The sequence below is a fragment of the Pseudomonas sp. IT-P12 genome, from assembly GCF_949767465.1.
Taxonomy (GTDB): Bacteria; Pseudomonadota; Gammaproteobacteria; order Pseudomonadales; family Pseudomonadaceae; genus Aquipseudomonas.
Map to the genome: position 1 here is coordinate 955,399 of NZ_CATKPY010000021.1, position 57,414 is coordinate 1,012,812.

The window sequence follows — 57,414 nt, forward strand, 5'->3', positions numbered from 1 at the left end:
GCCTCGGCACTTTGCCGGGTCGGCGGCAGGTGATCGCCGTGGACCGTCAGAATCAGCGCATAACCTTCGTCCAGCAGGCGGAAGCTCAGGTCGGCGCTTTCGGCGATGATGCGTTGATAACGTACCAGCCGCTTGAAGCCCTCGGCCAGGGTCTGGCTGGACATCAGGGCGTAGCCGGCCACATGGAAGGATGCCGGTCGCACCACCTTGCCCATGTTCAGGCCGATCGCCGGGTTGCCGGACAGCTCGACGGCGCGCTGCCACAGTCGAGTCATGGAGTCTTGCGGGAAGCGCGCATCCGGATCATCCAGCAACGCGTAGTCGAGCCCCAGCTGCTTGAACAGAACCCGGCAGTCCAGGCCGTCCATTTCCAGTGCCTTGACAATCCCCATCGCCCAGCTTGAAGAAGTCGTTCGTTCACTCATGGCGTTTACTTACATGGTGAGCCGCATGCCACGGCCAATTTCCGAAGGATACTAAAGTGGCGCCTATTGTCACTGGCTGATGCCAATGATCACTCTAGACTCAAATAGGCTCCCCGCAGAACAACTTGCAGTCATAACAATAACCACAGAGATCGCAGTCGTGGAAAACATCAGGCGTTTCAATAGCTTCGCTGAGTTTTACCCCTATTACCTCAGTGAACACAGCAACCGTACATGCCGACGATTGCACTTTATCGGCACGACGCTGGTTTTTCTGATCGTGGCCCTGAGCATCGGCAACGGGGCCTGGTCTTGGCTGCTGGCCCTGCCGCTGGCCGGCTACAGCTTCGCCTGGGTCGGGCATTTCTTCTTCGAAAAGAACCGGCCGGCGACCTTCCAGCATCCGTTCTACAGCCTGCTCGGCGATTTCGTCATGTACCGCGACATGCTGCTGGGCCGCGTGCCGTTCTAGGCCCGCCGGGCCAGCAAAGCGTCCTGCCCGGCCAGTGCGCAGGCGATGGCAGGTTCTAGACTGAAAAAATCCCTGTCGACAAGAACAAGAGGATGACCGATGAATGCCAATGCCCGTTTCACCCACATGCAGGACGGCACGCAGGAAGACTGGGCGATAATCGCTGCGGACTTCAGTGCCTACGCCAGGCAGCTGCCGGCGCGGATCCTGGCGCACCTGAAGCTGCTGGAGGGTGATTTCGGCGGGTTCCCGGTGGATCGCCTGACCCACTCCCTGCAAACCGCCAGCCGGGCCTGGCGCGACGGTCGCGATGAAGAATACGTGGTCTGCGCCCTGCTCCACGACATCGGCGACACCCTGGGCTCCTACAACCACCCTGACATCGCGGCGGCGATCCTCAAGCCGTTCGTCAGTGCCGACAACTTGTGGATGGTGGAGAAGCACGGGATTTTCCAGGGCTATTATTTCTTCCATCACCTGGGCATGGATCGGCATCTGCGCGAGCAATTCCGCGATCATCCGCAGTACCAGGCGACCATCGAATTCTGCGCCCGCTACGACGCCGCCGCGTTTGACCCGGCCTACGACACGCTGCCGCTGAGTTTCTTCGAGCCGATGATGGAGCGTGTGTTTGCGCAGCCGAAAAACTCGATCTACAAGGCGGCGATGCAGACGTATGCACCGGCCTGAAAGATCTCGCGACAGGGCCGGCCCAGACAACTCGTTCTAGGCCGGCTCCGCGACCTTCAGCCCCTTCAATTCCGCCTCCCGCGCCTGGGCATCCGCCAGCCGGTACAGCTCGATCGAACCATCCCAGTGCTCGATCAGGGCCGTACAGGACTCCACCCAGTCGCCACAATTGAGGTAGTCCACCTCACCGACCTTGCGAATCTCGGCGTGGTGAATGTGCCCGCACACCACACCGTGCAACTCACGCTTGACGCATTCGTGGGCGATCGCTTCCTCGAAATCGCTGATGAAATTGACCGCGGTCTTGACCTTGTGCTTGAGGTACGCCGACAGTGACCAGTAGCCATAGCCATAACGGGCGCGCCAGTGATTGAGCCAACGATTGAGGGTCAGGGTGAACTCATAGGCCGAGTCGCCGAGAAACGCCAGCCAGCGATGGTAGCGGGTGATCACATCGAACTGATCGCCGTGAATCACCAGCAGGTGGCGGCCATCGGCGGTCACGTGCACCGCTTCGTCCACCAGTTGGATGTTGCCCAGGATCAGCTTCGAATAACGGCGCAGGAATTCGTCGTGGTTGCCGGTGACGTAGATCACTTCGGTGCCGCGCTTGCTCATGGTCAACAGGCGCCGGATCACGTTGGTGTGTGCCTGGGGCCAGTACATGCCGCCGCGCAGTTTCCAGCCGTCGATGATGTCGCCGACCAGGTAGATCCGGTCCGCGTGATAGCGCTTGAGAAACTGTGACAGGTGTTCGGCCTGGCAATCCCGAGTGCCCAGGTGCACATCGGAAATCCACAAGGTTCGCACACGTTGCTTGCGACTGGGTTTGGCGAGCTCGGCGCTGGTCATGGGCAACCCTCTGCGATTGTTTTTGCAAGCTTGCGCCGGTCGGGTTAATGGCCCATGACAACCGCGAGTCAGTCCCGTGACAGCACGCCGGCACGGCCCGGGTGTAGACTGTCGGCCTTGTTCGGGAGACCCGCGATGAGACCGATCCTCACGCTGCGCCACTACACACATGACCTGATCGTCCACAGCCACGACCACGCGCAACTGGTGTTCGGGCTGTCGGGCGCGCTGGATTTCGAAGTCGACGGGCGTGGCAGCCAGGTGGTTCAGCAGAGTTTCGTGGTGGTTCCTTCCGGTTTCCACCATGCCTGCGGCAGCCGCGACGGCAGCCGCTGCCTGGTGCTGGATGTACCCGGCGATGAGTGGGTGACGCAGTGCCTGGGCGATCATGCCGATGCCAGCCGTCGCCTGCTTGACCACAGCGGGCGCCTGCCGCTGGATGCCGGGCAGAATCAGCTGGTCAACTGGCTGGCGAGCAGCCCCGTCAGCGATCCGCTGATTGCCCAGCAGGGTGCGGTGCTGTTGCTGGCCAGCCTCAACAGGAGCGAACCCGAGGTCAGCGGCGGACGGCGCCTGCCCTACGCCGCGCTCAATGCCCATATCGACGAGCACGCCGCCTATCCACTGCAAGTGGCTGACCTTGCGCGCATCACCGGCCTGTCCAGCGCCCGGCTGCATGCGCGATTCGTCGCCGAGTGCGGGCAGACCCCCATGGACTACATCCGTAGCCGCCGCCTGCACATGGCCGTCAACCTGTTGCGCACCTCGGCCCTGCCCATTGGCGAGATTGCCAACCGGGTTGGCTACGCTTCGCAAAGCGCCTTTTCAGCGGCGGTGCTGCGTGAGTTCGGTGCCTCGCCGGGCACCCTGCGACGCGAGTCTGGCAACAAATGACAGTAGTTTGGCGACAGACATGGCGGGCCGGACCGGGGTTAAATATCGCCACTGTGGTTCTGGCCACGCTCTACGTTTATCAAGGATCGCAATGACTCCCCGTACCGCCCTTGGCGCCTTGCATATCGGCGCCCTGATGTTTGGCCTGACCGGCGTGTTCGGCAAACTCGCCGCCGCTTCCCCGGCCGTCATCGTCTTCGGCCGCGCCGCCTTCGCCGTGCTCGCGCTGTTTGTTTTCGCGCGTTTTGCCAGCCAGACGCGCTGGCAAAAACTGCGCGCGGTGGACGGGCGACGCCTGCTGCTCGGTGGCGTACTGCTGGCCGGGCACTGGGTCAGTTTTTTCATCGCGGTAAAAGTGGCTGGTGTCGCCATTGCCACCCTGGGCTTCGCCAGTTTCCCCGCGTTCACCGTGATCCTGGAGGGGCTGATTTTCCGCGAGCGCATTCGCGCCAACGAGATCGTCCTGGTGGTGCTGGTGAGTATCGGGCTGGTGCTGGTCACGCCGGATTTCGACCTCGCCAGTGGCGCCACCACCGGGCTGCTGTGGGCAGTGGCTTCCGGCCTGTTGTTTTCGCTGCTGTCGCTGACCAACCGCGCCGGCTCCGCCGCCGTTCCGCCGGTACAGGCGGCGCTGTGCCAGAACGTGGTCGTCGCACTGTGCATGCTGCCGGTGGCCGCCCCTCAACTGGGTGACGTGCGCGCCATCGACTGGCTATGGATCAGTCTGCTCGGGGTGTTCTGCACCGGTCTCGCGCACAGCCTGTTCGTTGCCAGCCTCGCGGTGATCAAGGCCCGCACCGCCGCCGTGGTGTTCGCCATGGAGCCGGTGTACGGCATCACCGTGGCCTGGCTGTTGTTCAACGAAAACCCGACGCTGCGCATGCTGGTCGGCGGCGCCTTGATCATCGTCGCGATTGTGGTGTCCAGCCGGCTTTCAGGCGGTTCGAGCAGCAAAGCCGTGGCGGCCGAAGTCACGTCTCACTGAGTGCGGTCGTTGTGCCCGAGGTCGCGGTCCGGGTCAATCTGGTCACGGACCCGCTGCTTGAGCACCTTGGCTTCCGGAAAACCGCCATCGGCCTTGCGCTCCCAGATCTGCACGTCGTTGCAGGCGATGTGAAACACCCCGCCCGTGCCCGGCACCAGCGACACCTTGCCCAGGTCGTCGGCAAAGGTGCTGAGCAGTTCCTGCGCCAACCAGGCGGCACGCAACAGCCATTGGCATTGCGTGCAATAGGTGATGACGATTTCCGGTTTATGCATGTTCATGACGGGGCAGACTCCTGAGCCAGGGGGCGCCGCCATGATAGAGGCTCAGCGAATACCGGCCAACAGCGTCCGCGCAGTTTGCCTGAGGGGTTCGTCAGCCTCCCGGAGCAACTCGTTGAGCAGCTCGACGGCACTCTCCAGATCGCCATCATCGATGCAGGTCTGGGCCTGCTCCAGTTTGTCGGCATTGCTCGCCTCCGCCGGCCCGAGGTCCAGGGGTTCAAGTTCGAGCGAGGGGCCTTCATCACTGAAGCCATCGAGAAAATCGTCGTCCAGCGCCTGGGCATCGGGGTCGGCGATCCACTCCAGCTCGGGCTCTCCCAGGGTCGGCTCTTCCGGGCGTTCGAGCGGCAGCATGTGCAGGTTGGAAGCGAGTGCGGGGCCCGGCGTTTTTTCCGGGGGCGTGTCGCTCTCGAACGGGCTGACCAGATCCCAACTCGAATCCATCGACAGCGCCTCCAGGTTCAACTGGAACTCATCGCTGGCCGGCTGTTCGGCCGCTGGAGGTGTGACGGGAAGCGCTGCCGCCGGCGCCACTGGCGCCGCCGATTGGCTCAGTTTCGGGAAACGGGCACGCAGGTCCTGAAGCTGCTGAGCATCGAACCCGGCCTCGCGCAGGCTGTTTTCCTGGGCATCGTAGGCGGCTTCGTCGCCCTGCCTGCCCAGCACTTCCAGCAATTGCACGGCAAGGTCCGTCCGTTGCGGCTCCTTGGCCAGGGCATCGCGCAACAGTCCCGCCGCCTCGGAAAACCGCCCGTAGGTCAGGTACAAGCTCACGCCTTCCAGCACATCGCCGGTCGGTGCGTCGTCATGATGCTCCTGAGCGGGCTTGAAAAACGCGGTCTGCTGCACCGGTTGGAAAATCGCTTCAGGCACCCCGTCATCAAGCGTCGGCGGAACAGGCCCTTGTTCGGGCAATGCCTGGCCCAACTGACGCCTGCGACGCACGAACCACACCAGCACCAACAGGCCGAGCAACACCAGCAAACCGGCGATCAGCAGCCAATTGATGCCCTCGGGCTCCTGAACCGCGACAGGCGCCGGCGCCACCGTTTCCGGTACGGCCACTGGCGTCGGCGCCGGCTTGACTTCCGCCAACCGGGTCTGCAGTTCGGTGATCTGTTTTTTCTGCTCGGCGATCTGTTGGTCCTGGCCCTGCAGTTTCGCGCTCAGCTCATCGACGGTTGTTTGCAGTTGCTGGTTTTGCAGCACGCTGGCGGCCAATTGCTCGGCCACAGGGTCGTTGGCCGGGGCGGTGGGCGGTGGGGTCGGGGCAGGTTTTTTCGCGGCGGGCCGCGCAGTGGCAGCCGGTGTGACGCTCGGGAATGGCGAACTCGTGGAGCGAGTGGCCGGTTCCTCGGCCACCGGCACGATGCCCGGTGTACCTGGAGGGTCGATCAGCACCGTGTATTCGCGCACCACACGCCCGTTGGGCTGATTGAGCTGCACAAGAAATTCCAGAAAGGGTTCGTTGACCACCTTGCTGGAACTGACCCGGACCAGGCTGCGGTTACCGCGCAGGATCGGGGTGAACTTCAGGTCATTGAGAAAGAACACCCGCTCGACGCCGGCGCGGCTGAATTCGTCGGCCGTCGCCAGGCTGACGGACAGGTCGCCCTCCTCCAGGCCCGCGGCATCCTCCAGGGCGATATCGGCACGAAACGGCTGATTCAACGCCGAATGCACGGTGATCTCCCCCAGCCCCAGCGCGGACGCCAATGACGAGTAAGCCACCACTCCACCGGCCAGCAGCAACCTGGCGCACCCTCGCAGTACTACGTGCCAACTCTCGAGCATGAGCATCCCTTAGATAACCAGAACCAACTGCGCGTGATCGCGTATCCGGTACGAACACGATATTGCCTACTAGTTCTTTATAGTCTGCTCGGCGGGGTATCTCAAAAAGATGACACCCGGTTTTGCCTCAGGATTTTTCCAGGTTCGCCAGGATGTGCCCGTGAACCCGCATGCACACCTTCAGGTCGGCTTCGTCGACCCCCTGAAACAGTTCGTGACGCAACTGGGTGGCGATGGTTTCGATCTGTTCGATCAGGGGACGGGCCGGGGCACAGAGGACAATTTTTTTCGCCCGGCGGTCTTCCACCACAGATTGGCGTTGAACGAGCCCCTGGCTTTCCAGGCTGTCGAGCAGTCGGGCCAGGGTCGGCCCTTCGACGCCGACGCTTTGCGCCAGCTCCCGTTGGGTCGGCGCGGCGTCGAAACGGGCCAGGTGCAGCAGCACCAGCCAGCGCGCCTGGGACAAACCCAGGCCGGCCAGACGGCGGTCCAGCTCGGCCCGCCAGCCGCGGGACATATGGGCCAGTTGCATGCCAAAGCGGTGTTGATCGGTTAACGGCATAAAACACTCATGATTAAACTGAAATAGATAAAACTAATTATTAGTCAGCTAAGCATGGCCTTTGGCTGGAGGCAAGGTTTGCTCTGTACTGAATCGTTACATCAGCACACCGTGATCGGGAATTGCGCATCAGATCTCGAATTCCGATTGCAGCGCCGCCCTGACGCAATACAACACGCCCTCAGGCACGCGCCCGGCGAACAGCGCGGCAATCTCTGCCACCGGTGGTAATTCGCCCTCTCCATCGAGGAACGCATCCTGCACCTCCCCCATCAGGTCCTCGGGGAGGTCCAGGGCCTGCTCCAACGACAACTGCTGCTTGCCAATGGCTTCGGCGAGCAGGGTGTAGACGTTTTTTTCCGAACACTGAAGCTGGCCGGCAATCTGCAACGGCGTCATGCCGGCCCGGGCGAGCGTGATCAGTTCGTGACGCACATCGGCCACCACTTTCGGCGCCTCGACCTGACCGCCGAGCACTTCGAGGAAGGCTTCGCCGTAGCGCTCCAGCTTGCGCGCGCCGACGCCGCTGACCCGAGCCATTTCCGCCAGCGAAGTGGGCTGGCTGCGCAGCATTTCCAACAGCGTCGAATCGGGGAAAATGACGTAGGGCGGCACACCGTGCTCTTCGGCGAGCTTGCGGCGCAGGGCGCGCAGGGCTTCCCACTGCTCGCGCTCTTCGCCGCGCACCAGCTGGCTCGCCTGGTTCTTGCTGCTTTTCGCCGTGGTTTGCGGCTTGAGGTCGCGGCGCAGCTCCAGGGTCACTTCACCCTTGAGCAGCGGTCGACAACGGTCACTCAGGCGCAGGCCGCCGTAACCCTCCAGATCGATGTCGGCCAGGCCTCGTGCGACCAGTTGCCGGAACAGGGAACGCCACTCGCTTTCGCCCAGCGCCTTGCCGACACCGAACACCGACAGATGCTGATGACCGAAGCTGCGGACCTTTTCGTTGTCCTTGCCCAGCAACACGTCCACCAGATGACCGACGCCGTAGCGCTGACCGGTGCGATAGATGGCCGACAGGGCCTGACGGGCGGGCTCGGTGGCGTCCCAGGTCTGCACGCCATCGACACAGTTGTCGCAGTGGCCGCACGGCTGAGGCATGTCTTCGTCGAAGTAGGCCAGCAGCGTCTGACGGCGGCAGCGGGTCTCCTCGCAAAGCGAGAGCATCGCGTCGAGCTTGTGCTGCTCCAGGCGCTTGTGACGCTCGTCGCCTTCGGAGTTCTGCAGCATCTGCTTGAGCATCACCACGTCTTGCAGGCCGTAGGCCATCCAGGCGTCCGCCGGCAAACCGTCACGGCCGCCGCGCCCGGTTTCCTGGTAGTAGGCTTCAAGGGATTTGGGCAGGTCCAGGTGCGCGACGAAACGCACGTTGGGCTTGTCGATGCCCATGCCGAACGCCACCGTGGCGACCATGATCAGGCCTTCCTCGTTGAGGAAACGCCTCTGGTGTTCGGACCGGGTTTCGTTGGCCAGGCCCGCGTGATACGGCAACGCCGGAAAACCTTGCTCGCTGAGGAACACCGCCACTTCGTCGACTTTCTTGCGCGACAGGCAATAGACAATGCCGGCGTCACTGCGGCGCTCGGCGAGGAACGCCAGCAACTGCTTGCGCGGCTGCTCCTTGGGCACGATGCGGTAGAAAATGTTCGGCCGGTCGAAGCTGGAGAGAAAACGTTCGGCGTTCTGCAGGTGCAGGCGCTCGACGATTTCCTCGCGGGTGCGCTTGTCGGCCGTGGCCGTCAGGGCAATCCGCGGGACATGGGGAAACAACTCCGCCAGTTGCCCCAATTGCAGGTATTCGCGGCGGAAATCGTGGCCCCATTGCGACACGCAGTGCGCCTCGTCGATGGCAAACAGGGCGATTTCCAGGCTTTGCAGGAAGGCCAGCATGCGCGGCTGGACCAGGCGTTCGGGGGCGAGGTAGAGCATCTTCACCTCACCCCGCTTGATCCGCGCGGCGAGGTCGCGTTGCTGCTCGGCGCTCAGGGTGGAGTTCAACGAGGCGGCTGCCACCCCCAGTTCTTCGAGGGTCGCCACCTGATCATCCATCAGCGCGATCAGCGGCGACACCACCACCGCCAGGCCTTCGCGCAACAGCGCCGGGACCTGGAAGCACAGGGACTTGCCGCCACCGGTAGGCATCAGCACCAGGGCGTCGCCGCCGCTGGCTACGCGCTCAATGATTGCACCCTGACGGCCACGGAAACTGTCGTAGCCGAAGATGTCCTTGAGGACGCGTTGAGCCTGTTCGAGCATAAAAACTCCAAAAATCACCAAAACATCCCTGCAAGGCTGGTGCAGAACCCGCCACGCCGCACAGACAAATGGTAAGTGCGCATTGCATGACGCTTCACATTCCAGCCGCTCTGCCTGCAGGGACATCACAAAACGCGGGAGTATACCCGAGGCCTTCCCTGCAAGGGGCGCCGCTGAGAAGAGCGACACCATTCAATACCTGGGTTGGATGGCGACGGGTCTGCCACGACCGCGAGCAGGCTCGCTCCCACAGTGTCGAGCGTGAGCCGTAGATGGCGAACACCCCATGACCCCTTGTGGGAGCGAGCCTGCTCGCGATGACGTCGGCACATTCAGCAGGGATGGCGACCGGCCTGCCACGACCGCGAGCAGGCTCGCTCCCACGGGGATTGCGGTGTTGCGGGGCAAATATGCCGCGCGGCTGGCCTGTGTGCTCAAGAAGGCCTAGAATTCCCGCATCTGTTTAATTCCCAAGGTAGTCCTTTAATGTCCTTCGCTGAGCAACTAACCCGCCTGCAAGTCTTCCTCGACGCCGATGAACTGCATGACGAGGCGCTGGACTACGTGGCCGCACATGGCTACCTCACGGCCCTGTCGATCTGTTCCGAACAGGTTCCCGACCGTGAATGGATCGACGCCCTGTTCGCCGAAGAGCCGCATTACGCCGACGACACCGAGCGTGAAGCGATCGAATCCACCCTGCTGGCCCTCAAGGCGCACATTGCCCGTCAACTGGCGTCCGACGAAGAATTCGAACTGCCCTGCGAACTGGACCTGGGCGATGACCCGGACGACTCCGACCTGCGCGGCTGGTGCATCGGCTTCATGGAAGGCGTGTTCCTGCGCGAGGCGGCCTGGTTCGAAACCGCCGAAGAGGAAGTCAGCGAAATGCTGCTGCCGATCATGGTCGGTTCCGGCCTGTTCGACGAGCAGCCCGAGTTTTCCGACATCGCCGCCGATGCCAACCTGATGGACGACATGATCGTGCAGATCCCCGAAGCCCTGACCGCGCTGTACCTGCTGTGCAACGCGCCAGACGAGAAACCGGCGATCCTCAAGCCCCGTCACCACTAAGGTTCTGCCTGTGGACAACCCCATAGGCAACCGGCCCCTGATGTTGCGTTACGTGCTGCTGGCCGTCGGCTGGCTCAGCGTAGCGCTGGGGGTGATCGGGATCTTCCTGCCGGTGTTGCCCACCACGCCGTTCCTGCTGCTGGCGGCCGCCTGCTTCGCCCGCAGCTCGCCACGCTTTTACAACTGGCTGGTGGAGCATCCACGGCTGGGTCCGTGGATTCGCGACTACCTCGACGGTAACGGCATTCCACTCAAGGGCAAGGTCTACGCCATCGGCCTGATGTGGGTCAGCATCCTGTTTTCCTGCTACCTGGTGCCAATGCCCTGGGCCCGGGGTTTCATGCTGACCAGTGCGGTCCTGGTGACGGTGTACATCCTGCGGCAGAAGACCCTGCACAAGCCCTGAGTCCCCTCGAACCACCAGAATCAGCGGTACTCATCACTCAGCCACCTTGATTCAACGTCAGCCCTGAACCGGTGCCTACTGTCATAAATCACAGGGTTTGCTACCACCGGTCAGACACCCGGAAAGATCACAGGCACAAAAAAACCCGCCCTCCCCTCGACAGGGATGGCGGGTTTTCCAGTGGGCGTCAGGTCACACGGTATCGACCTTCAACGAATGGTCATTGAGCATGCCGTTGATGATGGTGGCGGTGTCCGCCCCGGCGATCAGCCCACCCGCCCCCGGTGTCACCCCGTAGTGACTGGCCAGGTCGACCCCGGCGAGGTCGATGGTCTGGTTCGGCGCGGCGCCGGCCATGGCGCTGACGTCGATGGTGGTGACCAGTGAATCGCCGCTGCCGGTGACCTTGAAGTGCAGGTAGTCATCCAGCGACGCCGCCGTGCCGTTCTCGCCCTGCAGCAGTTGTGACAGGTCGAGCTTGTCGGTGCCCGGGGTGAAGTCGGTGACCACGTCGTGGCCGCTGTTGCCCTGGAGCCACTGGAAGGTGTCCGAACCCGTGCCTCCGGTCAGGGTGTTGTTGCCCAGCCCGCCGATCAGCAAATCATCGCCAGCGCCACCGTTGAGCACGTCGTTGCCGAGGCCGCCGACGAGGGTGTTGTTGTGGCTGTCGCCAATGAGCGTGTCGTTGTAGTCGGAACCGATCAGGTTCTCGATGCCGGTCAGGGTGTCGGTGCCCGCCCCCAGGGTGTTCTGCGGCCCCAGCAGGCTCAGGTCGACCTTGACCCCGGCCGTGGCGTGGGCATAGCTCGCGGTGTCGATGCCCGTGCCGCCGTCCAGCAGGTCGTTGCCCGCCCCGCTGTAGAGCAAGTCGTTGCCGGCCTCGCCGTGGAGTTCGTTGTTGCCGTCACCGGCGGTCAGCACATCGTTGCCGTCACCGGCGTGGATCACGTTGGCGCCGGTGCCCGCCAGGAGTACGTCATCGCCCGTGGTGCCCGTCAGGGTGTGGCCGGCCTGATAGGTGATGCTCACGTCGGCATTGCCGCTGCCACCATGGCCGTCGTTGGCGGTGTAGGTGCCGTGGTAGTCCGGCGTGATGTCGTGGGCGCCGGAATAATCGACCGTCAGGGTCAGCTGGTAGTTTTCCGCTCCCTTGCCGCTGTCGTTCTTGCCACCCTCGTCAAGGTTGGTGATATGGATCTGGTAGGTGCCATCCACGTTGGCGGTGATGGTCTGGCCATCGCCGATCGAGATGAACGGGCCACCATTGACCGAATACTCCAGAGAGACGTGGCCGGCCGCCAGGTTGTGATCCAGGTTGAGGGTTTCACCCTGTTTGAGGGTGACGTTGATGCGATCCTCGTCATTGCTGTTTTTGGTGGTGACCGCACCCAGTGCGCCGCTGACCACCAGCATCGCCGTCATGGCCGTTGTGTTGGCGACGAAGGCACTGCGGGCGATGGTCACGCTCTGGGCATTGCTGGCGGTGAAGCCGAAGTTCGGGTTGCTGCCGGTGAAGTCCGCGCCCTTGGCCACCCACCCGGTGTTGAAGGTGATCGGGGAGGCGGTCAGCGGATTGCCGTTGGGGTCGGTGTCGTTGGCCAGCAACGCATCGGCCGGCAGCGTGATGTTGCCCGACAGCACGTTGGTGATGACATGGTCGGCGACCGCCACCGGTGGCGCGTTCGGCACGACCTTGACCACCAGGGTCGAACTGGCCAGGTCGCCGTCGTTGTCACTGAGGGTGTAGCCGATGTTCTCGGTGATCGTCGTGGTCGTGGCTTTCTGCGAGGTGTAGGTGTACTCGCCCGTGTCGAGGTTCACCACCAGGGTGCCCTTGCCGTTGGTGGCAATGCTCAGGGTGTTGTCGGTGGTGTTGAAGGTGCCGTGGTTGGCGCCGCCGCTGAAACCCACGGCTCCCTTGTTGTTGTCGCCCTTGGGGTCGAAGGTGTAGGTGGTGCCATCGACGGTGATGGTTTTGACGAACCCGCCGTCGGCACCAAACGAACCGCCGTCGCCCACCAGCGAACCGGTGATCGGCGCACCGACCACCGTGCCCGACAACACCGAGTTGAGCTGGTTGAGGTCCGTCACCACCGTGGCGTTGGTGTTGGTGCCGTGACCGGTTCCGGCGCTGCTGTCATACGCCAGCGGATCCAGGTTGGCATTGCTGACCCCGTTGCCCAGGCCGATCGCGTAGTTCTTGATGTGGTTCTCTTCCAGGAACGACTTCCAGTTCGCCTCGTCGGTCTTGCCGATGTCGCCTTCGTTGGGTTTGCCGTCGGAGAAGAAGTAGCCGACGTTCTGCGCGCCGACGATTTTGCCGCTGGTGTCGAACGCATCTTTCGCCACGGCCACGGCGGCGTCGTAGTTGGTATTACCGTCGGCCTTCAGGCCGGCGATGATCGACTTGGCCGAGGCCACGTCGGTCCAGACTTCGGTTTTATCCGACGCACCGCTGCTGAAGGTGACGATCTGCACTTTCACGTCGCCCAGGTCGTCGTACTTGTCGAGCAAGGCGCTGATCGCTTGCTTGGCCAGCTCCAGCCGCGACAGGCCGGTCACGCCGGAGGGGTCCTTCATGCTGCCGGACACGTCGATCACCAGCAGCAGGTTGGTGTCGACCTCCGCCGCCGCCACAGAACGCTCGACAGGAACAGCCTTGGGCACGTCGTCGACGATGTTGACCTTGATCGTGCTGAAGCTGGTGTTGCCCAGGTTATCGGTGGCCTTGTAGGTGAAGCTTTCGCTCAGCGTGTTCGCGCCGTTGTTGGCCGACGGCGTGGTGCTGGCCGGCGAGGTCAGGGTGTAGGTGTAGGTGCCGTTCGGGTTGAGCTGGATCTGGCCATAGGTGCCGTGATCGCTTCCGATCAGGGTGTAGGTGATCGAACCCGAGTTGCCGGTGACCGACCCCACCAGCGTTCCCGAGCCGGTTTCGCCGGTGTGATGGGGATCGCTGCCGGTGACCGTGCCAGGGGCGAGGTCCTTGCCGTCCTGGCTCAGGTCGAGGGCTTTCTCGTACACGGTCACGTCGTTATCAGCGGACGCGGTGAGGCAACTGTTGTTGACGTCGACCGTAATCGTGGTGGTGCTGACGTCGCCGTCGGCATCGCGGATGGAGTAGGTGAACGTGTCGCTGGCACCCGGGCCGTTCACGGCGTTCGGGTTGCTGTGGTACTCGGCATTGCCCTGGGCGTCGAGGATCAGGTAACCGTAGGTGCCGTTGATCTGGGTGTTGAGGCCGCCGTTGACCGGGGTCGAGGTGTCGGAGCCCGCGCGCACGCCGACCACGCCGCCGCCCGCCGCAAGTCCGTCGGCTCCCGCCACGTCATTGGCCAGCACGTTGCCCTGGATGATGCCACCCTCGCCCACCGACGCGTTGTCGGCATGGGCTTTGGGCACGTCGTCGACGATGTTGACGACGATGGTGCTGGTCACCTTGTTGCCGATCCAGTCGGTGGCCTGATAGGTGAAGGTTTCTGTAACGGTGTTGGTCCCGTTGTCCGCTTGCGGCGTGGTGCCGGCCGGCGAGGTCAGGGTGTAGGTGTAGGTGCCGTCCGGGTTGAGCAGGATCTGGCCATAATTGCCATGGTCGCTGCCCACCAGGGTGTAGGTGAGGGTGCCGGAGCCGCCCGTGACCGAACCCACCAGGGTGCCGGAAGCCGTTTCGCCGGTGTGGGTTGGATCGCTGCCGATGACGGTGCCAGGCGCGAGGTCCTTGCCGTCCTGGTTCAGGTCCAGGGCTTTTTCGTAGACGGTGAGTTCGTTATCGACCGCGGCCGTGAGGCAGCTGTTGATCACGTCGACCGTGACCGTGGTGGTGCTGACGTCGCCGTCGGCATCGCGGATGGAGTAGGTGAAGGTGTCGCTGGCACCCGGGCCATTCACGGCGTTCGGGTTGCTGTGGTACTCGGCATTGCCCTGGGCGTCGAGGATCAGGTAGCCATAGGTGCCGTTGATCTGGGTGTTGAGGCCGCCGTTGACCGGGGTCGAGGTGTCGGAGCCTGCGCGCACGCCGACCACGCCACCACCCGCCGCAAGTCCGTCGGCACCCGCCACGTCATTGGCCAGCACGTTGCCCTGGATGATGCCACCCTCGCCCACCGACGCGTTGTCGGCATGGGCTTTGGGCACGTCGTCGACGATGTTGACGACGATAGTGCTGGTCACCTTGTTGCCGATCCAGTCGGTGGCCTGATAGGTGAAGGTTTCTGTAACGGTGTTGGTCCCGTTGTCCGCTTGCGGCGTGGTGCCGGCCGGCGAGGTCAGGGTGTAGGTGTAGGTTCCGTCCGGGTTGAGCAGGATCTGGCCATAATTGCCATGGTCGCTGCCCACCAGGGTGTAGGTGAGGGTGCCGGAGCCGCCCGTGACCGAACCCACCAGGGTGCCGGAAGCCGTTTCGCCGGTGTGGGTTGGATCGCTGCCGATGACGGTGCCAGGCGCGAGGTCCTTGCCGTCCTGGTTCAGGTCCAGGGCTTTTTCGTAGACGGTGAGTTCGTTATCGACCGCGGCCGTGAGGCAGCTGTTGATCACGTCGACCGTGACCGTGGTGGTGCTGACGTCGCCGTCGGCATCGCGGATGGAGTAGGTGAAGGTGTCGCTGGCACCGGGGCCGCTGACCGCGTTCGGGTTGCTGTGGTACTCGGCATTGCCCTGGGCGTCGAGGATCAGGTAACCGTAGGTGCCGTTGATCTGGGTGTTGAGGCCACCCGTGACCGGGGTCGACGTATCGGAACCGAAACGCACGCCGACCACGCCGCCGCCCGCCGCGAGGCCATCGGCGCCGGCGATGTCGTTCGCCAGCACATTGCCTTCGATGATGCCGCCCTCGCCCACCGACGCGTTGTCGGCGTGGGCAGTCGGCAGGTCATCGACGATGTTGACGTCGATCTGTCCGGTGGCGGTGCTGCCATCGGCGTCAGTGGCGACCACGGTGAAGTGTTCGGAAACGCTGTTCGTGCCGTCGGCATTCGGATGGGTGTCGGCGTTGTTCAGGGTGTAGCTGTAGGTGACCACGCCGGTCGCCGGGTTGTAGCCGGTGATGGTGAAGTTCGCCCCGCTGTCGGTGAGGATCGTTTGCGGGAAGCCTGCCGTCACACCGCCGCTGATGACCGGAATGCCGCCGACGGTGAGGGTCTGCAAGCCATCAGGCGCGGTCACGGTGAAGGTGCCGGTCTGGGTCAGCGCCGGGGCATCCGGATCGGTGCCGTAGATGAGGTTTTTCTCGTAGACGGTGAGCTCGCCGCCACTGGCATCAAGGCCACCCAGGGTAACGCCGCTGTTATGGACGTTCAGCACCAGGTTGGCGGTGCTGGTGTCACCATCAGCGTCGGTCAGGGTGTAGGTGAACGTCTCGGTGCCGGCGCCGCCTTCGTGCAGCGCCTGGAAACCTGCGCCGCTGGTGTTCAGCGTGTAGGTGTAGGTGCCGTTGGCGTTCAGCACCAGGGTGCCGTAGGTACCGGTGAAGGTCCCGGCGGTGATCGGTCCGCTGTCCGGGCCCGTCGGCACACGGTCGGCGCCCTGCACATCGTTGGTCAGCACGTTGCCTTCCAGAGCCTGATGGGTCGAGGTGGCCGTGCCGGCGTTGCTGTCGTCCACGGCTTGGGGCACGTCGTCGACGATGTTGACCACGATGGTGCTGGTGACTTTGTTGCCGATCCAGTCCGTGGCCTGGTAGGTGAAGGTTTCGGTCAGCGTATTGGCCCCGTTGTCCGCATGCGGCGTGGTGCTGGCCGGCGACGTCAGGGTGTAGGTGTAGGTGCCGTCCGCATTGAGCTGAATCTGGCCGTAATTGCCCTGATTGCTGCCCACCAGAGTGTAAGTGATGGTCCCGGAGCCGCCGGTGACCGAACCCACCAGCGTGCCGGAAGCCGTTTCACCGGTATGGGTCGGATCGCTGCCGGTCACCGTGCCGGGGGCCAGATCCTTGCCATCCTGGTTCAGGTCCAGGGCTTTTTCGTAGACCGTCACCTCGTTATCGACCGCCGCAGTGAGGCAACTGTTGATCACGTCGACCGTGACGGTGGTGGTGCTCAGGTCGCCATCGGCATCGCGGATGGTGTAGGTGAAGGTGTCGCTGGCACCCGGGCCGTTCACGGCGTTCGGGTAGCTGTGGTATTCGGCGTTGCCCTGGGCATCGAGGATCAGGTAGCCGTAGGTGCCATTGATCTGGGTGTTGAGGCCGCCGCTGACCGGGGTCGAGGTATCGGAACCTGCGCGCACGCCGACCACGCCGCCGCTCGCCGCGAGGCCATCGGCACCCGCCACGTCATTGGCCAGCACGTTGCCTTCGATGATGCCGCCTTCGCCCACCGACGCCTTGTCGGGATTGGCGGTCGGCAGGTCGTCGACGATGTTGACGTCGATCTGCCCGGTGGCGGTGCTGCCATCGGTGTCGGTCGCAACCACGGTGAAATGCTCGGAGACGCTGTTGGTGCCGTCGGCATTCGGATGGGTGTCTGCGTTGTTCAGGGTGTAGCTGTAGGTGACCACGCCGGTCGCCGGGTTGTAGCCGGTGATGGTGAAGTTCGCCCCGCTGTCGGTGAGGATCGTTTGCGGGAAGCCCGCCGTCACGCCGCCGCTGATCACCGGGATGCCACCGACAGTCAGGGTCTGCAAGCCATCGGGCGCCGTCACGGTGAAGGTACCGGTCTGGGTCAACGCCGGGGCATCCGGGTCGGTGCCGTAGGTAAGGTTTTTCTCGTAGACGGTGAGCTCGCCGCCGGTCACGTCGAGGCCGCCGAGGCTCACGCCATTGTTGTGGATGTTCAGCACCAGGTTGGCGGTGCTGGTGTCACCATCAGCGTCGGTCAGGGTGTAGGTGAAAGTCTCGGTGCCGCTGCCGCCTTCATGCAGCGCCTGGAACCCGGCAGTGCCGGTGTTCAGCGTGTAGGTGTAGGTGCCGTTGGCGTTCAGCACCAGGGTGCCGTAGGTGCCGGTGAAGGTCCCGGCGGTGATCGGTCCGCTGTCCGGACCGGTCGGCACGCGGTCGGCGCCTTGCACGTCATTGGTCAGCACGTTGCCGTCGAGGGTCAGATGGGTCGAGGTGGCGGTGCCGGCGTTGCTGTCGTCCACGGCTTTGGGCACGTCGTCGGTGATGTTGACGTCCAGCGAACCCGTGGCGGTATCACCATCGCTGTCCGTGGCGACCACGGTGAAGTGTTCACTGAGGTTGTTCTGTCCGTCACCCGTCGCATGCGCTTCGTTGCCGTTGAGGGTGTAGCTGTAGCTCACCACGCCGGTGGCCGGGTTGTAACCGGTCACGGTCAGGGTGTTGCCCAATGGGGTGGTGACCGTTTGTGGGAAACCGGCGACCACGCCATTGCTGACCACGTTGATCCCGCCGACGCTCAGGTTGCTGACGCCGTCGGGCGCCGTCACCGAGAACGTACCGCTCTGGGTCAGCGCTGCCGGGTTGTCGAGGGAACCGCTGCTCAGGTTCGCTTCGTTGAGCGTCAGTTCGCCGCCTTCCACCGACAGGCCGTCGAGGGTGACGGGATTGTCCGGGGTGTCGGGCACGATCGGCGTGATGGGCGCATCCGGCCCGCCGTTGTCGGGGTCACCGGCCAGGCGCTCCAGGGGAAACTCGGGAATGCCGTTGAAGCCGGCCGTGGGAAAACCGATCGTCGGATCGACCCGTCCCGCCACTTCCTCGAGCATCACGAAGCTGTGGCCACCTCCCAGTGCACCACCACCCGGATTGCCAGGTGTGCCGGGACCGGCTGCCGTTGCTTCGGCGGTTTGCGTCGGGTCATCGCCGGCGGCGATGGCTTTTTGCAGCTGTTCGACGTCTGTCAGTTGGGCCTGGGTCGGCGTCGTCGCTTCGGCCGTTTCCACGTGAGGCACACGATCGGCCAGCAGCTGCGCATTCATGTTCAGGCTGCTGCCGCGCCCGAGGGTCAGTTCCTGGCCATTTTGCAAATGCACTGCCACCGCACCGTCGGCTCCGGTCACCAGTTGATCGCCGGCAAACAGGCGGTCCCCCTCGATCAGAGCGCGGCGAGTGCCGTCGCCGGATTCGGCGAACACCTGACCAATGACCTTACTGACGATACCGATGAGCGTAGCCATGTGCATTTCCTCCGCTGCCAACGTCTGTTGGCATCCTGTTGTTGGCGAAGAAATGCGATGGCACAAACGGGTGAACGGCGGATCGTCGACCGGGCAGCGGCTTTACCCATCAAGCCGCTGCCCTGGCGACGTTCTCGCCAAGCGATTCGCTCGCGGCCAGGTGTTCCGTTTCAACATAAAACCCAATGCAATCAATCACATCAAGTTGCTGTTGCGAACTCACCCTCCTGCGAGCGATGCGTAACGGTTTTGAAGCAGTGAGTGACAAAAAACCGTCACTCAAAAACCGTTCCGCGTCCCTCCCCTCCAACACTTCTTCGCCCCATGTCGATAAGTCGATGGAACTTTCCGTAACCCCTCGATAAGCTCCCTAAGGCTCATGAAACAAGGGGTTCACGGATTGAACAATGTGCTGGATTTTTCGGAGTGCATAAGTTTTTTTTGGAATAACTATTATGAGAAAAACTTCTAAGTTTCTTTCAAGAATGTTCTTAGCTCTGATGTTACAAGTATGAAACGGTTTTACACATAAATGTCGTCAAATATTTGGCGACTGATAAAGCACTATTAGGATTTCAGGGAGATGTACCCATGCGCCGACTGACCCCCCTTTGCAGCTCGATTCTATTGGCCATGGCCTGCATCTCCCAGGCTCAGGCCATGACCATGACCGAGGCGATCCAGAGCACCATCGCCACTCACCCGGAACTGGCGTCGCGGGTGGACAGCCGTCTGTCGGCGGATGAAGACGTGAAAGTCGCCAAGGGCGGGTTTTACCCTTCCGTTGACCTGAACGCCTCGTACGGGCGCGGGTACAGCGACAACACCAACACCCGGGCCTTCGGTAATCACCACACCGAAATCCTCAATTACACCCAGTCGGAGCTGCGTTTGCGGCAGATGCTGTTCGACGGTTTCAACACCTCCAATGAAGTCGAGCGCACCAAGGGCGTGGTCAACTCCCGGGCCTATTACGCCCAGGGCACCGCCCAGGACCTGGCCCTGCGCACCATCGAGGTCTACCTCGAAGTGCTCAAGCGGCGCGAACTGGTAACCCTGGCCAAGAACAACCTGCAGGCGCACCTGCGGGTCAACGACCAGATCGGCCTGCGCACCCAGCGCGGCATCGGCAGCAATGCCGACGCCGATCAATCCGTGGCCCGTCGCGCACTGGCCGAGAACAACCTCGACACTGCCGAGGTCGACCTGGCCGACGCCGAGGCGAACTTCTTCGCCGTGGTCGGGCGCCTGCCCGACGAACTGGAAACCGCGCCGTCGATTCGCGGCGAAATGCCCGCCTCGATCCAGGACGCCCAGCAGAGCATGGTCGATAACAACCCGTACCTGAAATCGGCCCAGGCCGACGTGCAATCGGCCGAGAGCCAGTATGAAGTGGCCAAATCGCCGTTCTACCCGCGCTTCGACGCGGAAGCGGCGGTGGGTGCGAACAACAACATCGCGGGTGAGGAAGGCCACGACAACGAGTGGCGCGTCGGCATCGTGATGAACTACAACCTGTTCCGTGGCGGCAGCGACAAGGCGCGGCTGGCCTCCGATGCACACAAGATCAATCAGGCACTGGACATCCGCAACAACGCCCTGCGCCAGCTCAACGAAAACATCCGCCTGGCCTGGAACGCCATGCTCAACGCCCGCAAACAAACGCCGACCGCCCGCGAATACGCCGAAACCACCACCCGTGTGCGCGCGGCCTACCAGGATCAGTTCGGCCTCGGCCAACGCACCCTGCTCGACGTGCTCGACAGTGAAAACGAACTCTACAACGCCAACCGCCGCTATACCGAGGTACGCTACACCGAGGAGTTCTCGATGTACCGTGTCCTGGCGAACATGGGCGAGTTGTTGAGCAAGCAGCGCGTGGTGCTGCCCGCCGATGCGGTCGCCAGGACCGAAGTGAAAAGTGAAGCTCGCCTGCCTGAGTTGAGATAACGCAATGGAGCGATCCCTGTGACCAGCATGGAACCGGGCAACACCGGTGTCGATCCACGGCTGAGCTTCGACGACCCGCTTCTGGACGGGCTGCTGATTCTCTGCAAACTCCATGGCGCGACGGTCAGTCGCGCCAGCCTCAGTGCCGGGCTGCCAATGGCACACCAACGCATGAGCCCGGACCTGCTGCCCCGCGCGGCGGCCCGGGCCAGTTTGCAGGCACGCCTGCTGCGCCGTGACCTGCAAGACATTTCCCCGCTCAACCTGCCCGTCATGCTGATCCTCAACAACGGCCGCACGGCGGTCCTGCGTCGCTTCGGCGAAGACGGCCGCCTGCTGATCCTGCCAAGCGAGGCAGACGGCGGCGAGCAATGGGTCAGCCGCGAGGAACTCACTGAAAACTACAGCGGCCAGGCCTTGTTCGCCCGGCCACGGCATGAGCTCGAAGACCTGCGCTCGCCCCTGGTGCCCCGGGTCGAAGCGTGGTTTCGCGACACGTTGAAGCTGTCGAAATGGCTGTACAGCGACGCCATCCTCGCCAGTTTCCTGATCAACCTGCTGGGCTTGATGGTACCGCTGTTCGTGATGCAGACCTACGACCGGGTGGTGCCGAACCAGGCCACTTCAACCTTGTGGGTGCTGTCCATCGGCTTGCTGATCGGCACCGGCTTCGAACTGGCGTTGCGGGTCGTGCGCGCGCACCTGCTGGACACCGCCGGCAAGAAAACCGACGTGATCCTGTCGGCAACGCTGTTCGAGCGCATCACCGGCATGTCGATGAAAGCACGCCCGGCGACCATCGGCGGATTTGCCCAGAGCATCCATGACTTCCAGGGACTGCGTGAATTCCTCACCGCCGTCACCCTGACCAGCCTGATCGACCTGCCGTTCGTCGTACTGATGCTGGTGGTGATCGGCCTGCTCGGTGGCTGGCTGGTGGTGATTCCGTTGCTCGCCTTCCCGATCACCATCGTGTTTGCCATGGTGATCCAGGCGCGCCTGCGTGACACCGTGCAAAAAAGCCTGACCCTCGGCGCCGAGCGCCAGGCGCTGTTGATCGAAACCCTCGGCGGCCTGGAAACCCTCAAGGCCTGCAGCGCCGAAAGCGAACGCCAGCACAAATGGGAAAGCACCCACGGCGCCCTCACCCGCCTCGACAGCCATGCGCGCAACCTCTCGGCGCTGGCCACCAACGGTACGTTGTTCATCCAGCAGTTCTCCGGCATGGCGACCATCGTCGCTGGCGTGTACAGCATCATCGCTGGCAACCTGAGCGTGGGGGCGCTGGTGGCGTCGTACATGCTCGGCAGCCGGGTACTGGCCCCGCTGGGACAGATCGCCGGCCTGATCACCCGCTATCAGCAAGCGCAACTGACCATGAAGAGCACCGACGCGCTGATGAGCCTGCCGCAGGAACGCGACGCCCGCCAGCGCCCGCTGGAACGCACGCAATTGCAAGGCGCACTGGACGTCAGCGGTGTGACCTTCCACTACAACGGCCAGAATGCGCCGGCACTGAACAACATCAGTTTCAGCCTCAAGCCCGGTGAACGGGTGGGCATCATCGGTCGCAGCGGTTCGGGCAAAAGTACCCTGGGGCGGTTGTTGATGGGGTTCTTCGAACCCGGTGAAGGGCAGTTGCTGCTCGATGGCCTGGACCTGCGACAACTCGACGTCGCCGACCTGCGCCAACAGATCGGTTACGTGGCCCATGACCTGCCGCTGCTCGCCGGCAGCCTGCGCGACAACCTGACCCTCGGCGCACGCTACATCAGCGACGCGCGGATGCTGGAAGTGGCCGAGTTGACGGGCGTCACCGACCTGGCCCGCCAACATCCACACGGCTTCGACCGCCCAGTCGGCGAGCGTGGCCAGTTGCTCTCCGGCGGTCAACGCCAGGCCGTGCTGCTGGCTCGGGCTCTGTTGCTCGACCCGCCGATCATGTTGCTCGACGAACCCACCAGCGCCATGGACAACAGCAGCGAGGACATCCTGCGGCAGAAACTTCACGGCCTGGTCCAGGGCAAGACCCTGCTGCTGGTCACGCACCGCACCTCGATGCTCAGTCTGGTGGATCGGCTGGTGGTGCTGGACAACGGGAGGATCGTCGCCGACGGTCCGAAAGAAGCGGTCATCGATGCACTGCGCAAGGGCCGTGTCGGCTCTGCGGCCGTCTAGGAGGCCGCCATGGCATCTTCACAAAGTTCACGCGGTTACTTCGACAGCTTCAGCAAAAGCGCCGAGAGCGAATACATGCCGGAAACCGCCGGCGCTTCGTTGCAGGATTCGCCGCGCTGGTCGCGGATCACCGTCTGGCTCGCCGCGGCGTTGATCATCAGCGCCGTGGTCTGGGCCAAATTCGCGGTGCTGGACGAAGTCACCATGGGCGAAGGCAAGGCGATTCCCTCGAGCAAGGTTCAGGTGATCCAGAACCTGGAGGGCGGCATCGTCACTGAGATCTTCGTTCGCGAAGGGCAAATGGTGAACAAGGGCGACACCCTGCTGCGCCTGGATGACACGCGCTTTCTGTCGAACAAGGGTGAAAGCGAGGCCGACCGCTATGCCTTGACCGCACAGGTCGAGCGCCTGTCGGCGGAGGCCGAGGGTCGGCCGTTCAAGCTGACCCAGGAAGTGATCGACAAGGCGCCGCAGGTGGCCGAGGACGAACGCGCGCTGTACGAGCAGCGCCAGCGTCGCCTGGCCAGTGAACAGCGCACGCTGAGCGAACAACTGCGGCAGAAAACCCAGGAACTGGCGGAGTTTCGCTCCAAGCAGAGTCAATTCAGCTCCAGCCTGGCCCTGCTGCAACAGGAAATGAACATGTCCGCGCCCCTGGTGGGCACCGGCGCGGTGTCGCCGGTGGAAATCCTGCGGCTCAAGCGTAGCGCGGTGGAGATTCGCGGCTCGCTGAATGCCACGACGCTGGCGATTCCCCGTGCCGAAGCGGCCATCGCCGAGATCAAGAGCAAGATCGACGAATCCGAACAGACCTTCCGCTCGGAGGCAGCCAAGGACCTCAACGAAAAACGCACCGACCTGTCGAAAATCACAGCATCGAGCATTGCCATCGATGACCGGGTGAGCCGCACCACCGTGGTGTCGCCGGTGCACGGGATCATCAAGGTGCTGAAGGTCAACACCATCGGCGGCGTGGTCCAGCCGGGCAGCGACATGGTGGAAATCGTCCCCATCGAGGACAACCTGCTGATCGAAGCCAAGGTACGCCCCCAGGACGTGGCCTTCCTGCACCCGGGGCAGAAAGCCATGGTCAAGTTCACGGCCTATGACTACACGATTTACGGCGGCCTGAGCGCCAGACTGGAATTGATCGGCGCCGACACGATCACCGATGACAAGGGCAACAGTTTCTACCTGATCCAGGTGCGCACCGACAAGAATCACCTGGGCGGGGACGTGAAGCCGCTGCTGATCATTCCAGGCATGGTGGCGACGGTGGATATCATCACCGGGGAGAAAAGCGTACTGGATTACCTGTTGAAACCAGTGCTGAAGGCACGGACCGAGGCGATGCGGGAGCGGTAATCTCGGCTGTTCATGCGAGCCTCATCGTGAGCAGGCTCGCTCCCACAGTGTTTTGTAGTGTTTACACGACCTGTGGACAACCGAGATCCCTTGGGAGCGAGCCTGCTCGCGATGAGGCCAGTACAGTCAACACTTATCTGTCCGCATGATTACGCTGAAAAACCTCCTCCCCCATCGCCGCGATCTGCCCCTCGATCAGCGCCTCGAACGGTTTCAGCAACGGCTCGAAACGGGCGGGCGCTTCCAGCACCTGCAACGCCTGCACAACCGCCTCCACCGTCGACAATGCCCCCGGCCCCGGTGCCTTGCGCAGTCGATAGCGCGACACGCCGCCGTCGGCCAGGGTCACCCGAGGGAGCGCCGCCAACAGCGGATTGAGGTGCAGCATCTTGCGCGCCTTGCGCCAGGTGCCATCGGGCACCACCAGCAGCAACGGCTGATCGGTCGAGCGGTAGGGCTGCATTGGCTGCGCCTCGTCGCCGGGAAACAACAATCGCGCCTGATACCCCGGCGGGTTCAACCGCTGCGGCAGGTCCTCGAACACCTCGCCGACGATCAATTCGGCGTTCTTCAATCCCAGCGCAGCCAGCCGCGCGGTGTTCAGTGCATGGTTCACTTCGCTGGGGTGTTGCAACAGCAATACCCGGGTGCGGCTGTCGAGGCTCGGAATCAATGCACACAGGCAATGACTTTGCGGGCGCAGGCAACGCGGGCAGTGGATTCTGGACATCGTTTGCTTTTCCTCAGGCCGCCTGGTTGAGTTGCGCCTTGAGCAGGTCGCGGAACGTCTGGATCAGCGGTTCGCGGCTGCGGCCACGGCGCACGATCATCGAGAACGGCGCCTGGTAACCGAAGGTCGCCGGCAGCAGCACGCGCAAGTCGCCCTTGTCCGCCCAAGCCTGGGCATAGTGCTCCGGCAGGTAGCCGATGTAGGCGCCGGACAGCACCAGAATCAGCTGCGCCTCCATGCTCTCCACCGTCGCCGCGCTGTGCTTGAAACCGTGGCGCGCCAGTTCGGCCTGGCTCCAGTAGCCCCGGCCGACCATGCGTTGCTGGGTAATGACTTGCTCGGGGATACGGCGCTCGGCGAACAGCGGATGGCGGTTGCTGCAATACAGCCAGTGCTGCTCGCGATACAGCGGCATGTACACCAGCCCACTCATGCGCGTGGAGAACGCACCGATGGCCAGGTCGAGGCGGTTGTCCTGCACGCCGAGTTGCAGTTCATACGGGCTCATGACCGAAAGGTGCAGGTGCACCGCCGGGTGTTCCTGACTGTAGGCGCCGATGGCTTCGGCGAACGGCAAGGCCTTGTCGCTGACGGTGGAATCGATCACCCCCAGGTTCAACGTGCCGCGCAACTCGCCCTTCAACGCCGCTGCGTATTGCTCGAAACCCTCGAGTTCGGCGAGCAGGCGCAGGGTTTCCTGATGGAACAGTTCGCCTTTGCTGGTCAGGCTGAAACCGCCCCGCCCGCGATGGCACAGCACCAGGCCAAGGGCGGCTTCGAGCTGACTCATGTAGGTACTGATCGCCGACGTCGAGAGATTGAGCTCCTGCTGGGCGTTGGCGAACCCCTGATGGCGGACCACGCTGACGAAGATGCGCAACAGTTTCAGGTCGGGTAAAGCGTTGGCCATGTCAAAAGCTCCAATGACGAGACGCGCGAAGCTCAAGCCAAGGCAGCCCCCTGTGGGAGCGAGCCTGCTCGCGATAGAGGATGTCCAGCCAACATCCATGTTGAATGACCCACCGCTATCGCGAGCAGGCTCGCTCCCACAAGGTTTGCTCTGGTATCGGGTTTTGCGTATGGCGTGAAGTCTATCCATCTCAGGGTCATTAGTTTAGAAAAATCTGAACTAAGTATTTGCCCGTAGCGATTCTTCCGCTCCCCGGCATTTCGCAGAATCGGCCCACAACGGTGCCCGTGCCTCCGCAGCCGGCGTATCCGCATAAATAAAACAACGACGATGAGGCCCTACCCGTGGACAAGATTCTTCACCAACCACTGGGCGGCAACGAAATGCCGCGCTTCGGCGGCATCGCCACCATGCTCCGACTCCCCCATGTACCGACCGCTGCCGGCCTGGACGCTGCCTTCGTTGGCGTGCCGCTGGACATCGGCACTTCGCTGCGCCCCGGCACCCGTTTCGGGCCACGGGACATCCGCGCCGAATCGGTGATGATCCGCCCGTACAACATGGCCACCGGTGCCGCGCCGTTCGACTCGCTGTCGGTGGCCGACATCGGCGACGTGGCGATCAACACCTTCAACCTGCTGGATGCCGTGCGGATCATCGAAGAATCCTACGACAACATCCTCGAACACGACGTGATCCCGCTGACCCTGGGCGGCGACCACACCATCACCCTGCCGATCCTGCGTGCCATCCACAAGAAGCACGGCAAGGTCGGCCTGGTGCACATCGATGCCCACGCCGACGTCAACGATCACATGTTCGGCGAGAAAATCGCTCACGGCACCACCTTCCGCCGCGCCGTCGAGGAAGGCCTGATCGACCCGGACCGCGTGGTGCAGATCGGCCTGCGTGCCCAGGGCTACACCGCTGACGACTTCAACTGGAGCCGCAACCAGGGCTTCCGCGTGGTCCAGGCCGAAGAGTGCTGGCACAAGTCCCTGGCGCCGCTGATGGCCGAAGTTCGCGAGAAGGTCGGTGGCGGCCCGGTGTACCTGAGTTTCGACATCGACGGCATCGACCCGGCCTGGGCACCTGGCACCGGCACTCCGGAAATCGGCGGCCTGACGACCATTCAGGCCATCGAGATCGTTCGTGGCTGCCAGGGGCTCGACCTGATCGGCTGCGATCTGGTAGAAGTCTCGCCCGCCTACGACACCACCGGCAACACCTCGCTGCTGGCCGCGAACCTGCTGTACGAAATGCTCTGCGTACTGCCCGGCGTCGTCCACCGCTGAGGATCGGCCATGACTGAACGTGATCAGGTTTTGCAAGCGGCCGCCGATCTGGTGGCCGCCTTTGCCCGCAACGATCGCGAGGCCTATTTCGGCGCCTTCAGCGCCGATGCCAGCTTCGTGTTCTACACCCTCGAACAGCCCCTGCTGTCGCGCGATGCCTACCAGGCGTTGTGGGACAGCTGGCGCGCCGAGGATGGCTTCGAAGTGCTGTCGTGCACGTCGAGCAACGCTTTCGTCAGCCTGCAGGGTGACGTGGCGATTTTCATCCATGACGTCGCCACCGAGCTGCGCATGCAAGGGGAGCAACACTTCAGCCAGGAGCGCGAGACGATTGTTTTCAGAAAACAGGCGTCTGGCCAAGAACAACAAGGCCTGTGGCTGGCCTGTCACGAACATTTATCCGCAATGCCGGAAGGGCTGCCAACACCTTAGCCAAACAGGTAACGCTCACACACGATGAGCGCGCCTTTATGATCGGAGCAGATCATGAATAAGAACAACAACGACCAAAGCCTTACGCAGATTGAAACCCACGGGGTCGAACAGATCCCGGACCACGAGCGCACCGCAGGGCCGACGGACTTGTTCCGGATGATCTTCGGCGGCTCGAACACCTTCGCCACCGCCGTGCTCGGCAGTTTCCCGGTGCTGTTCGGCCTGTCTTTTCAGGCCGGCGTGGCGGCCATCGTGCTGGGCGTGCTGCTCGGTTCGCTGATCCTCGCACCGATGGGCCTGTTCGGCCCGCTCAACGGCACCAACAATGCCGTGTCTTCCGGTGCGCACTTCGGCGTGCACGGGCGGATCGTCGGTTCGTTCCTGTCGCTGTTGACTGCGATCGCGTTCTTTTCGCTGTCGGTGTGGAGCTCGGGTGACGCGCTGATCGGAGGTGCCAAACGGCTGATCGGCCTGCCGGAAACCGACCTGACCCTGGGCCTGGCCTACGGACTGTTCGCGATCCTGGTATTGACCGTGTGCATCTACGGCTTCCGCTTCCTGCTGTGGGTCAACAAGATCGCGGTGTGGAGCGCCAGCCTGCTGTTCCTGCTGGGCGTCTTCGCCTTCGCCGGACCTTTCGATGTGAACTACGCCGGCACAGTGAGCCTTGGCCAGCCAGGCTTCTGGGCCGCCTTCATCGGCGCGGCACTGGTGGCGATGAGCAACCCGATTTCCTTCGGCGCGTTCCTCGGCGACTGGTCACGCTACATCCCCCGCGACACCTCCAAGCGCCAGATCATGGCGGCGGTGGTGATCTCGCAGATCGCCACGTTCATCCCGTTCCTGTTCGGCCTCGCGACCGCCACCATCGTGGCGATCAAGGCGCCGGACTACATCGCCGCCAACAACTACGTCGGTGGCCTGCTGGCCGTTTCGCCAAACTGGTTCTTCCTGCCGGTGTGCCTGATTGCGGTGATCGGCGGCATGTCCACCGGCACCACGTCGCTGTATGGCACCGGGCTGGACATGTCCAGCGTGTTCCCCAGAGTGCTGTCGCGGGTCAAGGCCACATTGCTGATCGGGGTGATGTCGATCGCCTTCATCTTCATCGGGCGCTTCGCGGCGAACCTGGTGCAGAGCGTATCGACCTTCGCCGTGTTGATCATCACCTGCACCACCCCGTGGATGGTGATCATGATCATCGGCCTGCTGGTGCGTCGCGGCTTCTACTGCCCCGATGACCTGCAGGTGTTCACCCGCGGCGAGAAAGGCGGTCGCTACTGGTTCGCCCACGGCTGGAACTGGCGCGGGCTGGGGGCCTGGATCCCGAGTGCGCTGGTGGGCCTGTGCTTCGTCAACCTGCCGGGGCAATTCGTCGGTGTGCTCGGCAACCTGGCGGATGGCATCGACATCAGCCTGCCGGTCACCCTGGGCCTGGCTTCGGTGGTGTACCTGGTGCTGTTGAGCCTGTTTCCGGAACCGGCTGCGGTGTTCGGGCCGGATGATGCGCGCAGCGAAGGCGCAACAACGGATACCGCGTTGCGCCAGGTTGCCTGATAGACGCCTTACCTGTGGGAGCGGGCTTGCCCGCGATGACCGCGGCACATCCGACATCGATGTGACTGACCGATCGCTATCGCGAGCAAGCCCGCTCCCACAAAAAGCAGTGCCACAGAACCTCTTTGTTTCACCATAAAAAAGACAATCGGAGACACGCCATCATGGCATTGGATTTATTCGTCGTTCTCATTTATGCCGCTGCGATGCTGGTCCTGGGCTACTTCGGCATGCGCAAGGCCAAGACCAACGAAGAGTTTCTGGTCGCCGGCCGTAACCTCGGTCCGACCTTGTACATGGGCACGATGGCGGCCACCGTTCTGGGCGGCGCCTCCACGGTCGGCACCGTACGCCTGGGCTATGTGCATGGCATCTCCGGTTTCTGGCTGTGCGCCGCACTGGGTTGCGGGATCGTGGCGCTGAACCTGTTTCTTGCCAAGCCGCTGTTGAAACTGAAGATCTACACCGTGACCCAGGTCCTGGAAAAACGCTACAACCCGATGGCCCGCTCCGCCAGCGCGGTGATCATGCTGGCCTACGCGCTGATGATCGGGGTGACCTCGATCCTGGCCATCGGCACCGTGTTGCAAGTGCTGTTCGGCCTGCCGTTCTGGGTGTCGGTGCTGCTCGGGGGTGGCGTGGTGGTGGTCTACTCGGCCATCGGCGGCATGTGGTCGCTGACCCTGACCGACATCGTCCAGTTCATCATCAAGACCGTCGGCCTGATGTTCATCCTCCTGCCAATCTGCCTGTACCGCGTGGGCGGCTGGGACGAACTGGTGACCAAACTGCCGGCGGCGAGCTTCAGCTTCACCACCATCGGTTGGGACACCATCATCACCTACTTCATGATCTACTTCTTCGGCATCCTGATCGGCCAGGACATCTGGCAACGGGTGTTCACGGTCAAGACCGCCAAGGTCGCGCAGTATGCCGGCACCGCCGCCGGTATCTACTGCATCATCTACGGCCTGGCCTGCGCCCTGATCGGCATGGCCGCCCACGTGCTGATCCCGGATCTGGACAACGTCAACAACGCGTTTGCCGCCATCGTCAAACTGTCCCTGCCGGATGGCATCCGTGGCCTGGTGATCGCCGCTGCGCTGGCCGCCATGATGTCCACTGCCAGCGCCGGCCTGCTCGCCGCCGCCACCACCCTGAGTGAAGACCTGCTGCCGAAACTGCGTGGCGGCAAACAGTCGAGCCTGGGACTCAACCGCCTGGTGACCTTGCTGACCGGTGTGGTCGTGCTGGGCATTGCCCTGGTGGTGAACGATGTGATCAGCGCCCTGACCCTGGCCTACAACCTGCTGGTGGGGGGCATGTTGATCCCGTTGATGGGTGCTATCTTCTGGAAACGCGCGACCACCGCCGGCGCCATCGCCAGCATGGGCCTGGGCTTTGCCACGGCCCTGCTGTTCATGGTCACGGACGGGCTGGACGCCAACACCCCGATCTACTACAGCCTGGCTGTTGGCCTGGTGAGTTTTGTGCTGGTGAGCCTGATGTCCCGTCGCCCGGCGGTGGTGGCCAGCGCCATCTGAGCCGGCCTTGACGAAGCTTTCTTCGACGGGTGTGGCGTCGGTTGCCACACCCGTTTTTTTTCGTCTGGAGAAACCCCTTGATGAAAATTGTTTCCCGCGATCAATGGTTCGAGGTCAAGCCCCTCGCCGACGGCATCCGCCTGATTCACGAGCCGTACATCCGCCCCTTCTACCGCTGCAACCTCTGGCACATCCAGGGCCGCGACAAGGACCTGCTGCTCGACAGCGGTTCCGGGCTGGTCAGCCTGCGCGAACAACTGCCCTGGCTCACCGAACGGCCGCTGGTGGCGGTGGCCAGCCATTGCCATTTCGATCACATTGCCGGTCACCACGAATTCGCGGAGCGCCTGGTGCACCCCGCCGAAGCCGAGATCCTCGCGGCACCGGACGGCGAAAATGACTTGAGTCGCGCCTTCGTCGGCGACGACATGTTCGAGGCCCATCCCGATTGCCCGCTGTGCTACGCCGAATACCGGGTCAAGGCCGCCCCGGCCACGGGGACGATCGAGGAAGGCGACGTGCTGGACCTGGGCAATCGCGCACTTCAGGTGCTGCACACACCCGGCCACTCGCCGGGCGGCATCAGCCTCTATGAAGCGGCGACCGAAACCCTGTTCAGCGGCGATATCATCTATGACGGGCCGCTGATCGAAGACGCCTACCACTCAGATCTCGGCGACTACGCCCGCAGCCTGCAACGCTTGCGTGCGCTGCCGATCCGCACGGTGCACGGAGGGCATTTCGGCAGTTTTTCCGGGGAACATCTGCGCAACATGATTGACCAGTGGCAGCGCTCGCATGACTGAAGCCTGCTGTACTCAAAGCGGGCCACACCTGTTACGCCCTTGAAGAACTCTCATGAAAAGAGCTGCCGTGCGTGCCGCCGTGCATCGCTTCATCAGCCGTCTGCTGGAAGACCAGGAGGACTTCGACGATGACGCCAGTCTGGTGGAGTTGGGTCTGGAAAAAGCGGATATAGAAGACCTGATCTTCCATCTGGAAGATGAACTGGGGCTGACGGCGTTTACCGCCGAAGAAGACCAGATGCTCAGGAACGCCAGGACGGCGAATGATTTGAGCCGGTTTTTGCTTGCCATTGCGCGGCACTGAACCTGCCAATGCCGGGAGGAACCGCGAGTCGGGCACCCGGATGGACAGCCATGCGGTGGCCGCGGCGGCTAGCGCATGGCGGCTTGAACGCGATTACCGGCGGCGTTGCTGGCGTCGACGCTGCTCGTCGTCCGTACGAATAGGCACAGGTTGCAAAGGCGGTTCGATCAGACCCAGCGCAACACCGAGGTCGTGCAGCCAGTTTTGAATTTTCTCTTTCATGGTGCCCCCTTCAGGGTAATGCTCGGTGGCTGAAATTCTGTAGCCCCTTCGCACTGATAATAGTCCGAAGTCCTACGCAATGCTCAGCAAAATCCGCAAGGATCTGTTACTGAATTGATCCAAATACCTGACCGTTAGTTCAAGCCGTTGCCTGCGCGGGCATCGCGGTCGACGGAAAATCCATCTGCTGCTGCTCGATCCAGGCATTCAGGTTCGCCCCGACCATGCCCTTGCGCCACATCAGCCAGGTGGTGGCACTGGCGAACGGCTCGGCCAGCGGGTGCACCGCGACGCTTTCGCGTCCTGGCAGGCTGGCGAGCATCGACTCCGCCATCAACGCCACCCCGGAACCGGCAATCACGCAGGCAAGCATCCCCTGGTAGGACTCGATCTCCATCGCCCGCCCCATGGTTGCATGGGCATGCGCAAACCAGGCTTCCAGGCGCATCCGGTACGAGCAGCCCTGGCGAAAGGTGAACACCGCACGCCCCTGCACATCCAGCGCACTACGTACCGGCGGGTGGTCGGCCTCGCTGATCAGCACCAGGCGTTCATCGCACAAAGGCACACCGTCGAGCCCTGCCAGCTCCAGCGGACCGTCCACCAGAGCCGCATCCAGGCGGCCGGTGAGCAGCCCCTCCAGCAGTTCACCGCTGGGCGCGGCCTGCACTTGCAGGTTCACGGCCGGGTAGGTGCGGTGATAGCGCGCCAACAACCTCGGCAGGTGGATAGCGGCGGTGCTGTACATCGTCCCCAGCACGAAATCCCCCGCCGGCTGCCCGCCCTGCACCGCCGCTTGCGCCTGGTCGCGCAGGCTGAACAATTTGGCGGTGTAGTCCAGCAGGACTTTTCCCGCAGGTGACAGCTGCAAGCGCTGACGCTCGCGAACGAAGAGTTCCACGCCCAACTGCTCTTCGAGCTGTTTAAGCCGGGTCGACAGGTTCGACGGCACCCGGTGCAGACGCTCGGCGGCACGGGTCACCGACCCCTCCTCGGCCACTGCCTGGAAAATCCGCAACTGGCTGAATTCCACGTCATTCTCCAAATCAGAACAAGTTACTCACTATTATTCATTTTTAAAGAAAGTCAATCAGTCCTAGCCTGACGGTCATTGATCTCTTGCCGGAACCCAGACCATGTCGCCTCTGATTCGCTTACTCGCCAGCTTCATCGCCCTCATGATGGCCATGGGTATCGGGCGATTCGCCCTCACCCCGCAAATGCCGCACCTGCTCAGCGAAGGTCAGATCGACCTGACCGCCGCCGGCCTGATTGCCGCCGCCAACTACCTGGGCTATTTCGTGGGGGCCGTGGACGCGATGTTCTCCCGTCGCCCCGAACAAGTACGGCAGCGGTTGCTCGGCGGGTTGTGGCTGTGTGTGGTACTGACCCTCGCGTCGTTCTGGGCCAACGGTTTCTGGTCGCACCTGGTGTTGCGCTTCGGCACGGGTGTGGCGAGCGCCTGGGTGCTGGTGATGATCACCGCACTGAGCCAGCCACTCGCCGCTGCAGCCGGCCGGCCACGACTGGGTGCGCTGGTGTTCGCCGGACCGGGCCTGGGGATTTTCCTCACGGGGTTGCTGGCGCTGGGCTCGCACCTGCTGGGGCAGACATCCGCCACTCTCTGGCTGGTGTATGCGGTGGTCGCCCTGGTGATGTTGCTGATGGTCCTGCCGTTCCTGCCACAACCGGCGCCCGCTGTTGCGGCCGCGCCCAACGCCACGCATTCGGGCAATCGGGGCATCGGTCGCCTGGGTGTGATCTACGGCTTGTACGGCCTGGGCTACATCATCCCGGCCACGTTCCTTTCGCAAATGGCCAACGCGCAATTCCACGGGCAATGGCAAGCCGATCTGTTCTGGCCATGCTTTGGCCTGGCGTCCGCGCTCGGCGTGGTGCTGGTCAGTCTTCGTAGACATAACCCGAATGCCACGCGTCATTGGTTGACGGCGACGTTGTGGTTGCAGGCGGCCGGTGTGTTTGCCTGCCTGTTGGGCAGCGGCGTCGGCCTGGCGCTGGGAGTGCTGCTGTGTGGTACGCCGTTCCTGGCCTGCATGCAGCTGGTGATGCAACGCTCGCGGGAGCAGGCCCCCCACGCCACCCAGCGCAATGCCGGTCTGCTGACCGCCTGTTTCGCCGTTGGCCAGCTCGCCGGCCCGCTGCTCGCCGCTTCGAGCAGCCATTTCAGCGGCGGATTGCAACCCGCCTTGATCGTGGCGGGCAGCGGCCTGCTCATTGCAGGTGGCTTGTCGTTCAGCCCGACCAGGGCCGGGCGCGGCCTTTGCGCCGGCGGAGCCACCACGCAGCAACGCTGAGCGCCCGACAAACGCACGAAGCGGCCCGCTGGGGCCGCTTCAAGGTCAGCTCAGCTCGATGCGATCCGCGTGAATGACGATCTGGCCATTTTTGTACAACGCACCGATGGCCTTCTTGAAGTTACCCTTGCTGACGCCGAACAGGCTGCTGATCAACGCGGGATCGCTCTTGTCACTGACGGCCAGGGTGCCGTTGTTTTCACGTAACTTGGCGAGGATCTTCGAGTTGAGGCTGGTGGCCGCTTCCTGGCCGACCGGTTGCAGGCTCAGGCTGATCTTGCCGTCGGCGCGGACTTCCTTGATAAAGCCCTTCTCCTGTTTGCCGGCGCGCATGAACTTGAAGATTTCGTTCTTGTGGATCAGGCCCCAGTGCTTGTTGTTGATGATTGCCTTGAACCCCATGTCGGTGGCTTCGGCAACCAGCAGATCAACTTCCTGGCCAGGCGCGTAGTTGGCCGGCGTCTTGTCCAGGTAGCGGTCCAGGCGAGCCGTGGCGGTGATGCGGCGGGTGTGTTTGTCGAGGTAGACATGCACCACCACATACTCGCCAGCGGTCATCTGGCGCTTTTCTTCGGAATAAGGCAGCAACAGATCCTTGGGCAATCCCCAATCCAGGAAAATACCGATGCTGTTGACTTCAACAACTTTCAAACTGGCAAATTCACCCACTTGAACTTTCGGCTTTTCGGTCGTTGCGATAAGTTTGTCATCGCTGTCCAGATAAACGAAAACATTGAGCCAGTCTTCATCTTCGCTGGGAATATCTTTTGGAATATAACGATTGGGCAAAAGAATCTCGCCATCCGCGCCACCGTCCAGATATAAACCGAAGTTAGTGTGTTTAACCACTTGCAAACTGTTGTAACGCCCGACTAAAGCCATTTCCAATACCCTCATTGCGTGGGCGGCATTCTACCTGTTTTTGCCGGCTGCGCCCGGCGCCCGCCCCCGCGGACCGAGAAAAGGTACGGAAAACCCTGATTTTCCTGTAATTCTCAGCCACATCTGGCCATTCGTCAGGCCGCCGTGACAACCGGCGCCCCCAGAGACCGGCGAAAAAATCATTTAACCCTGCTGATGTTCGTATTTAAAACAGCAGCTTACGGAGCTGTTTCGGCGATAACTTGCGATTGATTCGCGGACGCCCCTGTCCGTATCAGGGGATATTTACCAAGCAATTACCCGCTCGTTCCTGTACGATGACTGGCCAAATTGATTTTCTACAGGTAATTGGCCGCCATGCGCGTAAAAGCATCCAACAGCAAAGCAAAGCCAGCTCCAGCCGTTGAAACCAGCGAATCGATCAACGACCAGATTGCTGCTTTCCTCAAGTCCGGTGGCCAGATCCAGCAAATTGCCAAAGGCGTGAGCGGCCAGACCTTCGGCCCTTCCAAGCAGATCACCCTGGGCAAGAAATAATCCCCGCATCACCCGGTCCCTGAGCGCTTTGAGATTCGAAGCGCTTGGACTGACCTCCTCCTGTCGTACCCTTCAAAATTGCAGAAAATCGACGAACGGCCCTCGACGCCGGACATTCGTCGGTATGCTTGCACGCGTCTAGATCAAGCCTTTCATTGATTTTTCGTTTCTGCTCCTCGCGGTCATGGAGTGACGCATGCTCAAGCCCTCTCTTTTACTGCTCACGAGCCTGTTGTGGTGTTCGGTGGCCAGTGCGCAGATTTTCCAGCGTGAACTGGGGGACTTCGACCTCAAGCTCGGCACCACGCCCAGCCGCAGCATGGCCCAGGGTCTGGTCAAACCTTCGGCCACCGGCTCCTTTCACGGTGGCCTCGACCTCAGCCACGACAGCGGTTTCTACGTCGGCCAGTGGTCACCGAGCATGGGCTTGAGTCCGGGAAAAACCCTTGAAGTCGATTCCTACATGGGTTTTAAACAACCCTTCGATCAAACCCTGGGGTATGAAGTCGGGATGATTCATTACAGCTACCCGAGGGTGCAGACCCCCGATTCCCAACAACTCTTTGGCGGCCTGACATTGTTGGGCAGCCGATTCGGCGCCGCCTTCAGCAACGACCCGGACAAACAGAACAGCACCCTGTTCGCCGACCTGGGTGGCAATCAGCCGTTCGGCATCGGGATCAGCATGAAATACACCACCCACCAGCTCAACACTCCCGTCTCGGTGGATGGAGGCTACGTGGGCAGTTTCACCGATTGGTCGCTGAAATTGTCCCGACCGTTCATGGGCATCGACCTGGACCTGATCTACAGCGACTCCAGCCTCAGTGGCAGCGATTGCTCGGCCTACTCGGGGCGTAACGGTCAGTGCGACGGGCTGGTCACCCTCAAGGCCGAACGCGCGTTCTATTGATCGGCTGAACTGGCAGGCCCATCCTGCGTTCACATGAGAACCCAGGCTTTCGCAAGGACTCGCCCATGTCGCGCTGGTTGAAGTGTCTCGCCGTTGTCATCACCCTCAGTCTCGCCCTCGGTGCCTGCAGCCGGGTAGGCCTGGCCTATCGCAACCTCGACGTGATCATTCCCTGGACGCTCAGCGATTACCTGGACATGAACGGCGAACAGAAAGGCTGGTTCAACGAGCGCCTCAAGGAACACCTCACCTGGCACTGCACCACGCAACTGCCAGGCTACCTCGACTGGCTGGACCGCCTGCAGGGAATGGTCGCGAGCAACCAGGTCACGGACGCCGCCCTGCAAGCCCGTACCCAGGAAGCCAAGCAGGCGATAGCCCAGACCGCACGCGAGATCACGCCGTCGGCCATCGAGCTGTTGCAGGGGCTGAACGACCGGCAAGTCGCAGAGATGAACGAGGCCTTTGCCAAGGACCTGCGCAAGCGCCAGCAGGAATACCTCGAGCCTTCGCTCGACCAGCAGATCAAGGAACGCAGCGAACGCATGGAAAAACGCCTGAATGACTGGCTCGGGCCTATCAGCCCGACCCAGCAGCAGCGCGTTGTCAGTTGGTCGACCGCCCTGGGCGACCAGAACACCCAATGGATCGCCAACCGTGCCCATTGGCAGAAGCAGTTCAGCGCAGCCGTTGCACAACGCCAGAGTCCCGAATTCCCACAGAGAATCGAGACGCTTCTGGTGAATCGCGAGAGTTTATGGACGCAGGACTACCGCAAGGCTTACGCCAACACCGAAGCCCAGGCGCGCAGCCTGATTGTGGACCTGATGGCGCAAAGTACGCCGGCCCAGCGCCAGCGCTTGCAGAAGAAGATCGATGGGGTGCGCAAGGACTTCAATGATCTGAAGTGCCTGAAATCGGCCCAACGCTGAGAGCAAAGCCCCCCGTGCTGGAGCCAAGCCACTCGCGATAGCGCGTGTGCAGCCAACCTTGATGTTGGCCGGATACTCTCATCGCGAGCGGGCTCGCTCTTACAATGGACTCAACGATTCCAGGTGCATCAGGCAATCTGCGCCTTCGACGCCAGCTCATCAAACGTCACCTCATCCAGCGCATCGTCCTGCTCATCCAGCACCTGCCGCGGATGGTCATTGCCAGGGATACTGCTGTCGATCAGGCTCAACAACCTTGAACCGCGCATCGTCAGAATGTAGTTCGACCCCGTGCCGCCCTCTTCTTCGGGCCGAGGTTCGATGTAGCCGCGCTCGAGCAACAACTTTTCGTATTCACCCGCCACCGCTTTCAGATGATCCAGGTTTTCAGTCTGCTCACCCTCCGACGCTTTCTCCGCCGCGTACTGTTCGGCATAGGGCCGTGGCGTGAAGCTGGCTGCGCCGTTCTGCACTTCGTGCAGCAGGCGCTCAATCAAATCCCAGTTATAAGTCGTCATCCTGTTCAACCTCCAAAGCCCGTGAGTGTGATGGCCTTCATTGGTTGTGACCGGCTGCCGGGCCAGCCGTTCAGCCAGGTTTTTTGCCACGACCGACCGGCGGTATGTCGATCCTGGTGCGGGCCGAACGACTAGGCTGTGTCAGTCACCTCCCAGCGTTGCGCAGGAGTCAACCCGATGAACATTCAGAACCACCCGGTCGTGTCGCGAGAAGAATGGCTCGCGGCCCGCAAACAGCACCTGGCCCACGAAAAGGCCTTCACCCGGGAACGCGATAAACTCAGCGCCGAGCGGCGCGCCCTGCCCTGGGTGAAGATCGACAAGGACTATCGCTTTCAGGGCCCCCATGGCGAGCTGAAACTGGCCGACCTGTTCGGCGGTCGCAGTCAATTGGTCATCTACCACTTCATGTTTGCCGACGGCTGGGAGGAAGGCTGCCCAGGCTGCTCATTCCTGTCCGACCACATCGACGGTGCCAACCAGCACCTGGCCCATCATGACGTCGCTGTCGTGGCGGTTTCCCACGCACCATTGGCTGAATTCCAGGCGTTCAGACAGCGCATGGGCTGGAAATTCGATTGGGTGTCGTCAGCAGGCTGTGATTTCAACTACGACTTTGGCGTCTCGGCCCGCGCGGAAGATGTCGCCGCTGGCAAAGCCACGTACAACTACGAAAAGTCCGACGGTGCCGAAGAGGAGCTTCCCGGTCTGAGCGTGTTTTATCGCAGTGAAGCAGGCGAGATCTTCCACACCTACTCCACTTACGCCCGCGGCCTCGACCTGCTGGTCGGCGCCTACAACTTCCTCGACCTGACGCCCAAAGGCCGCAATGAAGAACAAATCATGGAATGGGTACGGCATCACGATCGCTATGAAGACAAGACCGCCTCGAGCTGTTGTCACAGCGGGTAATCCAGGCAAACGGCGGAACTTTCGTGGCCCGGGCGCCCTCAACCGATTGACCGCCCAAACGGAATCGAGGCCACGCCATGAAAAGCCTGCTGAACATCACCCTCGCCACCGCACTCGCCTGCGCCCTGCCCGCCTGGGCCTGCACGCCCGAGGAAGCCACTGCCAAGCGCGAACAGCTCGCCCGTGAAGTCACCAAGCTCACCGAGCAGAATCCGGCCAAGGCCAAGGAGATCAACGACGAGCTGCAGAAGATGGACCTGGGCACGGCCAGTGCGGACCTGCCGGACAAATGCCAATTGATCGACCAGCGCCTGAAAGAATTGGGGTCGGCGGAAAAGAAAGCCGAGAGTTGATCGCTTCAAGCGAATTGCACGCCAAAAAAAACCGGACGTCTGTCCGGTTTTTTTAGGCGCGGGTGCGGGGCTTACTCAGCCGCCGGAGCCTGCGGTTTGCGACGCTTGAGCGGTGCCATGCCGTCCTTGCTGACCAGCGACGGCACTTCGGCCTTCGGACGGTTGGCGCTCTTGCGCTTGGTCGGAGTCTTGGCGGCCACTTTTTTCTTGTCGCCCTTGGCGTCGGTCTTTTTCTTCTTCACGCCGACGGCTTTGCCCGAGGCCTTGACCTTTTTCGGCCCGCCGTAGGTGCCTTTGACTTCTTTGATGGTGCGGCGCTCGAAGCTCTGCTTGAGGTAGCGCTCGATGCTCGACATCAGGTTCCAGTCGCCATGGCAGATCAGCGAGATCGCCAGGCCATCGTTGCCGGCGCGACCGGTGCGACCGATGCGGTGAACGTATTCGTCGCCGCTGCGTGGCATGTCGAAGTTGATCACCAGGTCCAGGCCGTCCACATCCAGACCGCGCGCGGCAACGTCGGTGGCGACGAGGATTTTCACGCCGCCCTGCTTCAGGCGATCGATGGCCAGCTTGCGGTCCTTCTGGTCTTTTTCACCGTGCAGGACGAACGCCTTGTACTCCTGCGCCACCAGGCGACCGTAGATGCGGTCGGCCATGGCCCGGGTATTGGTGAAGATAATGGCCTTCTGGTAGGTCTCGTTGGCCAGCAACCAGTTCACGATCTGCTCTTTGTGCTGATTGTGGTCAGCGGTGATGATCTGCTGGCGGGTGGTTTCGTTCAGTTGGCTGACCGCGTTGAGCTGCAGGTGCTCAGGGTTGTTCAGGACCTTGGCGACCATCTCGCGCAACCCCGAACCCCCGGTGGTGGCGGAGAACAGCATGGTTTGCTGGCGGTTGGCGCATTCGTCCACCAGACGCTGTACATCATCGGCGAAGCCCATGTCGAGCATGCGGTCGGCTTCGTCGAGGACCAGCACCTCGACTTCTTTCAAGTCGAGGTTGCCGGCGTTCAACTGCTCGATCATCCGCCCCGGCGTGCCGATCAGGATGTCCGGCACCTTGCGCAGCATCGCGGCCTGGACCTTGAAGTCTTCACCGCCGGTGATCAGGCCGGACTTGATGAACGTGAACTGGGAAAAGCGTTCGACTTCCTTCAAGGTCTGCTGGGCCAGTTCACGGGTCGGCAGCAAGATCAGGGTCTTGATGCTGACACGGACTTTCGCCGGGCCGATCAGACGGTTGAGGATGGGCAAGACGAAAGCCGCGGTTTTGCCGCTGCCGGTTTGCGCCGTCACCCGCAGGTCACGCCCCTGGAGCGCGAGCGGAATAGCCGCTGCTTGCACAGGCGTAGGCTCGACAAATTTAAGCTCGGCCACGGCTTTGAGCAGGCGTTCGTGCAGGGCGAATTCGGAAAACACGGGTGCTACCTCGAAGAAATGCAAAAAATCAGCGGTATAGGTTACCGGTTTCGGGCGCGTAGGCCGAGTTTCTTTATGCAATCGGCGGCAAACAGTGGCTTTTGTGTATCGTCCATTGTCTTCAAATGTCATCCCACGCGTCTTAAATGCTCTAATCGCTCGACGCGTCCTACAGAAGAACCGGTTTTACTTATGGATATTCAACAGCTCTGGATCAACCTGCAAGACCTGTGGGGAGCGCTCGACCATCACCCTCTCCTGCGTTCCAGCCTCGGCCTGCTGACATTGCTGGTGGTGGCGCTGGCCCTCGGACGAGTGGCGCGCTACCTGATTCTGCACGCGACCAAAATGCTCGGCCGTCAACCGGCACTGCACTGGATCAACGACTTCCGGCAGAACAAGGTGTTTCATCGCCTGGCACAGATGACCCCGCCGCTGTTGATCCAGTTCGGCCTGCACCTGGTGCCGGAACTGGGCAAGACCAGCCTGCTGTTCCTCGGCAACGTCGCGCTGGCGTTCACCATCCTGTTCATGCTGCTGGCCGTCAGCGCCCTGCTCAATGCGCTGCTGGACATCTACGCCCGCACCGAACACGCCCGGACCCGCTCGATCAAAGGCTACGTGCAACTGACGAAAATGGTCCTGTACGTCTTCGGTGCGATCATCATCGTCGCCACCCTGATCGATCGTTCGCCCCTGTTGTTGCTGTCGGGTCTGGGTGCCATGTCGGCGGTGATCCTGTTGGTCTACAAGGACACGCTGCTGTCGTTCGTCGCCAGCGTGCAACTGACCAGCAACGATATGTTGCGGGTCGGCGACTGGATCGAGATGCCTCAGGTGGGTGCCGACGGCGACGTGGTGGACATCACGTTGCACACCGTCAAGGTGCAGAACTTCGACAAGACCATCGTCTCCATCCCCACCTGGCGCCTGATGTCCGAGTCGTTCAGGAACTGGCGCGGCATGCAGCAATCCGGTGGTCGCCGGATCAAACGAAGCCTGTTCATCGATGCCAGCGGTGTGCGCTTCATCCGCGATGACGAAGAGCAGAAGCTGGCCCAGGTGCACCTGCTGACCGACTACATCAGTCGCAAACAGGCCGAACTCAAGGCCTGGAACGAAGCCCAGGGCAATGTGGCGGCGATGTCGGCCAACCGTCGACGGATGACCAACATCGGCACCTTTCGCGCCTATGCGCTGGCTTATCTGAAAAGCCATCCGGAGGTCCAGCCGAACATGACCTGCATGGTGCGGCAGATGCAGACCACGGCCCAGGGCATACCCCTTGAGATTTACTGCTTCACCCGGACCACGGTGTGGGCCGATTACGAGCGGATCCAGGGGGATATTTTCGATTACTTGCTGGCGGTGCTGCCGGAGTTTGGCTTGAGTCTGTATCAGCAACCCAGTGGCGGGGATCTCCGGGCCGGGTTGCTACCGGCGGTGCTGGGTGCCAGTCATATCCCGCAAGCCGAAAAACACATCATGTAAGAACGAAGTCCCTGTGGGAGTGGGCGTGCTCCCACAGCTATCAATGGGCAACGACAGGACGACGTACACCCAGCCGGCTGATCCACACCGCCGCCAGAATCACCGACCCGCCCAACAGCAATCGCCCCAGTTCCTCATGCTGATTCCAGATCAGCAAATTGAGCAGCAGCCCCACGGGCACGTGCAGGTTGTTCATCACCGCCAGCGTGCCGCCATTGACCAGGCACGCGCCCTTGTTCCACCAGTACAACCCCAGTGCGGTCGAAACCAGGCCAAGGAATACCAGCACGCCCCATTGCAGCGGCGCTTCGGGCAGGAAGTTCTGTTTGCCGAACAGCAGAAACGCCGGCAAGGCCACCGCCAGTGCCCCCAGGTAGAAGTAACCGAAGCGCCGGTAATGCGGCAGGTCGCTCGGATGCCGCGCCACCAGATGCTTGTAGAGCACTTGCCCGGCGGCGTAGGTGAAATTGGCCAGTTGCAGCAGCAGGAACCCCATGAAGAAATCCGGGTTGATGCGGTCATAGCGAATCACCGCCGCCCCCATCACTGCCACCAGTGCGGCGACCAGGGCCCAGGGATTGAAACGCCGGTTCAGTGCGTCTTCGATCAAGGTCACATGCAGCGGCGTAAGAATGGTGAACAGCAGCACTTCGGGCACGGTCAGCACCCGGAAGCTGAGGTACAGGCAGACGTAGGTCACGCCAAACTGCAACGCGCCGATCAGCAGCATGCCGCGCATGAACGCCGGCTCCACCGAGCGCCAGCGTGTCAGGGGAATGAACACCAGCCCCGCCAGCAAAACCCGCACCAGCACCGCAAAGTAACTGTCGACATGACCGGCCAGGTATTCGCCGATCAGACTGAAGGAAAACGCCTGGATCAGCGTGACAAAAAGTAGATAGCCCATGTTCGCCTCGTTTGGAATGGCGGCGACGATAGCGGTTTTTATCAAGGATCGCGAGAACACCTGGAACACTGTGGGAGCGAGCCTGCTCGCGATAGCGTTATGTCAGAAATGAAGGGCGACTGGCACAGCACAATCGCGAGCAGGCTCGCTCCCACAGGAGGCATCGGTAAATCGGCAAATCCCAGGCAAAAAAAAGCCCGATCTCGCTAATGCGTACAATCGGGCGGCAGCACTCAGGAGCAACAAGTGCAAAGGGAGGTTCGATGCGCGTGAAACCTTGAAGGGGATTCGCCAGACCATTTGACCCTCAAGGGATTATCTGGCGATTAAAGCTCAAGCCACCTGGGCGAGTTTGGCGTTGGCCTGGTTCAGGCCCTTCTCCTGGAAGTCACCGCCCAGGTTCATGCCTTCGGCATGGATGAAGGTCACGTCGTGGATGCCGATGAAACCCATGACCTGACGCAGGTACGGTTCCTGATGGTCCGCCGGGCCACCGGCGTAGATCCCGCCGCGAGCCGTCAACACGTAGGCACGCTTGCCGCTGAGCAGGCCTTGCGGGCCGGTGTCGGTGTACTTGAAGGTCACGCCGGCACGCAGCACATGGTCGAGCCAGGCCTTCAGGGTGCTCGGGATGGCGAAGTTGTACATCGGTGCGGCCAGGACCAGTACATCGGCGGCCAACACTTCATCGGTCAGTTGGTTGGAACGCTCCAGGGATGCCTGTTCGATCTCGCCGCGCAGCTCGGCGGATTTCATCCAGCCGCCCAGCAGGTTGATGTCCAGGTGCGGCACCGGGTTGACGGCCAGGTCACGGACGGTGATCTGGTCTTGCGGATGCGCGGCTTTCCACTGGCTGATGAAGGTCTGGGTCAGTTGACGCGAAACCGAGTCTTGCTGACGTGCGCTGCTTTCGATGATCAGAACGCGGGACATGGGATGTAGCCTCCATCTGAGAATGCTGTAAGTCGATGGAGTGAAGGTTAAACAGAGTCATATCGATGAAAAAGCGCAAATAACTGCTACAACCCATCAATAAATTCGTTTATAAGCTGAGCATGCCCTGTGGGAGGCAACCGGCTCCCACAGGACCCGAGGCTATTTCGGGGTACAGGTCAGCTTGATGCGCATCTTGATGATGGAGCGGTTGAACTTGGCGGTCGCGGTCTTGTGTTTGCCGGCAGCCACTTCGATGTTGCGGGTGCGTGGCGCCTCCGGACCATTATTGAAGACGACCTTGCACGATGCATCGGTGGTGCCGTAGTTGTTCACCTGGATAGAGGCAATGTCGGTATCCGTGTCGTTGGCGTTGTAGTCGATGCTCAGGCCGTTCAGCTGTTTTTGCACATCGATCGGGTAGGCAAACGCCGTCAATGGCAACAACGCCAGGACCAGACAACACAATTTTTTCATTCGGCAGTCTCCAATAGGGACCGCCAGCTTAGGACAAGAGGAGCTCAACATGAAAGCGCCCCGCGTGACCCTTGATCAATGGCGAACGCTGCAGGCCGTGGTCGACCACGGCGGCTTCGCCCAGGCCGCCGAAGCGCTGCACCGCTCGCAATCGTCAGTCAGCTACACCGTGGCACGCATGCAGGACCAGCTCGGCGTGCCGTTGCTGCGGATCGACGGCCGCAAGGCCGTGTTGACCGAAGCCGGCGGCGTGCTGCTGCGCCGTTCCCGGCAACTGGTGAAACAGGCCAGCCAGCTGGAAGACCTCGCGCACCACATGGAGCAAGGCTGGGAGGCGGAGGTGCGGCTGGTGGTGGACGCCGCCTACCCGAGCGCCCGCCTCGTCCGCGCCTTGACCGCGTTCATGCCGCAAAGCCGTGGCTGCCGCGTGCGCCTGCGCGAGGAAGTGTTGTCGGGTGTGGAAGAGGTCCTGCTCGAAGGCGTGGCCGACCTGGCGATCACCGGCTTCAGCATTCCGGGCTACCTGGGCACGGAATTGAGTGACGTCGAGTTCGTCGCCGTAGCCCACCCCGAGCACGCCCTGCACCGTTTGAACCGCGAGCTGAACTTCCAGGACCTGGAAAGCCAGATGCAAGTGGTGATCCGCGACTCCGGCCGCCAGCAGCCTCGGGATGTCGGCTGGCTCGGCGCCGAGCAACGCTGGACGGTCGGCAGCCTGGCCACGGCGGCGACGTTCGTCAGCAGCGGACTGGGTTTTGCCTGGTTGCCCCGGCACATGATCGAGCGGGAACTCAGGGAAGGTTCGCTCAAGCTGCTACCGTTGGATAAGGGCGGCAGCCGCAATCCGAGCTTCTACCTGTATTCGAACAAGGACAAACCGCTGGGGCCGGCGACGCAAATCCTCATCGACCTGCTGCGCAACTTCGACACCGCGCCGCTGGACGCACCGTTCGCCGCCCCCGAACAAGCCTGACACGGAGTGAACCGATGGCCTATTTCGAACATGAAGGTTGCCACCTGCACTACGAGGAATATGGCCACGGCGAACCGCTGCTGCTGGTCCACGGCCTGGGTTCCAGCACCCTGGACTGGGAAATGCAGATCCCGGCACTGTCCGCCCGCTATAGGGTGATCGTGCCCGATGTACGCGGCCACGGACGCTCGGACAAACCCCGCGAGCGCTACAGCATCGCCGGATTCAGTGCCGACCTGATCGCCCTGATCGAGCATTTGAACCTGGGCCCGGTGCATTATGTGGGCCTGTCCATGGGCGGCATGATCGGTTTTCAACTGGCGGTGGACCAACCGCAATTGCTCAAGAGCCTGTGCATCGTCAACAGCGCGCCACAGGTCAAGCTGCGCAGCCGCAACGACTACTGGCAGTGGTTCAAGCGCTGGAGTCTGATGCGGGTGCTGAGCCTGGGCACCATCGGCCGGACCCTGGGAGCCAAGCTTTTCCCGAAACCGGACCAGGCCCGGTTACGTGAAAAGATGGCCGAACGCTGGGCAAAAAACGACAAACGTGCTTATCTCGCCAGCTTCGACGCCATCGTTGGCTGGGGTGTTCAGGAACGACTGTCCAGGGTGTCCTGTCCAACCCTCATCGTCAGCGCCGACCGTGACTACACACCGGTCTCGCTGAAGGAGACGTACGTCAAACTGCTGCCCGATGCGCGGCTGGTGGTGATCGCCGATTCACGCCACGCCACCCCGCTGGATCAACCGCAACGTTTCAATCAAACCCTGCTCGAGTTTCTCACCGCAGTCGACACCACTTCACTCAGGATCACTGACCCATGCTGAAAAAAATCGTCCTCGTCGCCGGCTCCGTTCTGTTTGCCGCCAACCTGATGGCCGCCACGCCTGCCAAGGCGCCACACGTGCTGCTGGACACCACCAATGGCCAGATCGAAATCGAACTGGACCCGGTCAAGGCACCGATCAGTACCAAGAACTTCCTTGAATACGTCGACAGCGGCTTCTACAACAACACGATTTTCCACCGTGTGATTCCGGGCTTCATGGTCCAGGGCGGCGGTTTCACCCAGCAGATGCAGCAGAAGGACACCAAGGCGCCGATCCAGAACGAGTCGAAAAACGGCCTGCATAACGTGCGTGGCACGCTGTCCATGGCCCGCACCTCGAACCCGAACTCGGCCACCAGTCAGTTCTTCATCAACGTCAAGGACAACGATTTCCTCGACCAGGGTGATGGCTACGCGGTGTTCGGCAAAGTCGTGAAGGGCATGGACGTCGTCGACATCATCGTCAACTCGCCAACCACCGTCCGTGGTGGCATGAAGGATGTGCCTGCCGACCCTGTGTTCATCAAGTCGGCCAAGCGCATCGACTGAGAACCACGCGCACAGGGATGTAGAGCCGGCGCCGGTCACGGCGCCGCTCTCAGCGTTTGAAGAAGAGCCCGTTAGCGGGCGGAGAAGCAATGCTTTATCGCCGTTTTGAACAACTGATCGATGTCTTCCGTGACGCTCCGACGGCGGCGCCGCCGGACCGTGTTTTCCCCTTCTACACCTATTACCTGAAGCAGGTCTGGCCGAGCTTTGCCGCCCTGCTGACCGTTGGCCTGTTCGGTGCGCTGATCGAAGTGGCGCTATTCAGCTACCTGAGCCGTATCATCGACCTGGCCCAGGGCACGCCCAACGTCAACTTCTTCAAGGACCACGGCCTCGAGCTGGCCTGGATGGCCGTGGTGGCGCTGGTCCTGCGCCCGGTGTTCGTGGGCCTGCATGACCTGCTGGTGCACCAGACGCTGAGCCCGAGCATGACCAGCCTGATCCGCTGGCAGAACCACAGCTACGTGCTCAAACAGAGCCTGAACTTCTTCCAGAACGACTTCGCCGGGCGCATCGCCCAACGCATCATGCAGACTGGCAACTCCCTGCGCGATTCCGCCGTGCAGGCGGTGGACGCCCTCTGGCACGTGTTGATCTACGCGATCAGTTCGCTGGTGCTGTTCGCCGAAGCCGACTGGCGCCTGATGATTCCGTTGTTGAGCTGGATCGCCGCCTACATAGGCGCGCTCTACTACTTTGTGCCCCGGGTCAAGGAGCGCTCGGTGGTGTCCTCGGATGCGCGCTCCAAGCTGATGGGCCGCATCGTCGACGGCTACACCAATATCACCACGCTGAAGCTGTTTGCCCACACCAACTACGAGCAACAGTACGCCCGGGAAGCGATCGAGGAACAGACCGTCAAAGCCCAGCTGGCCGGCCGCGTGGTCACCAGCATGGACGTGGTCATCACCAGCATGAACGGCCTGCTGATCGTCACCACCACCGGCCTGGCGCTGTGGCTGTGGACGCAGTCGCTGATCACCGTGGGCGCCATCGCCCTGGCCACCGGCCTGGTGATTCGTATCGTCAACATGTCCGGGTGGATCATGTGGGTGGTCACCGGCATCTTCGAAAACATCGGCATGGTCCAGGACGGTTTGCAGACCATCTCGCAACCGGTCAGCGTCACCGACCGCGAAGAAGCCAAGCCGTTGGCCGTGGCCCGTGGCGAAGTGCGCTTCGAGCACGTGGATTTTCACTACGGCAAGAAAAGCGGGATCATCGGCGACCTCAACCTGACGATCAGACCCGGTGAGAAAATCGGCCTGATCGGCCCGTCCGGCGCCGGTAAATCGACTCTGGTCAACCTGCTGCTGCGCCTCTACGACGTGCAGGGTGGGCAGATCCTCATCGACGGCCAGAACATCGCCGAGGTCGGCCAGGAGAGCCTGCGTGCGCGCATCGGCATGATCACCCAGGACACCTCGCTGCTGCACCGTTCGATCCGCGACAACCTGCTCTATGGCAAACCCGATGCCACCGACGCCGAACTCTGGGAGGCGGTGCACAAGGCCCGCGCCGACGAGTTCATCCCGTTGCTGTCGGACGCCGAAGGCCGTATCGGCTTCGATGCCCATGTCGGTGAACGCGGGGTCAAGCTTTCCGGTGGCCAACGGCAACGGATCGCCATCGCCCGGGTGCTGCTCAAGGACGCGCCGATCCTGATCATGGACGAAGCCACCTCGGCGCTGGATTCGGAAGTCGAAGCCGCGATCCAGGAGAGCCTGGAAACCCTGATGCAAGGCAAGACCGTGATCGCCATCGCCCACCGCCTCTCGACCATTGCCCGCATGGACCGGCTGGTGGTCCTGGAAAAAGGCCGGATCGCGGAGATGGGCACCCACGCCGAACTGCTGGCCCACGGCGGGCTGTATGCACGGTTATGGCAGCACCAGACGGGTGGGTTCGTCGGAATCGATTGATCGCTGGGAGAGAGCAGGCTCGCCCGCACAGGATTTGAACCATGAAAAACCGCCACAGCCCTTTGATACAGGGCCCTGGCGGTTTTTTTGGGCACTGGAAATCTGCACGAATCGTGCTGTACTCAGCGCAGGTTCTGGAGATGAACCTGTCGTAATTCTGCAGGATGCACAACTCGATACAGTCTCGATAGCAAGCCTATCAAGGACACTCTCATGTCTCTGTTCAAACGTTCAGTCACTGAGTTGTTAGGTACGTTCTGGCTGGTGTTGGGGGGTTGCGGCAGTGCGGTCCTGGCCGCGTCGTCTCCGCTGGGAATCGGGGTGCTGGGCGTAGCCCTGGCGTTTGGCCTGACGGTGCTGACCATGGCCTTCGCCATTGGCCACATCTCCGGCTGCCACCTGAATCCCGCCGTCTCGGTGGGCCTGTCCGTGGGGGGGCGTTTTCCCGCGCGGGAACTGCCTGCCTACATCGTCGCCCAGGTGATCGGCGCGATCATTGCCGCCGCGCTGATCTACTACATCGCCAGCGGCAAGGAAGGGTTCGACCTCTCTGCCGGCCTTGCCTCCAACGGCTATGGCGAACACTCACCCGGTAAATACTCGATGGCCGCCGGTTTCGTCTGCGAGCTGGTGATGACGGCGATGTTCGTGCTGATCATCCTCGGCGCCACCGACAAGCGCGCACCGGCGGGGCTGGCACCGATCGCCATCGGCCTGGCCCTGACCCTGATTCACCTGATCTCGATTCCCGTCACCAACACCTCGGTCAACCCGGCCCGCAGCACCGGCCCGGCCCTGATCGTCGGTGGCTGGGCCGTCGCGCAATTGTGGATGTTCTGGGTCGCGCCGCTGATCGGTGCGGTGATCGGTGGCGTGACCTATCGATGGCTGGGCAAGGAAGGCACTTAAGCCTGCGGACTCCGGAGGCGAGGATCAGCCTTGGCGATAAGGCAAGGCGGTCCGCGCTTCCTCGGCGTAGGCCAGGACGCCCAAGCGCTCCTGTTGCAGGAAATCCTTGACCGCCGCCTTCAGGCCCGGGTGGCGCAGGTAGTGCCACGAATGGGTGATCACCGGCTCGAAGCCGCGAATCAGCTTGTGCTCGCCCTGCGCGCCGGCATCGAAACGCTGGAAGCCGTTGGCGATCGCGTAGTCCATGCCCTGATAGAAACAGGTCTCGAAATGCAGGCGGTCGAATTCCGCCAGGCAGCCCCAGTAGCGACCGTAAAAACTGTCGCCACCGACCAGGCTGAAAGCCATCGCCACCGGCCGTGAGCCTTGCCTGGCCAGCACCACGCGAATGGCCTCGGGCATGCGCTCGGCCAACAGGCTGAAGAACGCCCGGGTCAGGTAAGGCCGTTGCCGGCGCACCGCGTAGGTATTGGCGTAGCAGGCATAAACGAAATCCCACTGCGCCTCGTCCAGTTGCCGGCCTTCCAGCCATTCGAAGTCAAAGCCCTGCCCCGCCACCTGCTCACGCTCCTTGCGCATCTGTTTGCGCTTGCGTGAACTGAGAGTGTCGAGGAAGTCCTGGAAATCCCCATAACCGCGATTCTGCCAATGGTACTGACAGCCAATGCGCTGCAACCAGCCGGACTGTTCGGCCAGCGCGGCGTCGGTGAACGGGTCGGTGAAATTGATGTGCGCACTGGAGAGCGCTTCGATCTCCAGGTAGCCGGGCACACTCTTGAGCAACTCGAAACCGTCCTCAAGCGTGGCCGCCAGCAAACGTGGCCCGCTGACCGGGCTGAACGGCACGGCGGTCAACAGCTTCGGGTAGTAGTCGATGCCGGCGCGTTCACAGGCGTCCGCCCAGGCGTGATCGAACACGTACTCGCCGTAGGAATGCCATTTGCGGTAACTGGGCAACGCCGCGACCAGGCGCTCGCCATCCATGTGCAGCAAATGCTCGGGCTGCCAGCCGGAGTGCGCACCGACACTGCCACTGTCTTCCAGCGCGCTGAGAAAGGCGTGGCGCAGGAACGGCTGGGTCTGCGGCACCAGGTCATCCCAGGCATGCGGGTCTATTTCCGACAGCTTGTGCAGACGTTGCAACGGCATTGAATCCTCTCCACTACGCGGTTTAGAGCGCTGCAAGTATCGCTTATCGCCGTGAATTCCACACCTCGGGAACTGCCGACAAACGTGCGAAAAAAAAGTTCAAGGCGCCTCCGAATCGTCATCGACACGCCATCACATTGCCACTGCTTTGTCATAAACCATCGCGATACTGGCGCCAGTTTTTAGAGCGCCGGGTTCTAACCCGGTCACTGTTTTCCGTCCTTCCACGGTCGGTTGTGTCCTGGATGACCCCGTCATCCTCTCTCATCCTTCGGAGATTGATATGCGTCTTGCTTCCACGAAAACTGCGGCGGCCCTGTGTGGCGGCCTGCTGCTGGCCATGAGTGTACCGGCCAGCGCCGCAGTCGACGCCAAACTGCTCGACATGCTCAAGGCTAACGGCTCGATTACCAACGCGCAGTACAGCGAACTGCAAGCCGAACTGGCCCGGGATCAGAAAGAACAGCAAATCGCTCGCCAGGCTCAACAAGAGACCAATGAGCAGATCGCAGCGACCGCCAAGAAAACCAACGAGCTGAGTTCCTTCGACCAGAAACTGGCGTGGGCTGCCAAGACCCAGTTCAAGGGTGACGTGCGTTTCCGTCAGGAAACCGTGAAGAACGACGGTGTTTCGAACAACCGCGACCAGGATCGTCAGCGCGTTCGTGCCCGCCTGGGTGCCTACACCGAAATCAACCCGCAAGTCGACACCGGTATCCGTATTGCCACCGGTAACAACGACGACGCGCGTTCCACCAACCAGAGTCTGGACAACTACTTCGACAAGAAGTCGATCTGGCTGGACCAGGGTTACGTCGACTACCACCCTGACTTCGCCAAGAACCTGCACATCGTTGGCGGCAAGATGCCACAGCAATGGGTGAGCATGGGCGACATCATCTGGGATAGCGACATCAGCCCGGAAGGTCTGTCCCTGTCCTATAAATACCCGCTGGGCTCCACCGCAGAACTGTTCGGTAGCGCCGGCCACTACACCCTCAAGGACAACGTCGATGGCGACGGCGTGCAGTTCAAACACGACCTGCGCCTGTACGCCGGCCAGTTGGGCGCACGCTTCGCGATTACCGACAACCTGAAACTGACCCTGGGTGGCAGCGTCTACGGCTACGACAACGACGACGACATCACCGCCGGCGGCACCAGCATCCCATCGGTACTGGCCACCAACGGCAACACCCCGAACGAACAGTTCAAATTGTACGAAGGCTTTGGTCAGCTCGACATCGGCGGCCTGCCCATGCCGCTGTCGCTGTACGGTCAGATCGTCAACAACAAAGATGCCAGCAACGACCAGGACACAGGCTGGCTGGCCGGCGTGAAGACCAAGTTCTATGGCTTCGGCGTGGACTACAACTATCGCGACGTGCAGCGTAACGCCGTGGTCGGTGCCTTCACCGACTCCGACTTCGCCAACGGTTTCACCGGTTCGCGCGGTAGCAAGCTGAAAGTGAACTATGAGCTGGACAAGAACTTCGCCCTTGGCGCGACGTACTTCATGGCGAAGTCCGACTACACCAACGCCACCCTGCGGGACTCGAAGATCAACACCCTGCAACTGGATGCTGAAGCCAAGTTCTGATCCCCGCTACACGACTCGGGCAGGGAAGCCTGAGCTGACTTCATAAACTCGCGTTGCCGTATCGGTCCCCATCATCCGTCCGATACCCGCAGCGCGAGTTTTTTTGTTGCTGCGAAACCAGCTCGCGCCTACAGATGTTTTTCAGCGTTTGCGCAGGATCACGCTGCCAATCGAATAACCGGCACCGAACGAGCTGAGCACCGCCAGCGAACCGGGCGCCAGGTCGTCCTGGTTCTTGTGGAACGAAATCACCGAACCGGCGGAGCTGGTGTTGGCGTAGGTGTCGAGAATCACCGGGGCTTCCTGCTCGGTCGCATCGCGGCCCAGCAACTTCTTGACGATCAGGTGGTTCATGCTGAGGTTGGCCTGGTGCAGCCAGAAGCGCTTCACGTCGGCGACGTTGAGCTGGTTCTCTTCGAGATGCTGGCCAATCAGTTCGGCCACCATCGGACAGACTTCCTTGAACACCTTGCGACCTTCCTGGACAAACAGCTTGTCCCTGGCGCCGATGCCCTCTTCCGCCGCGCGGTTGAGGAAACCGAAGTTGTTGCGAATGTTGTTGGAGAACTTGGTCAGCAGCTTGGTGCTGACGATGTCGAATTGGTACTGCGACGTGGCCTGGTCGGCGCGCTCGATGATCACGGCGGTGGCCGCGTCGCCGAAGATGAAATGGCTGTCGCGGTCACGAAAATTCAGGTGACCGGTGCAGACTTCCGGGTTGACCATCAGGATCGCCCGGGCCTGGCCCAGTTGAATGCTGTTGGCGGCGGCCTGAATGCCGAAAGTGGCCGAGGAGCAGGCCACGTTCATGTCGTAACCGAAACCCTGGATGCCCAGCGCTTCCTGGACTTCGATGGCGATGGCCGGGTAGGCGCGTTGCAGGTTGGAACACGCAACGATCACACCGTCGATGTCCGCAGCGGTCTTGCCGGCGCGCTGCAAGGCTTGCTCGGCGGCGCCGATGGCCATCTGGCAGAGCACCGACCACTCATCGTTCGAGCGCTCCGGCAGGCGTGGCGTCATGCGCTGCGGGTCGAGGATGCCTTCCTTGTCCATGACGAAGCGGCTTTTGATGCCCGAGGCTTTTTCGATGAACGCGGCGCTGGACTCGGTCAGGGCTTCGACTTCGCCACGGGCGATGGCCTCGGCGTTGTCGGCGTTGAACTGCGCGACGTAGGTGTTGAAAGACTGCACCAGCTCTTCGTTGGAGATGCTGTTGGCCGGGGTGTACAGGCCGGTGCCGCTGATGACGACATTATGCATGGTCGTTTCTCTAATCTGTTCAGGCAGAAAGCATTGGCACCGACGTACCAATACACAAAGGGTCTGTTCCCATCCCGGGGACGCAAACCTGGCGTCGCTTTATTCCGAGATCCGCCCCGAGCGAAGGCTCTGGGTCGCGAAACCGGCATTTATGGTCGCGAAGTTTGCCATAAACGCCGGGTTTTGGCGCCTTTTGCAAGAACAACGACATTCCCCTGTGGGAGCGGGCTTGCCCGCGAAGGGGCCGTCAGTCAACACCAATGTTGACTGACGCAGCGCTTTCGCGAGCAAGCCCGCTCCCACAGGGAATTGTGCTAGGGCTCCACCAGGCTCCACTGCTTGCTCAGGCGCTTGTCCGAGATCGGCACCCGGGTCCCCAACTGCTGGGCGAACAGCGACACCCGGTATTCCTCCAGCCACCAGCGATACAGCTCGAGCTGCGGATCGCGCTTGCCTTCCTGCGCGTGCTTGGCGGCGCGGGTCTGGTACTGGGTCCACAGCGCAGACAGCTCACCGCTCCAGACCCGGTCCTTCTGCACCTGGGCACCGAGCTTTTCGAAACGCTGCTCGATGGCCTTGAGGTAACGCGGCAACTCCTTGAGCCATTGCATCGGCGTTTCGCGGACAAACCCCGGATACACCAGTTGGCTGAGTTGCTGCTTGATGTCGTTCAAGGCCACGGCCTGCGCCAGGTCGATCTTGCCCTTGAAGCGTTTTTGCAGGCCGTGCCAGAGCTTGAGAATCTCCAGGGTCAGCTTCGCCAGACGCTCGGCATGTTCGGTCCAGCCGCCACGCTTGCGCTCGGCCAGCGCCGCCAATGCAGCGCCATCGCGGGGCAACGGGTCTTCGCCGTCGAGAATGCAACTGTCGAGGCTGGCCAGCAGAATGTCTTCCACCAGCGCATCGACGCGCCCCATGTCGCGGTACAGCAGGCCGAGCTCGGTCAGCCCCGGCAACTTGCCGCGCAGGAACTTCGCCGGTTCCGCCAGTTGCTGCATCAGCAAGCGTTGCAGGGCGCGGCGGTGCTGGAATTCGGCTTCGGCCGGCGTCGAGAAGCGCCCTTCCTTGACCGTACCGCCCTCTTCCACCAACGCGGGATACACCGTCATCGACAGCCCGGCGATCTTCTGTTGAGTCTTTTGCGCCACGGCGGCAAAGACCTTCGCCTCCACCGGCTGTTGGCTCTTCGCCGTCTGCGGCACCGCAAGCGCCGCCTGGCTCGCCTCGGCAAAGCGCGCAGTCAGTTGCGCCAGATCACGCCCTTCGCCGAGGAACTTGCCCTGGCCGTCGACGATTTCCAGGTTCATGCGCAGATGGCTTTCGACCTGTTGCGCAGCTTCAGCCCAGGCCTCATCACTGACCCGCGCACCGGTCATGCGCAGCAGTTCGCGACCCAGCGCCTGGGGCAACGAGCCCTCGGCGAAGGTCATGCGCTGCAACGCGGCCTTGACGAAGTCCGGCACCGGTACGAAATTCTTGCGCAGCGCCTTGGGCAGGTTGCGCACCAGGGCGATGCACTTGGCCTCGATCACCCCCGGCACCAGCCATTCCAGGCGCTCCGGCGGCAGCATCGGCAACAGCGGCGCCGGCACGCGCAAGGTCACGCCATCGCGTGGATGGTTGGGCTCGAAGTGATAACTGAGCGCCAGCTCCAGGTCGCCGATGTGCAAAGTATCCGGGTATTGCATCGCCGTGACTTCACTGGCCTCGCGGGCCAGCACGTCTTCCTCGCGCATGATCAACAGCAGTGGATCTTTCTGGCTGTTGACCCGATACCAGCTGTCGAAGGTCGCGGTCTGATGGATTTCCGCCGGCAGCCGCGCATCGTAGAACGCATACAGGGTTTCTTCGTCGGCGAGAATGTCGCGTCGACGGGCCTTGGCTTCCAGTTCGTCGAGTTGCTCCAGCAACTGCGCATTGGCCGCCAGGCACTTGGCCTTCGACTGGATTTCACCGCGTACCAGGCCTTCGCGGATAAACAGTTCGCGGGACACCACCGGGTCGACCGGACCGAAATGCACCGGTCGGCGACCGACCACGATCAGACCGAACAAGGTGATCTGCTCGTAGGCCACGACCTGCCCGCGCTTCTTCTCCCAATGGGGTTCGAAGTGGTTCTTCTTGATCAGGTGCCCGGCCAATGGCTCGATCCAGTCGGCGTCGATCTTGGCGACCATGCGCGCATAGAGCTTGGTGGTCTCCACCAGTTCGGCGGTCATCAGCCATTGCGGGCGCTTCTTGCCGATGCCCGAAGACGGGTGAATCCAAAACCGCCGCTGACGGGCGCCGAGGTAATCGCCGTCTTCGGTTTTCTGTCCGATCTGGCTGAGCAACCCCACCAGCACCGCCTTGTGCAGTTTCGGGTAATCCGCCGGCTCCTTGTTGAGGCTTAACTGCAGGTCGCGGCAAATAAGGCTCAACTGGCGATGGGAGTCGCGCCACTCGCGCAGGCGCAGGTAATTGAGGAAGTTCTTGCGGCACCAGTTGCGCAGCGGGCTGGCGCTCAGCGCCTGGCGCTGCTCTTCAAAACCGCGCCACAGATTGACCAGCGCGGCAAAATCCGAATCGGGATCTTTCCACTGCGCATGCGCCTGGTCCGCCGCCTGCTGACGCTCCGGCGGACGCTCGCGCGGGTCCTGGATCGACATGGCGCTGGCGACGATCAGCACTTCCTGCAAACTGCCCAGCTTCGCCGCCTCCAGCAGCATGCGGCCCATGCGCGGGTCCACCGGCAACCGCGCCAACTGCCGACCGAGCGGCGTCAACTGGCTGTTGCGGTCCACCGCCGAGAGTTCCTGCAACAGGTTGAAACCGTCGCTGATGGCCTTGCCATCCGGCGGCTCGATGAAGGGGAAATCGGTGATTTCGCCAAGGCGCAGGTGCAGCATCTGCAGGATGACGGCGGCCAGGTTGGTGCGCAGGATTTCCGGATCGGTAAATTCCGGGCGACCGAGGAAATCCTCTTCGCTGTACAAGCGTACGCAGATACCCGGCTCGACCCGTCCGCAACGGCCTTTACGCTGGTTGGCGCTGGCCTGGGAAATCGCTTCGATGGGCAGGCGCTGGACTTTGGCCCGGTAGCTGTAGCGGCTGATGCGCGCGGTGCCGCTGTCGATCACGTAACGAATGCCGGGCACCGTCAGCGAGGTTTCCGCGACGTTGGTCGCCAGCACCACGCGACGCCCCGGGTGGGACTGGAAAATCCGCTGTTGCTCGGCCGGCGAGAGCCGCGCGTACAACGGCAGGATTTCGGTGTGCTTGAGCTGGGCCTTGCGCAGCATGTCGGCGGCGTCGCGGATCTCTCGTTCACCGGGCAGGAACACCAGCACGTCGCCCGGACTGCGCCGCTCACTGCGTTCATAAGCGGCGATTTCGTCGAGGGTGGCGAGAATCGCCTGGTCCACGGTCAGGTCATCCTCGACCCGGTTGCCCTCTTCGTCCTGCTCCAGGGTCAGCGGGCGATACCAGGTGTCCACCGGGAAGGTCCGACCGGACACCTCGACGATCGGCGCGTCGTCAAAGTGCCTGGAGAACCGCTCCAGGTCGATGGTCGCCGAGGTGATGATGACTTT

General features: G+C 62.2%; 47 protein-coding genes and 1 pseudogene (2 of these 48 cut by a window edge). 28 read left to right on the plus strand and 20 right to left on the minus strand.

Translation table 11 applies throughout. The features are described 5' to 3' along the window. Positions 1–425, minus strand: partial view of an AraC family transcriptional regulator gene (locus ACM6IM_RS13405; RefSeq protein ID WP_414865363.1) — the 5' end (the start) only. It extends 637 nt beyond the left edge of the window; 425 of the gene's 1,062 nt are visible here — the first part of the coding sequence; it begins with the start codon at positions 423–425; its stop codon lies beyond the left edge, outside the window. Positions 426–585: 160 nt separating this feature from the next. Between ACM6IM_RS13405 and ACM6IM_RS13410 the strand changes: the two genes are divergently transcribed. Together ACM6IM_RS13410 and ACM6IM_RS13415 are read left to right on the plus strand one after the other, a co-directional pair. Then, positions 586–897 (plus strand): Mpo1-like protein, encoded by a 312-nt coding sequence (locus ACM6IM_RS13410; protein ID WP_201189803.1) that lies wholly within the window; start codon positions 586–588, stop codon positions 895–897. A gap of 99 nt (positions 898–996) precedes the next feature. Continuing rightward, positions 997–1,587 (plus strand): HD domain-containing protein, encoded by a 591-nt coding sequence (locus ACM6IM_RS13415; RefSeq protein ID WP_414865364.1) that lies wholly within the window; start codon positions 997–999, stop codon positions 1,585–1,587. Between the two features lie 36 nt (positions 1,588–1,623). Here ACM6IM_RS13415 and ACM6IM_RS13420 read toward each other — a convergent pair whose 3' ends face one another. Beyond that, positions 1,624–2,439 carry a UDP-2,3-diacylglucosamine diphosphatase gene (locus ACM6IM_RS13420; protein ID WP_201189805.1) on the minus strand — a complete coding sequence of 272 codons (816 nt, stop codon included), beginning with the start codon at positions 2,437–2,439 and terminating at the stop codon, positions 1,624–1,626. Between the two features lie 135 nt (positions 2,440–2,574). Between ACM6IM_RS13420 and ACM6IM_RS13425 the strand changes: the two genes are divergently transcribed. Further along, entirely contained in the window at positions 2,575–3,333 is a 759-nt protein-coding gene (locus tag ACM6IM_RS13425; protein WP_192302190.1) for a helix-turn-helix transcriptional regulator, read from the plus strand. A gap of 91 nt (positions 3,334–3,424) precedes the next feature. Beyond that, on the plus strand, positions 3,425–4,318 hold the full coding sequence (locus ACM6IM_RS13430; protein WP_414865365.1) for a DMT family transporter: 894 nt from the start codon (positions 3,425–3,427) through the stop codon (positions 4,316–4,318). Here the strand turns inward: ACM6IM_RS13430 and ACM6IM_RS13435 are convergent. From ACM6IM_RS13435 to recQ, 4 genes are all read right to left on the minus strand, one after another. Continuing rightward, on the minus strand, positions 4,312–4,599 hold the full coding sequence (locus ACM6IM_RS13435) for a SelT/SelW/SelH family protein (RefSeq protein WP_414865366.1): 288 nt from the start codon (positions 4,597–4,599) through the stop codon (positions 4,312–4,314). The two genes, ACM6IM_RS13430 and ACM6IM_RS13435, sit on opposite strands and share 7 nt — an antisense overlap. Positions 4,600–4,644: 45 nt before the next feature. Continuing rightward, a complete protein-coding gene (locus ACM6IM_RS13440) occupies positions 4,645–6,396 on the minus strand; it encodes a FimV/HubP family polar landmark protein (RefSeq protein WP_414865367.1) in 1,752 nt (583 codons plus the stop codon). A 127-nt stretch (positions 6,397–6,523) separates the two neighbouring features. Further along, a complete protein-coding gene (locus ACM6IM_RS13445; protein ID WP_414865368.1) occupies positions 6,524–6,958 on the minus strand; it encodes a MarR family transcriptional regulator in 435 nt (144 codons plus the stop codon). A 129-nt stretch (positions 6,959–7,087) separates the two neighbouring features. Beyond that, positions 7,088–9,214, minus strand: coding sequence for a DNA helicase RecQ (gene recQ / locus ACM6IM_RS13450; RefSeq protein WP_414865369.1), 2,127 nt, complete (start codon positions 9,212–9,214; stop codon positions 7,088–7,090). A 486-nt stretch (positions 9,215–9,700) separates the two neighbouring features. Between recQ and ACM6IM_RS13455 the strand changes: the two genes are divergently transcribed. Together ACM6IM_RS13455 and ACM6IM_RS13460 are read left to right on the plus strand one after the other, a co-directional pair. Beyond that, a complete protein-coding gene (locus ACM6IM_RS13455) occupies positions 9,701–10,288 on the plus strand; it encodes a YecA family protein (RefSeq protein WP_192302196.1) in 588 nt (195 codons plus the stop codon). Between the two features lie 40 nt (positions 10,289–10,328). Next, positions 10,329–10,694, plus strand: coding sequence for a YbaN family protein (locus ACM6IM_RS13460; protein ID WP_201189874.1), 366 nt, complete (start codon positions 10,329–10,331; stop codon positions 10,692–10,694). Between the two features lie 192 nt (positions 10,695–10,886). On the opposite strand, the gene ACM6IM_RS13465 is transcribed toward ACM6IM_RS13460, so the two are convergent. Then, on the minus strand, positions 10,887–18,761 hold the full coding sequence (locus tag ACM6IM_RS13465; RefSeq protein WP_414865370.1) for a retention module-containing protein: 7,875 nt from the start codon (positions 18,759–18,761) through the stop codon (positions 10,887–10,889). Between the two features lie 591 nt (positions 18,762–19,352). Here ACM6IM_RS13465 and ACM6IM_RS13470 point away from each other — a divergent pair. The 3 genes from ACM6IM_RS13470 to ACM6IM_RS13480 are packed head-to-tail and all read left to right on the plus strand — an operon-like array spanning position 19,353 to position 24,254. After that, positions 19,353–20,711, plus strand: coding sequence for a TolC family outer membrane protein (locus tag ACM6IM_RS13470; protein ID WP_192302201.1), 1,359 nt, complete (start codon positions 19,353–19,355; stop codon positions 20,709–20,711). 18 nt (positions 20,712–20,729) lie between these two features. Further along, positions 20,730–22,889 carry a type I secretion system permease/ATPase gene (locus ACM6IM_RS13475; protein WP_414865371.1) on the plus strand — a complete coding sequence of 720 codons (2,160 nt, stop codon included), beginning with the start codon at positions 20,730–20,732 and terminating at the stop codon, positions 22,887–22,889. 9 nt (positions 22,890–22,898) lie between these two features. Continuing rightward, positions 22,899–24,254, plus strand: a complete 1,356-nt coding sequence (locus tag ACM6IM_RS13480) for an HlyD family type I secretion periplasmic adaptor subunit (protein WP_201195983.1) — start codon at positions 22,899–22,901, stop codon at positions 24,252–24,254. Between the two features lie 133 nt (positions 24,255–24,387). On the opposite strand, the gene ACM6IM_RS13485 is transcribed toward ACM6IM_RS13480, so the two are convergent. Together ACM6IM_RS13485 and ACM6IM_RS13490 are read right to left on the minus strand one after the other, a co-directional pair. Beyond that, on the minus strand, positions 24,388–24,984 hold the full coding sequence (locus ACM6IM_RS13485) for a tRNA-uridine aminocarboxypropyltransferase (protein ID WP_414865372.1): 597 nt from the start codon (positions 24,982–24,984) through the stop codon (positions 24,388–24,390). A 13-nt stretch (positions 24,985–24,997) separates the two neighbouring features. Beyond that, the gene (locus tag ACM6IM_RS13490) at positions 24,998–25,894 is read right to left on the minus strand and encodes a LysR family transcriptional regulator (RefSeq protein ID WP_192302205.1); all 897 of its coding nucleotides are present in this window, start codon (positions 25,892–25,894) and stop codon (positions 24,998–25,000) included. A gap of 344 nt (positions 25,895–26,238) precedes the next feature. Here ACM6IM_RS13490 and speB point away from each other — a divergent pair, with 344 nt between their 5' ends. The 6 genes from speB to ACM6IM_RS13520 all read left to right on the plus strand — a co-directional run bounded on the left by speB (position 26,239) and on the right by ACM6IM_RS13520 (position 31,835). After that, positions 26,239–27,189 (plus strand): agmatinase, encoded by a 951-nt coding sequence (speB, locus tag ACM6IM_RS13495; protein WP_056853080.1) that lies wholly within the window; start codon positions 26,239–26,241, stop codon positions 27,187–27,189. Positions 27,190–27,198: 9 nt separating this feature from the next. Beyond that, the gene (locus ACM6IM_RS13500; protein WP_414865373.1) at positions 27,199–27,621 is read left to right on the plus strand and encodes a YybH family protein; all 423 of its coding nucleotides are present in this window, start codon (positions 27,199–27,201) and stop codon (positions 27,619–27,621) included. Between the two features lie 54 nt (positions 27,622–27,675). Next, positions 27,676–29,181, plus strand: coding sequence for a purine-cytosine permease family protein (locus tag ACM6IM_RS13505; RefSeq protein WP_414865374.1), 1,506 nt, complete (start codon positions 27,676–27,678; stop codon positions 29,179–29,181). A 164-nt stretch (positions 29,182–29,345) separates the two neighbouring features. Next, on the plus strand, positions 29,346–30,725 hold the full coding sequence (locus ACM6IM_RS13510; RefSeq protein ID WP_192302208.1) for a sodium:solute symporter: 1,380 nt from the start codon (positions 29,346–29,348) through the stop codon (positions 30,723–30,725). An 80-nt stretch (positions 30,726–30,805) separates the two neighbouring features. Next, positions 30,806–31,531, plus strand: coding sequence for an MBL fold metallo-hydrolase (locus ACM6IM_RS13515; protein WP_414865375.1), 726 nt, complete (start codon positions 30,806–30,808; stop codon positions 31,529–31,531). 52 nt (positions 31,532–31,583) lie between these two features. Continuing rightward, the gene (locus ACM6IM_RS13520; RefSeq protein WP_192302210.1) at positions 31,584–31,835 is read left to right on the plus strand and encodes an acyl carrier protein; all 252 of its coding nucleotides are present in this window, start codon (positions 31,584–31,586) and stop codon (positions 31,833–31,835) included. Positions 31,836–31,928: 93 nt separating this feature from the next. Here the strand turns inward: ACM6IM_RS13520 and ACM6IM_RS13525 are convergent, their stop codons facing one another. Next, positions 31,929–32,057: a PA1414 family protein gene (locus tag ACM6IM_RS13525; protein WP_007914492.1), complete on the minus strand. Its 129-nt coding sequence runs from the start codon at positions 32,055–32,057 to the stop codon at positions 31,929–31,931. Positions 32,058–32,196: 139 nt separating this feature from the next. Continuing rightward, complete coding sequence (gene ptrR, locus ACM6IM_RS13530) at positions 32,197–33,090, minus strand: putrescine utilization regulator PtrR (RefSeq protein WP_414865376.1); 894 nt, start codon at positions 33,088–33,090, stop codon at positions 32,197–32,199. 103 nt (positions 33,091–33,193) lie between these two features. On the opposite strand from ptrR, the gene ACM6IM_RS13535 reads away from it, so the two are divergent. Then, positions 33,194–34,372, plus strand: a complete 1,179-nt coding sequence (locus ACM6IM_RS13535) for an MFS transporter (protein WP_414865377.1) — start codon at positions 33,194–33,196, stop codon at positions 34,370–34,372. 45 nt (positions 34,373–34,417) lie between these two features. Here the strand turns inward: ACM6IM_RS13535 and ACM6IM_RS13540 are convergent, their stop codons facing one another. After that, a complete protein-coding gene (locus ACM6IM_RS13540; protein ID WP_192302213.1) occupies positions 34,418–35,254 on the minus strand; it encodes a S1 RNA-binding domain-containing protein in 837 nt (278 codons plus the stop codon). A 357-nt stretch (positions 35,255–35,611) separates the two neighbouring features. Here ACM6IM_RS13540 and ACM6IM_RS13545 point away from each other — a divergent pair, with 357 nt between their 5' ends. From ACM6IM_RS13545 to ACM6IM_RS13555, 3 genes are all read left to right on the plus strand, one after another. After that, positions 35,612–35,791 carry a hypothetical protein gene (locus ACM6IM_RS13545; RefSeq protein WP_192302214.1) on the plus strand — a complete coding sequence of 60 codons (180 nt, stop codon included), beginning with the start codon at positions 35,612–35,614 and terminating at the stop codon, positions 35,789–35,791. 196 nt (positions 35,792–35,987) lie between these two features. Further along, entirely contained in the window at positions 35,988–36,704 is a 717-nt protein-coding gene (locus ACM6IM_RS13550; RefSeq protein WP_414865378.1) for a TorF family putative porin, read from the plus strand. A gap of 65 nt (positions 36,705–36,769) precedes the next feature. Next, positions 36,770–37,636 carry a DUF6279 family lipoprotein gene (locus tag ACM6IM_RS13555; RefSeq protein ID WP_414865379.1) on the plus strand — a complete coding sequence of 289 codons (867 nt, stop codon included), beginning with the start codon at positions 36,770–36,772 and terminating at the stop codon, positions 37,634–37,636. A gap of 128 nt (positions 37,637–37,764) precedes the next feature. On the opposite strand, the gene ACM6IM_RS13560 is transcribed toward ACM6IM_RS13555, so the two are convergent. Beyond that, positions 37,765–38,154 carry a transcriptional regulator gene (locus ACM6IM_RS13560; protein WP_192302847.1) on the minus strand — a complete coding sequence of 130 codons (390 nt, stop codon included), beginning with the start codon at positions 38,152–38,154 and terminating at the stop codon, positions 37,765–37,767. Between the two features lie 177 nt (positions 38,155–38,331). Here ACM6IM_RS13560 and ACM6IM_RS13565 point away from each other — a divergent pair, with 177 nt between their 5' ends. After that, positions 38,332–39,066, plus strand: a complete 735-nt coding sequence (locus ACM6IM_RS13565; protein ID WP_414865380.1) for a DUF899 domain-containing protein — start codon at positions 38,332–38,334, stop codon at positions 39,064–39,066. 77 nt (positions 39,067–39,143) lie between these two features. Continuing rightward, positions 39,144–39,419, plus strand: coding sequence for a hypothetical protein (locus ACM6IM_RS13570; protein WP_414865381.1), 276 nt, complete (start codon positions 39,144–39,146; stop codon positions 39,417–39,419). Between the two features lie 71 nt (positions 39,420–39,490). On the opposite strand, the gene ACM6IM_RS13575 is transcribed toward ACM6IM_RS13570, so the two are convergent. Then, on the minus strand, positions 39,491–40,837 hold the full coding sequence (locus ACM6IM_RS13575) for a DEAD/DEAH box helicase (RefSeq protein ID WP_192302219.1): 1,347 nt from the start codon (positions 40,835–40,837) through the stop codon (positions 39,491–39,493). Between the two features lie 192 nt (positions 40,838–41,029). Here ACM6IM_RS13575 and ACM6IM_RS13580 point away from each other — a divergent pair, with 192 nt between their 5' ends. Beyond that, complete coding sequence (locus tag ACM6IM_RS13580; RefSeq protein ID WP_414865382.1) at positions 41,030–42,328, plus strand: mechanosensitive ion channel family protein; 1,299 nt, start codon at positions 41,030–41,032, stop codon at positions 42,326–42,328. Between the two features lie 40 nt (positions 42,329–42,368). Here the strand turns inward: ACM6IM_RS13580 and ACM6IM_RS13585 are convergent, their stop codons facing one another. From ACM6IM_RS13585 to ACM6IM_RS13595, 3 genes are all read right to left on the minus strand, one after another. Then, on the minus strand, positions 42,369–43,235 hold the full coding sequence (locus ACM6IM_RS13585) for a carboxylate/amino acid/amine transporter (RefSeq protein WP_201196015.1): 867 nt from the start codon (positions 43,233–43,235) through the stop codon (positions 42,369–42,371). 333 nt (positions 43,236–43,568) lie between these two features. After that, positions 43,569–44,168, minus strand: a complete 600-nt coding sequence (locus ACM6IM_RS13590) for an FMN-dependent NADH-azoreductase (protein WP_414865383.1) — start codon at positions 44,166–44,168, stop codon at positions 43,569–43,571. A 162-nt stretch (positions 44,169–44,330) separates the two neighbouring features. Then, positions 44,331–44,645, minus strand: a complete 315-nt coding sequence (locus ACM6IM_RS13595; RefSeq protein ID WP_192302225.1) for a 3-phosphoglycerate kinase — start codon at positions 44,643–44,645, stop codon at positions 44,331–44,333. Positions 44,646–44,694: 49 nt separating this feature from the next. Between ACM6IM_RS13595 and ACM6IM_RS13600 the strand changes: the two genes are divergently transcribed. The 5 genes and pseudogenes from ACM6IM_RS13600 (at position 44,695) to aqpZ (ending at position 49,830) form a co-directional block, all read left to right on the plus strand. After that, positions 44,695–45,618 (plus strand): LysR family transcriptional regulator, encoded by a 924-nt coding sequence (locus ACM6IM_RS13600; protein ID WP_192302226.1) that lies wholly within the window; start codon positions 44,695–44,697, stop codon positions 45,616–45,618. 14 nt (positions 45,619–45,632) lie between these two features. After that, a pseudogene (locus ACM6IM_RS13605) lies at positions 45,633–46,438 on the plus strand (alpha/beta fold hydrolase). A gap of 3 nt (positions 46,439–46,441) precedes the next feature. Further along, positions 46,442–46,999, plus strand: a complete 558-nt coding sequence (locus tag ACM6IM_RS13610; protein ID WP_414865384.1) for a peptidylprolyl isomerase — start codon at positions 46,442–46,444, stop codon at positions 46,997–46,999. 89 nt (positions 47,000–47,088) lie between these two features. Further along, the gene (locus ACM6IM_RS13615) at positions 47,089–48,921 is read left to right on the plus strand and encodes an ABC transporter ATP-binding protein (protein ID WP_414865385.1); all 1,833 of its coding nucleotides are present in this window, start codon (positions 47,089–47,091) and stop codon (positions 48,919–48,921) included. A 213-nt stretch (positions 48,922–49,134) separates the two neighbouring features. Continuing rightward, positions 49,135–49,830, plus strand: coding sequence for an aquaporin Z (aqpZ, locus tag ACM6IM_RS13620; RefSeq protein WP_414865386.1), 696 nt, complete (start codon positions 49,135–49,137; stop codon positions 49,828–49,830). Between the two features lie 24 nt (positions 49,831–49,854). Here aqpZ and ACM6IM_RS13625 read toward each other — a convergent pair whose 3' ends face one another. Next, positions 49,855–50,979: a GNAT family N-acetyltransferase gene (locus ACM6IM_RS13625; RefSeq protein ID WP_414865387.1), complete on the minus strand. Its 1,125-nt coding sequence runs from the start codon at positions 50,977–50,979 to the stop codon at positions 49,855–49,857. 283 nt (positions 50,980–51,262) lie between these two features. Between ACM6IM_RS13625 and ACM6IM_RS13630 the strand changes: the two genes are divergently transcribed. After that, entirely contained in the window at positions 51,263–52,579 is a 1,317-nt protein-coding gene (locus ACM6IM_RS13630) for a putative porin (protein WP_192302232.1), read from the plus strand. A gap of 141 nt (positions 52,580–52,720) precedes the next feature. On the opposite strand, the gene ACM6IM_RS13635 is transcribed toward ACM6IM_RS13630, so the two are convergent. Together ACM6IM_RS13635 and hrpA are read right to left on the minus strand one after the other, a co-directional pair. Beyond that, positions 52,721–53,842, minus strand: a complete 1,122-nt coding sequence (locus ACM6IM_RS13635) for a beta-ketoacyl-ACP synthase III (RefSeq protein WP_192302233.1) — start codon at positions 53,840–53,842, stop codon at positions 52,721–52,723. Between the two features lie 314 nt (positions 53,843–54,156). Next, positions 54,157–57,414, minus strand: partial view of an ATP-dependent RNA helicase HrpA gene (gene hrpA, locus ACM6IM_RS13640; protein WP_414865388.1) — the 3' portion only. 654 nt of this gene lie beyond the right edge of the window; only the last 3,258 of its 3,912 coding nucleotides appear in the window; its start codon lies beyond the right edge, outside the window; it ends in the stop codon at positions 54,157–54,159.

Bases quoted from the DNA above. Each gene is read 5' to 3' on its own strand.
- ACM6IM_RS13525 (WP_007914492.1), bottom strand. From the start codon at position 32,057: ATGAAAGAGAAAATTCAAAACTGGCTGCACGACCTCGGTGTTGCGCTG.
- ACM6IM_RS13425 (WP_192302190.1), top strand. From the start codon at position 2,575: ATGAGACCGATCCTCACGCTGCGCCACTACACACATGACCTGATCGTC.
- ACM6IM_RS13435 (WP_414865366.1), bottom strand. From the start codon at position 4,599: ATGAACATGCATAAACCGGAAATCGTCATCACCTATTGCACGCAATGC.
- ACM6IM_RS13455 (WP_192302196.1), top strand. From the start codon at position 9,701: ATGTCCTTCGCTGAGCAACTAACCCGCCTGCAAGTCTTCCTCGACGCC.
- ACM6IM_RS13535 (WP_414865377.1), top strand. From the start codon at position 33,194: ATGTCGCCTCTGATTCGCTTACTCGCCAGCTTCATCGCCCTCATGATG.
- ACM6IM_RS13540 (WP_192302213.1), bottom strand. From the start codon at position 35,254: ATGGCTTTAGTCGGGCGTTACAACAGTTTGCAAGTGGTTAAACACACT.
- recQ (WP_414865369.1), bottom strand. From the start codon at position 9,214: ATGCTCGAACAGGCTCAACGCGTCCTCAAGGACATCTTCGGCTACGAC.
- ACM6IM_RS13500 (WP_414865373.1), top strand. From the start codon at position 27,199: ATGACTGAACGTGATCAGGTTTTGCAAGCGGCCGCCGATCTGGTGGCC.
- ACM6IM_RS13485 (WP_414865372.1), bottom strand. From the start codon at position 24,984: ATGTCCAGAATCCACTGCCCGCGTTGCCTGCGCCCGCAAAGTCATTGC.
- ACM6IM_RS13470 (WP_192302201.1), top strand. From the start codon at position 19,353: ATGCGCCGACTGACCCCCCTTTGCAGCTCGATTCTATTGGCCATGGCC.
- ACM6IM_RS13560 (WP_192302847.1), bottom strand. From the start codon at position 38,154: ATGACGACTTATAACTGGGATTTGATTGAGCGCCTGCTGCACGAAGTG.
- ACM6IM_RS13570 (WP_414865381.1), top strand. From the start codon at position 39,144: ATGAAAAGCCTGCTGAACATCACCCTCGCCACCGCACTCGCCTGCGCC.
- ACM6IM_RS13520 (WP_192302210.1), top strand. From the start codon at position 31,584: ATGAAAAGAGCTGCCGTGCGTGCCGCCGTGCATCGCTTCATCAGCCGT.
- ACM6IM_RS13600 (WP_192302226.1), top strand. From the start codon at position 44,695: ATGAAAGCGCCCCGCGTGACCCTTGATCAATGGCGAACGCTGCAGGCC.
- ACM6IM_RS13420 (WP_201189805.1), bottom strand. From the start codon at position 2,439: ATGACCAGCGCCGAGCTCGCCAAACCCAGTCGCAAGCAACGTGTGCGA.
- ACM6IM_RS13580 (WP_414865382.1), top strand. From the start codon at position 41,030: ATGGATATTCAACAGCTCTGGATCAACCTGCAAGACCTGTGGGGAGCG.
- ACM6IM_RS13630 (WP_192302232.1), top strand. From the start codon at position 51,263: ATGCGTCTTGCTTCCACGAAAACTGCGGCGGCCCTGTGTGGCGGCCTG.
- ACM6IM_RS13555 (WP_414865379.1), top strand. From the start codon at position 36,770: ATGTCGCGCTGGTTGAAGTGTCTCGCCGTTGTCATCACCCTCAGTCTC.
- ACM6IM_RS13615 (WP_414865385.1), top strand. From the start codon at position 47,089: ATGCTTTATCGCCGTTTTGAACAACTGATCGATGTCTTCCGTGACGCT.
- ACM6IM_RS13505 (WP_414865374.1), top strand. From the start codon at position 27,676: ATGAATAAGAACAACAACGACCAAAGCCTTACGCAGATTGAAACCCAC.
- ACM6IM_RS13465 (WP_414865370.1), bottom strand. From the start codon at position 18,761: ATGGCTACGCTCATCGGTATCGTCAGTAAGGTCATTGGTCAGGTGTTC.
- ACM6IM_RS13490 (WP_192302205.1), bottom strand. From the start codon at position 25,894: ATGGCCAACGCTTTACCCGACCTGAAACTGTTGCGCATCTTCGTCAGC.
- ACM6IM_RS13445 (WP_414865368.1), bottom strand. From the start codon at position 6,958: ATGCCGTTAACCGATCAACACCGCTTTGGCATGCAACTGGCCCATATG.
- ACM6IM_RS13545 (WP_192302214.1), top strand. From the start codon at position 35,612: ATGCGCGTAAAAGCATCCAACAGCAAAGCAAAGCCAGCTCCAGCCGTT.
- ACM6IM_RS13550 (WP_414865378.1), top strand. From the start codon at position 35,988: ATGCTCAAGCCCTCTCTTTTACTGCTCACGAGCCTGTTGTGGTGTTCG.
- ACM6IM_RS13515 (WP_414865375.1), top strand. From the start codon at position 30,806: ATGAAAATTGTTTCCCGCGATCAATGGTTCGAGGTCAAGCCCCTCGCC.
- ACM6IM_RS13625 (WP_414865387.1), bottom strand. From the start codon at position 50,979: ATGCCGTTGCAACGTCTGCACAAGCTGTCGGAAATAGACCCGCATGCC.
- ACM6IM_RS13595 (WP_192302225.1), bottom strand. From the start codon at position 44,645: ATGAAAAAATTGTGTTGTCTGGTCCTGGCGTTGTTGCCATTGACGGCG.
- ACM6IM_RS13610 (WP_414865384.1), top strand. From the start codon at position 46,442: ATGCTGAAAAAAATCGTCCTCGTCGCCGGCTCCGTTCTGTTTGCCGCC.
- ACM6IM_RS13590 (WP_414865383.1), bottom strand. From the start codon at position 44,168: ATGTCCCGCGTTCTGATCATCGAAAGCAGCGCACGTCAGCAAGACTCG.
- aqpZ (WP_414865386.1), top strand. From the start codon at position 49,135: ATGTCTCTGTTCAAACGTTCAGTCACTGAGTTGTTAGGTACGTTCTGG.
- ACM6IM_RS13565 (WP_414865380.1), top strand. From the start codon at position 38,332: ATGAACATTCAGAACCACCCGGTCGTGTCGCGAGAAGAATGGCTCGCG.
- ACM6IM_RS13585 (WP_201196015.1), bottom strand. From the start codon at position 43,235: ATGGGCTATCTACTTTTTGTCACGCTGATCCAGGCGTTTTCCTTCAGT.
- ACM6IM_RS13415 (WP_414865364.1), top strand. From the start codon at position 997: ATGAATGCCAATGCCCGTTTCACCCACATGCAGGACGGCACGCAGGAA.
- ACM6IM_RS13440 (WP_414865367.1), bottom strand. From the start codon at position 6,396: ATGCTCGAGAGTTGGCACGTAGTACTGCGAGGGTGCGCCAGGTTGCTG.
- ACM6IM_RS13480 (WP_201195983.1), top strand. From the start codon at position 22,899: ATGGCATCTTCACAAAGTTCACGCGGTTACTTCGACAGCTTCAGCAAA.
- ACM6IM_RS13510 (WP_192302208.1), top strand. From the start codon at position 29,346: ATGGCATTGGATTTATTCGTCGTTCTCATTTATGCCGCTGCGATGCTG.
- ACM6IM_RS13635 (WP_192302233.1), bottom strand. From the start codon at position 53,842: ATGCATAATGTCGTCATCAGCGGCACCGGCCTGTACACCCCGGCCAAC.
- ACM6IM_RS13430 (WP_414865365.1), top strand. From the start codon at position 3,425: ATGACTCCCCGTACCGCCCTTGGCGCCTTGCATATCGGCGCCCTGATG.
- ACM6IM_RS13460 (WP_201189874.1), top strand. From the start codon at position 10,329: ATGTTGCGTTACGTGCTGCTGGCCGTCGGCTGGCTCAGCGTAGCGCTG.